The 57,671-nt window shown below is 43.7% G+C and carries 53 protein-coding genes and 1 other annotated feature (1 of these 54 only partly in view); of the genes, 48 read left to right on the forward strand and 5 right to left on the reverse strand.

What is annotated here, in order from left to right; genetic code table 11:
• The 23 genes from ACYQ5K_RS03005 to ACYQ5K_RS03115 form a co-directional block, all read left to right on the forward strand.
• A protein-coding gene (locus ACYQ5K_RS03005; protein WP_173688941.1) for a cob(I)yrinic acid a,c-diamide adenosyltransferase crosses the window boundary here: on the forward strand, positions 1–391 show its 3' portion. The gene continues 137 nt to the left of window position 1, outside the view; only the last 391 of its 528 coding nucleotides appear in the window; its start codon lies off the left edge, out of view; it ends in the stop codon at positions 389–391.
• A gap of 9 nt (positions 392–400) precedes the next feature.
• The gene (cbiD, locus tag ACYQ5K_RS03010) at positions 401–1,537 is read left to right on the forward strand and encodes a cobalt-precorrin-5B (C(1))-methyltransferase CbiD (protein WP_173688942.1); all 1,137 of its coding nucleotides are present in this window, start codon (positions 401–403) and stop codon (positions 1,535–1,537) included.
• Positions 1,538–1,556: 19 nt separating this feature from the next.
• Entirely contained in the window at positions 1,557–2,294 is a 738-nt protein-coding gene (cobI, locus tag ACYQ5K_RS03015; RefSeq protein ID WP_178025033.1) for a precorrin-2 C(20)-methyltransferase, read from the forward strand.
• On the forward strand, positions 2,291–3,067 hold the full coding sequence (gene cobM / locus ACYQ5K_RS03020; protein ID WP_178025035.1) for a precorrin-4 C(11)-methyltransferase: 777 nt from the start codon (positions 2,291–2,293) through the stop codon (positions 3,065–3,067). Before cobI ends, cobM begins: the two co-directional genes overlap by 4 nt.
• A gap of 1 nt (position 3,068) precedes the next feature.
• Positions 3,069–3,803: a precorrin-3B C(17)-methyltransferase gene (gene cobJ / locus ACYQ5K_RS03025; RefSeq protein ID WP_173688981.1), complete on the forward strand. Its 735-nt coding sequence runs from the start codon at positions 3,069–3,071 to the stop codon at positions 3,801–3,803.
• A gap of 2 nt (positions 3,804–3,805) precedes the next feature.
• On the forward strand, positions 3,806–5,026 hold the full coding sequence (gene cbiE, locus ACYQ5K_RS03030; protein WP_459777256.1) for a precorrin-6y C5,15-methyltransferase (decarboxylating) subunit CbiE: 1,221 nt from the start codon (positions 3,806–3,808) through the stop codon (positions 5,024–5,026).
• The gene (locus ACYQ5K_RS03035) at positions 5,023–6,405 is read left to right on the forward strand and encodes a cobyrinate a,c-diamide synthase (RefSeq protein ID WP_173688945.1); all 1,383 of its coding nucleotides are present in this window, start codon (positions 5,023–5,025) and stop codon (positions 6,403–6,405) included. Before cbiE ends, ACYQ5K_RS03035 begins: the two co-directional genes overlap by 4 nt.
• A gap of 46 nt (positions 6,406–6,451) precedes the next feature.
• On the forward strand, positions 6,452–7,525 hold the full coding sequence (gene cobT, locus ACYQ5K_RS03040) for a nicotinate-nucleotide--dimethylbenzimidazole phosphoribosyltransferase (RefSeq protein ID WP_173688946.1): 1,074 nt from the start codon (positions 6,452–6,454) through the stop codon (positions 7,523–7,525).
• Positions 7,522–8,298, forward strand: coding sequence for an adenosylcobinamide-GDP ribazoletransferase (locus tag ACYQ5K_RS03045; RefSeq protein WP_173688947.1), 777 nt, complete (start codon positions 7,522–7,524; stop codon positions 8,296–8,298). Before cobT ends, ACYQ5K_RS03045 begins: the two co-directional genes overlap by 4 nt.
• A gap of 33 nt (positions 8,299–8,331) precedes the next feature.
• Complete coding sequence (locus tag ACYQ5K_RS03050) at positions 8,332–8,958, forward strand: histidine phosphatase family protein (RefSeq protein WP_173688948.1); 627 nt, start codon at positions 8,332–8,334, stop codon at positions 8,956–8,958.
• Positions 8,955–9,917: an adenosylcobinamide-phosphate synthase CbiB gene (cbiB, locus tag ACYQ5K_RS03055; RefSeq protein WP_173688949.1), complete on the forward strand. Its 963-nt coding sequence runs from the start codon at positions 8,955–8,957 to the stop codon at positions 9,915–9,917. Before ACYQ5K_RS03050 ends, cbiB begins: the two co-directional genes overlap by 4 nt.
• Before the next feature lie 15 nt (positions 9,918–9,932).
• The gene (locus ACYQ5K_RS03060; protein WP_173688950.1) at positions 9,933–10,988 is read left to right on the forward strand and encodes a pyridoxal phosphate-dependent aminotransferase; all 1,056 of its coding nucleotides are present in this window, start codon (positions 9,933–9,935) and stop codon (positions 10,986–10,988) included.
• A gap of 1 nt (position 10,989) precedes the next feature.
• Positions 10,990–12,528, forward strand: a complete 1,539-nt coding sequence (locus tag ACYQ5K_RS03065) for a cobyric acid synthase (RefSeq protein ID WP_459777257.1) — start codon at positions 10,990–10,992, stop codon at positions 12,526–12,528.
• Positions 12,516–13,067 (forward strand): bifunctional adenosylcobinamide kinase/adenosylcobinamide-phosphate guanylyltransferase, encoded by a 552-nt coding sequence (locus tag ACYQ5K_RS03070; protein WP_459777258.1) that lies wholly within the window; start codon positions 12,516–12,518, stop codon positions 13,065–13,067. The genes ACYQ5K_RS03065 and ACYQ5K_RS03070 overlap by 13 nt, the downstream gene beginning before the upstream one ends.
• Complete coding sequence (locus ACYQ5K_RS03075; RefSeq protein WP_173688953.1) at positions 13,064–13,465, forward strand: bifunctional adenosylcobinamide kinase/adenosylcobinamide-phosphate guanylyltransferase; 402 nt, start codon at positions 13,064–13,066, stop codon at positions 13,463–13,465. The genes ACYQ5K_RS03070 and ACYQ5K_RS03075 overlap by 4 nt, the downstream gene beginning before the upstream one ends.
• Positions 13,462–14,091, forward strand: a complete 630-nt coding sequence (locus ACYQ5K_RS03080; protein ID WP_459777259.1) for a precorrin-8X methylmutase — start codon at positions 13,462–13,464, stop codon at positions 14,089–14,091. The genes ACYQ5K_RS03075 and ACYQ5K_RS03080 overlap by 4 nt, the downstream gene beginning before the upstream one ends.
• Before the next feature lie 177 nt (positions 14,092–14,268).
• A complete protein-coding gene (locus tag ACYQ5K_RS03085; RefSeq protein ID WP_044998928.1) occupies positions 14,269–15,069 on the forward strand; it encodes an SDR family NAD(P)-dependent oxidoreductase in 801 nt (266 codons plus the stop codon).
• A gap of 226 nt (positions 15,070–15,295) precedes the next feature.
• Positions 15,296–15,967 (forward strand): HAD family hydrolase, encoded by a 672-nt coding sequence (locus ACYQ5K_RS03090; protein ID WP_459777260.1) that lies wholly within the window; start codon positions 15,296–15,298, stop codon positions 15,965–15,967.
• A gap of 2 nt (positions 15,968–15,969) precedes the next feature.
• Complete coding sequence (locus ACYQ5K_RS03095) at positions 15,970–16,470, forward strand: GNAT family N-acetyltransferase (protein ID WP_173688956.1); 501 nt, start codon at positions 15,970–15,972, stop codon at positions 16,468–16,470.
• Positions 16,451–17,833, forward strand: coding sequence for an MATE family efflux transporter (locus ACYQ5K_RS03100; protein WP_459777261.1), 1,383 nt, complete (start codon positions 16,451–16,453; stop codon positions 17,831–17,833). Before ACYQ5K_RS03095 ends, ACYQ5K_RS03100 begins: the two co-directional genes overlap by 20 nt.
• A gap of 271 nt (positions 17,834–18,104) precedes the next feature.
• Positions 18,105–19,157 (forward strand): L-threonine 3-dehydrogenase, encoded by a 1,053-nt coding sequence (gene tdh / locus ACYQ5K_RS03105; RefSeq protein WP_173688957.1) that lies wholly within the window; start codon positions 18,105–18,107, stop codon positions 19,155–19,157.
• 26 nt (positions 19,158–19,183) lie between these two features.
• Positions 19,184–20,380, forward strand: coding sequence for a glycine C-acetyltransferase (locus tag ACYQ5K_RS03110; RefSeq protein WP_117555821.1), 1,197 nt, complete (start codon positions 19,184–19,186; stop codon positions 20,378–20,380).
• A 269-nt stretch (positions 20,381–20,649) separates the two neighbouring features.
• Positions 20,650–21,918: an L-cysteine desulfidase family protein gene (locus ACYQ5K_RS03115; protein ID WP_008371747.1), complete on the forward strand. Its 1,269-nt coding sequence runs from the start codon at positions 20,650–20,652 to the stop codon at positions 21,916–21,918.
• Positions 21,919–22,058: 140 nt separating this feature from the next.
• Here ACYQ5K_RS03115 and ACYQ5K_RS03120 read toward each other — a convergent pair whose 3' ends face one another.
• Positions 22,059–23,078, reverse strand: a complete 1,020-nt coding sequence (locus tag ACYQ5K_RS03120) for a M42 family metallopeptidase (protein WP_173688958.1) — start codon at positions 23,076–23,078, stop codon at positions 22,059–22,061.
• A 136-nt stretch (positions 23,079–23,214) separates the two neighbouring features.
• Between ACYQ5K_RS03120 and ACYQ5K_RS03125 the strand changes: the two genes are divergently transcribed.
• The 9 genes from ACYQ5K_RS03125 to ACYQ5K_RS03165 all read left to right on the forward strand — a co-directional run bounded on the left by ACYQ5K_RS03125 (position 23,215) and on the right by ACYQ5K_RS03165 (position 34,029).
• The gene (locus ACYQ5K_RS03125; RefSeq protein ID WP_195230605.1) at positions 23,215–24,051 is read left to right on the forward strand and encodes a MurR/RpiR family transcriptional regulator; all 837 of its coding nucleotides are present in this window, start codon (positions 23,215–23,217) and stop codon (positions 24,049–24,051) included.
• Positions 24,052–24,256: 205 nt separating this feature from the next.
• Entirely contained in the window at positions 24,257–25,954 is a 1,698-nt protein-coding gene (locus ACYQ5K_RS03130; RefSeq protein WP_173688960.1) for a peptide ABC transporter substrate-binding protein, read from the forward strand.
• An 86-nt stretch (positions 25,955–26,040) separates the two neighbouring features.
• A complete protein-coding gene (locus ACYQ5K_RS03135) occupies positions 26,041–26,970 on the forward strand; it encodes an ABC transporter permease (protein WP_173688961.1) in 930 nt (309 codons plus the stop codon).
• 15 nt (positions 26,971–26,985) lie between these two features.
• The gene (locus ACYQ5K_RS03140) at positions 26,986–27,906 is read left to right on the forward strand and encodes an ABC transporter permease (RefSeq protein WP_173688962.1); all 921 of its coding nucleotides are present in this window, start codon (positions 26,986–26,988) and stop codon (positions 27,904–27,906) included.
• Positions 27,907–27,916: 10 nt separating this feature from the next.
• Positions 27,917–28,951, forward strand: coding sequence for an ABC transporter ATP-binding protein (locus tag ACYQ5K_RS03145; RefSeq protein WP_195230607.1), 1,035 nt, complete (start codon positions 27,917–27,919; stop codon positions 28,949–28,951).
• Positions 28,938–29,906 (forward strand): ABC transporter ATP-binding protein, encoded by a 969-nt coding sequence (locus ACYQ5K_RS03150; protein WP_274597656.1) that lies wholly within the window; start codon positions 28,938–28,940, stop codon positions 29,904–29,906. Before ACYQ5K_RS03145 ends, ACYQ5K_RS03150 begins: the two co-directional genes overlap by 14 nt.
• Positions 29,907–29,923: 17 nt before the next feature.
• Positions 29,924–31,300 (forward strand): TldD/PmbA family protein, encoded by a 1,377-nt coding sequence (locus ACYQ5K_RS03155; RefSeq protein WP_173688965.1) that lies wholly within the window; start codon positions 29,924–29,926, stop codon positions 31,298–31,300.
• Positions 31,301–32,629: a TldD/PmbA family protein gene (locus tag ACYQ5K_RS03160; protein WP_173688966.1), complete on the forward strand. Its 1,329-nt coding sequence runs from the start codon at positions 31,301–31,303 to the stop codon at positions 32,627–32,629.
• A 35-nt stretch (positions 32,630–32,664) separates the two neighbouring features.
• Positions 32,665–34,029 carry an MATE family efflux transporter gene (locus ACYQ5K_RS03165; RefSeq protein WP_173688967.1) on the forward strand — a complete coding sequence of 455 codons (1,365 nt, stop codon included), beginning with the start codon at positions 32,665–32,667 and terminating at the stop codon, positions 34,027–34,029.
• A gap of 68 nt (positions 34,030–34,097) precedes the next feature.
• Here the strand turns inward: ACYQ5K_RS03165 and aroA are convergent, their stop codons facing one another.
• On the reverse strand, positions 34,098–35,411 hold the full coding sequence (aroA, locus tag ACYQ5K_RS03170) for a 3-phosphoshikimate 1-carboxyvinyltransferase (protein ID WP_173688968.1): 1,314 nt from the start codon (positions 35,409–35,411) through the stop codon (positions 34,098–34,100).
• 101 nt (positions 35,412–35,512) lie between these two features.
• Positions 35,513–36,610 carry a prephenate dehydrogenase gene (locus tag ACYQ5K_RS03175; protein ID WP_173688969.1) on the reverse strand — a complete coding sequence of 366 codons (1,098 nt, stop codon included), beginning with the start codon at positions 36,608–36,610 and terminating at the stop codon, positions 35,513–35,515.
• 184 nt (positions 36,611–36,794) lie between these two features.
• Between ACYQ5K_RS03175 and ACYQ5K_RS03180 the strand changes: the two genes are divergently transcribed.
• From ACYQ5K_RS03180 to ACYQ5K_RS03195, 4 genes are all read left to right on the forward strand, one after another.
• Positions 36,795–38,870: an elongation factor G gene (locus ACYQ5K_RS03180; RefSeq protein WP_173688970.1), complete on the forward strand. Its 2,076-nt coding sequence runs from the start codon at positions 36,795–36,797 to the stop codon at positions 38,868–38,870.
• A 165-nt stretch (positions 38,871–39,035) separates the two neighbouring features.
• Entirely contained in the window at positions 39,036–40,397 is a 1,362-nt protein-coding gene (gene trkA, locus ACYQ5K_RS03185) for a Trk system potassium transporter TrkA (RefSeq protein WP_173688971.1), read from the forward strand.
• Positions 40,398–40,409: 12 nt separating this feature from the next.
• Positions 40,410–41,855, forward strand: a complete 1,446-nt coding sequence (locus tag ACYQ5K_RS03190) for a TrkH family potassium uptake protein (protein ID WP_173688972.1) — start codon at positions 40,410–40,412, stop codon at positions 41,853–41,855.
• Between the two features lie 39 nt (positions 41,856–41,894).
• Positions 41,895–43,505, forward strand: coding sequence for a CvpA family protein (locus tag ACYQ5K_RS03195; protein WP_173688973.1), 1,611 nt, complete (start codon positions 41,895–41,897; stop codon positions 43,503–43,505).
• 93 nt (positions 43,506–43,598) lie between these two features.
• Here the strand turns inward: ACYQ5K_RS03195 and ACYQ5K_RS03200 are convergent, their stop codons facing one another.
• The gene (locus ACYQ5K_RS03200) at positions 43,599–44,021 is read right to left on the reverse strand and encodes a DsrE family protein (RefSeq protein WP_117834357.1); all 423 of its coding nucleotides are present in this window, start codon (positions 44,019–44,021) and stop codon (positions 43,599–43,601) included.
• A 201-nt stretch (positions 44,022–44,222) separates the two neighbouring features.
• Between ACYQ5K_RS03200 and ACYQ5K_RS03205 the strand changes: the two genes are divergently transcribed.
• The 8 genes from ACYQ5K_RS03205 to ACYQ5K_RS03240 all read left to right on the forward strand — a co-directional run bounded on the left by ACYQ5K_RS03205 (position 44,223) and on the right by ACYQ5K_RS03240 (position 53,043).
• Positions 44,223–45,407, forward strand: coding sequence for a CobW family GTP-binding protein (locus tag ACYQ5K_RS03205; RefSeq protein ID WP_173688974.1), 1,185 nt, complete (start codon positions 44,223–44,225; stop codon positions 45,405–45,407).
• Between the two features lie 15 nt (positions 45,408–45,422).
• Positions 45,423–46,364: a TIGR03943 family putative permease subunit gene (locus ACYQ5K_RS03210; RefSeq protein ID WP_173688975.1), complete on the forward strand. Its 942-nt coding sequence runs from the start codon at positions 45,423–45,425 to the stop codon at positions 46,362–46,364.
• Positions 46,357–48,192: a DNA helicase RecQ gene (recQ, locus tag ACYQ5K_RS03215; RefSeq protein WP_459777262.1), complete on the forward strand. Its 1,836-nt coding sequence runs from the start codon at positions 46,357–46,359 to the stop codon at positions 48,190–48,192. Before ACYQ5K_RS03210 ends, recQ begins: the two co-directional genes overlap by 8 nt.
• The gene (locus ACYQ5K_RS03220; protein ID WP_178024663.1) at positions 48,183–48,725 is read left to right on the forward strand and encodes a M48 family metallopeptidase; all 543 of its coding nucleotides are present in this window, start codon (positions 48,183–48,185) and stop codon (positions 48,723–48,725) included. The genes recQ and ACYQ5K_RS03220 overlap by 10 nt, the downstream gene beginning before the upstream one ends.
• A gap of 87 nt (positions 48,726–48,812) precedes the next feature.
• Positions 48,813–49,050, forward strand: a binding site (T-box leader).
• Positions 49,051–49,168: 118 nt separating this feature from the next.
• Entirely contained in the window at positions 49,169–51,595 is a 2,427-nt protein-coding gene (leuS, locus tag ACYQ5K_RS03225; protein ID WP_178024665.1) for a leucine--tRNA ligase, read from the forward strand.
• 275 nt (positions 51,596–51,870) lie between these two features.
• The gene (locus tag ACYQ5K_RS03230; protein ID WP_173688979.1) at positions 51,871–52,176 is read left to right on the forward strand and encodes a hypothetical protein; all 306 of its coding nucleotides are present in this window, start codon (positions 51,871–51,873) and stop codon (positions 52,174–52,176) included.
• A gap of 47 nt (positions 52,177–52,223) precedes the next feature.
• Entirely contained in the window at positions 52,224–52,517 is a 294-nt protein-coding gene (locus ACYQ5K_RS03235) for a hypothetical protein (RefSeq protein WP_055249520.1), read from the forward strand.
• 1 nt (position 52,518) lies between these two features.
• Entirely contained in the window at positions 52,519–53,043 is a 525-nt protein-coding gene (locus ACYQ5K_RS03240; RefSeq protein WP_178024667.1) for a 2'-5' RNA ligase family protein, read from the forward strand.
• Positions 53,044–53,124: 81 nt separating this feature from the next.
• On the opposite strand, the gene ACYQ5K_RS03245 is transcribed toward ACYQ5K_RS03240, so the two are convergent.
• Entirely contained in the window at positions 53,125–54,513 is a 1,389-nt protein-coding gene (locus ACYQ5K_RS03245; protein ID WP_178024669.1) for an MATE family efflux transporter, read from the reverse strand.
• A 180-nt stretch (positions 54,514–54,693) separates the two neighbouring features.
• On the opposite strand from ACYQ5K_RS03245, the gene ACYQ5K_RS03250 reads away from it, so the two are divergent.
• From ACYQ5K_RS03250 to ACYQ5K_RS03265, 4 genes are all read left to right on the forward strand, one after another.
• Positions 54,694–55,482: an SseB family protein gene (locus ACYQ5K_RS03250; protein WP_178024671.1), complete on the forward strand. Its 789-nt coding sequence runs from the start codon at positions 54,694–54,696 to the stop codon at positions 55,480–55,482.
• Between the two features lie 110 nt (positions 55,483–55,592).
• Positions 55,593–56,033 (forward strand): RpiB/LacA/LacB family sugar-phosphate isomerase, encoded by a 441-nt coding sequence (locus tag ACYQ5K_RS03255; protein WP_117555860.1) that lies wholly within the window; start codon positions 55,593–55,595, stop codon positions 56,031–56,033.
• Between the two features lie 164 nt (positions 56,034–56,197).
• Positions 56,198–56,884 carry a TVP38/TMEM64 family protein gene (locus ACYQ5K_RS03260; protein ID WP_173688431.1) on the forward strand — a complete coding sequence of 229 codons (687 nt, stop codon included), beginning with the start codon at positions 56,198–56,200 and terminating at the stop codon, positions 56,882–56,884.
• A gap of 12 nt (positions 56,885–56,896) precedes the next feature.
• A complete protein-coding gene (locus ACYQ5K_RS03265; protein WP_459777263.1) occupies positions 56,897–57,601 on the forward strand; it encodes a TVP38/TMEM64 family protein in 705 nt (234 codons plus the stop codon).
• Positions 57,602–57,671 lie beyond the last annotated feature (70 nt).

Here is a 57,671-nt window from a genome sequence, read left to right on the forward strand (position 1 = left end):
AGAATTGAAGATTCTGGATCAGATCCCGGAGATCGAGGTACTTCATCTGGAAAAAAGCTATGGATTTTTTAAGACACTTTCCGAAAAGGAACAGGAAGAAGTCCGAGAGATGTATGGCAGGCTGTGGAATACGATCCGGGGAAAAATCAGCACAGGGGATTATGATATGCTTGTGATCGATGAATTTATGGCGGCATACCGGTATGGACTGATCCCGAATGAAGAGGCGGTGCAGTTCTTAAAAGACAGACCGGACAATCTGGAAGTGGTTCTGACCGGACGGGATCCGTCAGATGAGATCCTGGAGCTGGCAGATTATATTTCGGAAGTTAAGATGGTACGGCATCCTTTTGAAAAAGGAATCCGGGCAAGGAAAGGCATCGAATACTAAGGAGACGAAATGGAAATGGACAAGATGCAGGTCGTGTGGAAAAATCAAAAAGAACTGCGGTGCGGATACACAACGGGAAGCTGTGCTGCGGCAGCGGCAAAGGCGGCAGCGGCAATGCTCTTTTCAGGGGAGGAAGTCCGCCAGGTATCTCTTATGACGCCGAAAGGGATCGAACTGTATCTGGAAGTAGAAGAGATCCAAAGAGAAAATGAATCTGTCAGCTGTGCCATTCAGAAGGACAGCGGAGATGATCCGGACGTGACGAACGGGATCTTCGTTTACGCCAAGATCACGAAAAAAAAGGAAAAAGGAATGACCTTAGATGGTGGGATCGGAGTCGGGCGCTTTACCCGGAAGGTATTGGAGCAGGAAGCCGGAGAGGCAGCAATCAACAAAGTGCCACGGCAGATGATCCGGGAAGCGGTGCAAAGCCAGATTGAGAAATATGAATGGGATGGCGGTGCGGACGTTCTGATCTATATTCCGGAGGGCGTGGAGATTGCGAAGAAAACGTTTAATCCAAGACTTGGGATCGAAGGCGGGATTTCGGTACTCGGAACATCCGGGATCGTAGAACCGATGAGTGAACAGGCACTGACGCAGACTATTTTCCTGGAAATGAAGATACTTTGTGATGAAGGTCACCGGTATTGTTATCTGACACCGGGAAATTATGGAAATGATTTCCTAAGGCAGACGCTTGGATATGACCAGGAGCTTGCGGTGAAGTGCAGCAATTATATCGGGGATGCGATTGATGACGGCGTGCGGCTGAAGATGGATGGCCTGCTGCTTGTAGGACATATCGGAAAGCTGGTCAAGATCGCTGCAGGTGTAATGAATACTCATTCCAGACAGGCAGATGCAAGAATGGAAGTGCTTGCCGTCCATGCGGCAATGGCAGGGGCAGACCGGGAGACAGTCTGTGCTCTGATGGAGTGTTTTACGACGAAGGAAGCATTGGAAATTTTGGAAGCAAAAGGGCTTTTGGAAGAGACGATGCGGACCGTGATGGAGAAGATCGAGTATCACCTGACAAAGCGTGCCGGAGAAAAGATGAAGGTAGGGGCGCTGATGTTTTCCGATGAGCTTGGGGTTCTGGGGAAGACGTCGCTTGTAGATGAATTGAGGAAGAAGATTGGATAAAAGAAAGGTATGACGAAAAATGGCAGGAAGATTTGATCTTGCAGGAGTAGGTCCGGGAGATCCGGAACTTGTGACAATAAAGACAATCCGTGCGATTAAAGAATGTCAGGTACTGGTTCTCCCAATCGGCAGTCCGGATTTAAAGAAACCGGAACTGGAAGAGGGAGAAGAAGAGACATTTGCAAAAGAATGTCTGGCATATCGAATTGCGTGTGAGGCAGAGCCGGAGACGAAAAAGAAGCTGCGGCTTTATCTTCCCATGCCAATGATCAAAGAAAAAAAGCTCCTGAAAGAGATACATGATGAGGGTGCAAGAAGGGCGGCAGAGCTTCTGGAAGAAGGAAAGAATCTGGTCTTTCTGACGCTTGGAGATCCGACCGTGTATTCGACAGGAATTTATATTTATAAAAGACTGAAAAAGATGGGATATCAGGGGGAGATATTCTCCGGGATTCCGTCTTTTTGTGCTGTGGCAGCAAGGCTGGAGATCCCGCTTGTGGAGAACCGGCAGGAGCTGCATGTCTTTCCGGCGTCCTACGGGATTGAAGAAAAGCTGAAGCTTCCGGGGACGAAGGTTCTTATGAAGACCGGGAAAAAGATGGCGCAGGTCAAAGCTGTTCTGAAAGAGGAAGGACAGCAGGCGAAAATGGTCATGAACTGCGGACTGGATGGAGAAAAAATTTACAAATGCACAGAAGAAATACCGGAAGATGCGGGATATTTTTCGATTGTAATAGCAAAGGAGAAAGAAAAATGATTCATTTTGTTGGAGCAGGAAGCGGTGCTGTGGATCTGATCACAGTACGGGGGCAGAAGCTTTTGGAGGAAGCAGATATTGTGGTGTATGCCGGTTCGCTGGTAAATCCGGAGCTTCTTAAGAATTGTCAGAAGGACTGTCAGATCTACAACAGTGCGAAGATGACGCTGGAAGAAGTGATGGAAGTGATGATTTCCGGAGAGAAGCAGGGGAAAAAAGTTGTCCGGCTGCATACGGGGGATCCGTGTCTGTATGGTGCGATCAAAGAGCAGATGGATCTTCTGGAAAAAGAGAATATTTCTTATAAAGTGTGCCCGGGAGTCAGTTCCTTTTGCGGAGCGGCATCTGCACTGAATGCGGAGTACACCCTTCCTGGGATTTCACAGTCTGTGGTGATCACACGGATGGCAGGAAGAACGCCGGTTCCGGAAAAAGAATCCATTGAAAGTTTCGCAGCGCACCAGGCAACGATGGTAATCTTTTTAAGTACCGGGATGCTGGAAGAATTGTCAAAGCGTCTGATCGAAGGCGGTTATCAGCCGGAGACTCCGGCGGCGATCGTCTACAAGGCAACCTGGGAGGATGAAAAGGTGTGCAGATGTGCGGTGAAGGAGCTTGCGGTGACAGCAAAGGAGAATGGAATTACAAAGACAGCACTGATTGTGGTTGGTGAGGTGCTTGGCGGAGAATATGAACGATCACTTTTATATCATCCGGAGTTTACAACAGAGTTCAGACAGGGCAAAAGAAAAGAAGGTGCAGGAAATGTGTAAAATTGGAAAAGTCTATGTAATCGGTCTTGGACCGGGTGCTGAGAAAGAAATGACATACCAGGCGTCCGAGGCACTGGAAAAAAGTGAGGTTATTATCGGGTATACCGTATATACGGGACTGATACGGGAAAGATTTCCGGATAAAAAGTACCTTTCCACACCAATGCGGCAGGAAGTAGTCCGCTGTGAGATGGCAATGGATGAGGCGATGAAAGGAAGAACGGTAGCTATGGTATGCAGTGGGGATGCCGGAATTTACGGAATGGCAGGTCTGCTCTATGAGATGGGACAGGGCTATCCGGAGGTGGAGCTGGAGGTCGTGCCGGGAATCACGGCGGCAAATGGCGGTGCGGCAGTTCTTGGTGCACCTCTGATGCATGATTTTGCAGTGATCAGTCTGAGTGATCTTCTGACACCGTGGGAGAAGATTGAAAAGAGGATCCGCGGAGCTGCGATGGCGGATTTTGTGATCTGTCTGTATAATCCGTCCAGCCGGAAACGGGCAGATTACCTGAAAAAGGCCTGTGAGTATATTCTGGAGTACCAGAGCCCGGATACAGTCTGCGGTTATGTGCGGAACATCGGACGTGAAGGCGAAGATGCACATATTCTGACACTATCTGAGCTGAAGGATACGGAGGTCGATATGTTTACAACCGTTTATATCGGCAACAGCCAGACGAGAAATGTGGATGGGAAAATGGTGACACCGAGAGGCTATCGATTGGAGGAATAACTGTGGAAAACCGAAAATGCCGGGTAAATCTTGTCGGGATCGGGATGGGAAGCAAAGGAACGCTTACGGAAGAGGTCAGAAGGATCATTGCGGAAAGTGATGTGCTGATCGGAGCCTCGCGGATGCTGGAAGGATTCCGGGAAAAAAAGAAATGCTGCTATGCAGAGTATCTGCCGGAAAAGATCAGAGCGATCCTGGATGAGCAGGAGGAAAAGACCAGATGTACGGTGCTGTTTTCCGGGGATACCGGTTTTTACAGCGGGGCAAAAAAGCTGGCGGATATTCTGAAAAAGAACGGATATGAAGTGCAGATTTTTCCGGGAATCTCCTCGGTAATCTATCTTGCGGCAAGAGTTGGAAAGAGTTGGGAGAATGCGAAGATCATCAGTATGCATGGAAGAAGTCAGAATTTTATCTATGCAGTTGCAAACCATGAAAAGACATTTCTGATCCTTGGGAAAAGTGCGGGAAAAGAGATCTGCGAAAAACTGAAATATTACCATCTGGAACAAGTAACCGTTTGGGTTGGAAATCATTTGTCTTATCCGGATGAAGAGATTGTGATCAAAAAAGGAAACGAGCTTCGGGCAGAAGATTTTGGTGATCTTACCACTATTCTGATCGAGAATCCAAAGCCGGAAAAGAGAACAGGAATTCATCTTGCAGATGAGGAGCTGATCCGTGGAAATGTTCCGATGACGAAGGAGGAAGTGCGGACAGTCAGCATTGCAAAATTGAAGCTTACAAAGGATGCAGTAATATATGACGTGGGGGCCGGAACCGGTTCGGTGTCCATAGAGGCTGCCCTTCAGGGAGAGAATCTCCGCGTTTATGCAATAGAGAAGAATCCGGAGGGCGCAGAGCTGATCAGGAAGAATATGCAGAAATTCCGGACAGACCAGATCCAGGTGATAGAAGGAGTTGCACCGGAAGCACTGGAAGATCTGGAAATGCCGACACATGCTTTTATCGGAGGCAGTACAGGACAGTTAAAAGAAATTATTCAGTGTATAAAGAAAAAAAATCCGGATGTCCGTATCGTGATCAATGCAATTTCACTGGAAACCGTGAAGGAAGCGATGGAGGCGATGGAGGAAGGACTGCTTGCAGATCCGGAAATCATACAGCTGAATGTGGCAAAGTCAAAGAAGCTTGGAAGATATCACATGATGACCGGATTAAATCCGATTTATATTATTTCAGACGGAGGAGATACAGAATGAAAATTCCCGGAATTGTAATCGCGGCATCTGCCAGCGGGAGTGGAAAGACAGCGGTGACAATGGCAATGATGAAAGCATTTAAAAATGCCGGAAAGAAGGTACGCGCCTGCAAATGCGGACCGGATTATATTGATCCTATGTTTCACCGGGAGGTGCTGGGAATTGATTCCGAGAATCTGGATCTGTATTTTTGCGACCGGGAGCGCTTGAAAGAGCGGTTTATGCATCATGCGGAAGGTGCGGAGCTTGTGGTGACAGAAGGTGTGATGGGGTACTATGACGGGATCAGTCTGGATTCGGATCAGGCAAGTACTTATGACGTTGCGAGAACCCTGGGGCTTCCGGTAATCCTGGTTGTTCCGGCAAGAGGTATGGCATCGACAATCCTGGCAGTATTGAAGGGAATGATTGAATACCGGAATGACAGTAATATCCGGGGAATCATTCTGAACCGGATTTCCCCGATGCTGTATCCGAAGATGAAGAAGATGATCGAAGAGAGATTGCAGGGAATGGGATTCCAGGTTCAGGTAGTCGGTTACGTGCCGGAGGAGGATGCTTTTCATCTGGAGAGCCGGCACCTGGGACTGATGCTTCCGGAGGAAATAGGAAATCTGGAAAAACAGATTGACCGGGCAGCAGAGATTCTGACAGAGACACTTGATATGGAATCGGTGCTGGAAATTGCCTGGGAAGCAAAAGAAATAGAGTGTCATCCGGTGAAGGCAAAACAGGAAGAGACCGGACGAAAGGTGCGTATCGGTGTAGCGCGTGACCGGGCCTTTTGTTTCTATTACAAGGATAATATTGAGCTTTTAAAAGAGCTTGGATGTGAGATCATTCCGTTTAGTCCTTTGGAGGATACAAGGCTTCCGGAACATTTAGACGGCCTTTTATTTGGTGGTGGATATCCGGAACTTTGTGCGAAACATCTGGCAGAAAACAGAGCTATGCGAAAAGATGTAAGAAAGCAGATTGAAAATGGAATTCCATGTATTGCAGAATGTGGAGGATTTCTATATCTGACAGAAGAGTTGGAAGGGGAAGATGGAAAGCACTATCCGATGGTAGGTGCACTTCCGGGAAAAGGGATCAAAAAAGGACGGCTTACCAGATTCGGATACATTGAGCTGACTGCGGAAATGAACGGAGTGTATATGAAAAAGGGGGAGAAGATCCGGGCGCATGAGTTCCATTATTGGGATTCTACGGAAAACGGAGAGGATACACTTGCCGTAAAGCCGGATGGTGTGAGAAAATGGCAGGCAGTTCATATGAAGGGAAATCTGTTTGCAGGATTTCCGCATTTATACCTTTATTCCAACCCAAAAGTGGTCGAACGCTTTGTAGAAGCGTGTAGAACTTACAGAAACAAGTAAAAAGCTGACAAAGACAGATCAAAGAGACAGGAGATTAGACTTACAGATGGAAGAGATCAGATGGAAAGAAAAAATAAAACCACTTGATGAAAATGCAATGGAAGAGGCGCGGGCTCACTGGATGACGGTAGGGAAGCCGCTGTTCAGTCTGGGAAGTCTGGAGGATGCGGTGATCCAGATTGCCGGGATCAAGGGGACTCCAGATTTTGAACTGCGAAAGCGCGGGCTGATCATTATGTGCGCAGACAACGGTGTGGTAGAAGAAGGCGTGACACAGACCGGCCAGGAAGTGACAGCAATCGTGGCAGATAATTTTACAAGAGGAGAGACAAGCGTCTGTATCATGGCAGAAGAGGCAAAGGTAGATCTTTTTCCGGTGGATGTAGGGATGGCAGCAGATGTGCCGTCTGTGACAAAGAAAGAATACAAAGTGATGTATGGCACACACAATTTTGCAAAAGAACCGGCAATGACAAGAGAAGAGGCAGTTGAGGCGATAGAAGTTGGGATTCAGATGGTAAAGAAGTGCGCCGAAGCAGGATACGAAATCCTTGCGACAGGTGAAATGGGGATTGGGAATACAACGACCAGCAGTGCGGTTGCCTCTGTATTGCTCGGAGAGGATCCGAAGGTCATGACAGGAAAGGGAGCAGGTCTGACGAAAAAAGGTCTGCAAAAGAAGGTACAGGTCATCCGGGAAGCGGTTGAGCGGATGCAGCCGGACAAAACAGATGCGATCGATGTACTTTCCAAGGTTGGAGGACTTGACATAGCAGGACTTGCAGGTGTATATCTCGGTGGGGCTATCTACCGGATTCCGGTGCTGATAGATGGCTTTATTTCTGCGGTGGCTGCACTTGTGGCAGTACGGCTGGTTCCGGAATGTGCAGGATATATTTTACCGTCCCATTTGTCTGATGAACCTGCGTCAAGAAAGATTTTAGATGCTTTAGAAAAAAAACCATTTCTTACATGTGGTATGTGTCTGGGGGAAGGAACAGGAGCAGTGGCAGCAATGCCGCTTCTTGAGATGGGACTTCAGGTGTACCGCAAAATGGGAACTTTTGATGATATTCATGTAGAGCAGTATGAAGTACTGGATGGGAAGGACGAAAGATGAAGTTTTTAGAACCGATGATCATTGCGTTTTCTATGTATTCCAAAATACCGATGCCGCGCATTGAGTGGAACAAGGAAAATATGAAATATACGATGTGTTTCTTTCCGCTGATCGGTGTTGTGACCGGAGCACTCATTTATCTGGCAGGAATGTTTCTTGATGGAAATATTTTTCCGAAAGTAAGCAGTGGAAGATTGATGTTTGCTGCGGTCATGACATTGATACCGGTTTTTGTAAGTGGAGGAATCCATCTGGATGGATTTATGGATACGATGGATGCACTTGGATCCTGGGGAGATAAAGAAAAGAAACTGGAAATCCTGAAAGATTCGCATAACGGTGCTTTTGCGGTCATCGGAATCTGCTGTTATTTTATCGGGAGTCTTGGTGTATGGAGTGAAATCCGGACGGAGATGCTTCCGGTAGTAGCAGCAGGATATGTAATTTCAAGAGCGCTCAGTGGGCTTGCTGTAGTGACATTTCCGGCAGCAAGAGGAAGCGGTCTTGTAAAGACTTTTCAGGATGGAGCACAGAAAAAGGCAGTAAGGATCACAATGATCGTATATCTGGTCCTGGCGGCAGTATATTTGTATATCTTTTCGCCGGTTGGTATGGTGGTATTTTTCATAATTGCAGGAGCAGTATTTGGATATTATTACAGGATGAGCAGGAAACAGTTTGGAGGCGTTACCGGGGATCTGGCGGGATACTTTCTGCAGATTTGTGAGCTGGCATTATTAGTTGGGGGATTGATTGTGCAGGGAATCCAATGAAAAACAGGGAAAGGAAGAGGAGACATATAGAAGATGGAAGTCAGACTGATTCGGCATTTTGCGACGGAAGGGAATTTGGAGAAGCGGTATATAGGGGTGACGGATGAAGGGATAAAAACAGAGTGCATTCCAGAGTACGATCTGAAAAAAGAAGAAAACGGACGATACGGGAAGGGAAATGGACGTGAGAAATGGGAGCCGGAGCTTGTGATTGTAAGTACGCTTAAGAGATGCAGGCAGACGGCAGAGATTCTTTTTCCGGGAGCGGAGCAGGTTGTCTGTGATAAGATGCGGGAATGTGATTTTGGGCTTTTTGAGGGGAAGAATTATCAGGAGCTGACTGGGAATCCAAAGTATCAGAGCTGGATTGATTCTGGAGGTACAAAGGCATTTCCGGGAGGAGAAGATCCGATGGAGTTCCGGAAACGGTGTGTCTGCGGATTTGAAGAGATGATGGAAAAGATGATAAAAGGAAAAAGAAAGAAGATTGCCTTTGTGGTTCACGGGGGGACGATCATGTCGGTGATGGAAGCATTTGATCCGGAAAAGAAAGAATTTTACCACTGGCAGGTGAAAAACGGAAAAGGTTTTCATTTTCAAATTGAGGAAGAAAAATGGCAGCAGGGAAAGAGACAGTTTGAGGAGATTGAGGAAATATGAGTTCTTTGATGGCATGTATAGCAGGAATGGCGCTGGATGCGGTTTTCGGAGATCCGGTATGGCTTTACCACCCGGTACGGATCATTGGAAACTGGATTTCGATACTGGAAAAGTGGTTGCGCGGATTTTGCAAAAATGAGGAAAGGAAAGAGAGAATCGCAGGGGGGATTCTGTGGTTTGGTGTGGTTGTGGTATCCGTTGGAATTCCGTGGGGACTTTTGTATCTTGCCGGAAAGGTCAGTTTCTGGCTTCGATTTGCACTGGAAACCTTCTGGTGTTATCAGCTTCTTGCCGGAAAGTGCCTGAAGGATGAAAGCCGGAAGGTTTATGTACAGCTCGTAAACCATAATCTGGAGGGGGCAAGACAGGCGGTATCGATGATCGTGGGGCGGGATACCGAGAACCTTTCTGAGGCCGGAGTGACAAAGGCTGCGGTAGAAACAGTAGCCGAAAATACATCGGACGGAGTGATCGCACCGCTCATTTTTATGCTGATCGGTGGGGCACCACTTGGATTTTTTTATAAGGCTGTTAATACAATGGATTCTATGGTAGGATATAAGAATGAAAAGTATTTACATTTTGGTCGGTTTGCGGCTAAAATGGATGATGTATGGAATTATATTCCGTCCAGGATCTCAGCACTTCTGATGATCGCAAGTGCATGGATCTTCCGGATGGATTATAAAAGGGCGTGGGCAGTCTGGAAAAGAGACAGGCGAAAGCATGCCAGCCCGAATTCCGCACAGACAGAAGCGGTATGCGCAGGTGCACTACAGGTGCAGCTTGCCGGAGATGCTTATTATTTTGGAAAATTATATCCGAAAGAGACGATCGGAGATGATGTGCGTCCTATCGAGCCGGAAGATATTTTAAGGGCCGGTAATCTGATGGACGGAACAGCACTTCTGACACTTCTTGTCTTTGGATTACTGAAATATTGTATGATACTGATGTAAGGGGAATAAAAGGTTATGGAATATGTACATGGTGGAGATATTTATACACACAAAGGAATGACAGATTTTTCTGTGAATCTGAATCCGTTCGGACCTGGAAGAGCTGTAGTGGAAGCGGCAAGAAAGTCAATGGACCAGATTGGAAATTATCCGGATGCCAGCTGCAGGAAGCTGAAAAGTGCTCTGGCGAAAAGACTGGAAGTTCCGGCTGAGCATATTATCTGTGGAAATGGGGCGGCAGATCTGATTTTTACGGCAGTGCTTGCGGACTGCCCAAGGAAAGCGCTGATACCGGTTCCTGCATTTGCGGAATACGAACAGGCACTACGTGCGACCGGGTGCGAGATCTGTTATTATAAGAAAAGAGAAGCGACTGGTTTTCAGCTGGAAGAAGATTTTCTGGATCTTCTGAATGAAGATATCGATATGGTTTTTTTGTGTTCACCGGATAATCCGACCGGAAAGCTGATCGACCGGAGCATGCTCTGGAAGATTCTTGCAAGATGTGAGACTTACGGAATCCGGATGGTGCTGGATGAATGTTTTATTGATTTCGCGGAAAATGCAGCTACGGCATCTATTCTTGCAGATACCAAGAGATGGAGAACTTTATTTATCCTCCGTTCACTGACTAAGATGCACGCGATTCCGGGAATCCGTATCGGGTATGCCGTTACTTCGGATATGGAATTTCTGGAGAAGATGGAACAGTCCAGACAGCCATGGAGTGTATCGATACCGGCACAGGCGGCAGGCATGGCATCTTTAAAAGAGAGGATGCGTGTGAAACGGACCTGTGATTTTACGAACCGTGAAAGAATCTGGATGGAAAATGAACTGGACAAGCTTGGAATTACCCATTATCCGTCAGATGCCAATTTCATTCTGATGCGAAGCGGTATAAATTTATATGAGAAACTGAAAAAACAGAAGATCCTGGTTCGGGATTGCAGCAATTACAAAGGTCTCGGAGAAGGATATTATCGTGTTTGTATGCGGCAGAGAGGAGACAACCAGAAGCTGATCGATGCGCTGGGAGAAATTCTCTATGCAGGTCAGGGAGAATTTTAATATGGCAAAGTCGATAATGATTCAGGGAACCATGTCAAATGTTGGAAAGAGCCTTCTTGCGGGAGGGCTCTGTCGTGTTTTAAAGGAAGATGGAATCAAGGTTGCACCATTTAAGTCACAGAACATGGCACTCAATTCTTTTATTACGGCAGATGGTCTGGAAATGGGACGCGCACAGGTCATGCAGGCAGAAGCTGCCATGATCCGGCCGGAAGTTTATATGAACCCGATTCTTTTAAAACCAACCTCCGATGTAGGAAGTCAGGTGATTGTAAACGGAGAAGTTGCGGGAGTCATGCCGGCGATGGAATACTTCCGTAAAAAGAAAGAATATATTCCGGCTATTTTAGAAGCTTATCATAAACTGGAAGAAAAGTATGATGTGATCGTCATTGAAGGCGCGGGAAGTCCGGCAGAAATAAACCTTAAGCAGAATGATATTGTCAACATGGGACTTGCTGAGCTGGTGGATGCACCGGTTCTTCTTGCCGGAGACATTGACCGTGGTGGTGTGTTTGCGCAGATCGTCGGGACGGTTATGCTGCTGGAAGAAAAAGAGCGGGCAAGGATCAAAGGTACGGTGATCAATAAGTTCCGTGGGGATGTAAAAATTCTGGAGCCAGGTATCAGGATGCTGGAGGAGCGGACAAAGATACCGGTATGTGGCGTGATGCCTTATATTTATGCGGATATTGATGATGAGGATAGTCTGTCAGAACGGTTTGACCGGAAAGAAAAGGCGGCACTTCTGGATATTGCAGTGATCCGTCTGCCGCGTATTTCCAATTTCACAGATTTTGCGGTACTGGAATGCAGGGAAGAAGTTTCTCTCCGGTATGTGTCAAAGGCAGGAGATTTCGGGAATCCGGATCTGGTAATTCTGCCGGGAAGTAAAAATACGATGGAAGACCTGTTGTGGCTTCGTCAGAGTGGACTGGAAGGGAAAGTGCTGCGCCATGCCTCAGCAGGGAAACCGGTATTTGGTATCTGTGGCGGTTACCAGATGCTGGGAGAAGAAATCCGTGATCCGGAAGGGGTAGAACGTGGTGGAACCATAAAAGCAATGGGACTGCTTCCCGCAGTTACTGTATTTGAAAATACCAAGAGAAGAACCCGTGTTACCGGAAGGTTCGGAGAAGTTACCGGAATCTTAAAAGCAATGTCCGGTGCAAAGCTGGATGGATATGAGATCCATATGGGGGAAACTGTTTTTTCAGATAAAGATGCTTCAGATCATAAGATGATGGTACAGATCTGTGATCAGGTGACAGGTGAGAGCCGGTGGGACGGAGCGCAGAAGAAGAATGTGTACGGCTGCTATGTACATGGGATTTTTGATGACCGGGAAGTAGCGGATGCACTGATCGGGGCACTTCTGAAAGAAAAAGGATACGGCGAGGAAGCCATGCACTCCATGGACTACCATGCTTACAAAGAGAAGCAGTATCAGATTCTCGCAGATGCAGTTCGTGAGAATATGGATATGAAGAAAATATATGAGATTATCGAGAAGGGAAATGCAGCAGAATGTTTCATCTGATCACAGGTGGCAGTGGAAGTGGCAAATCCGAATATGCAGAGCAGAAGCTTATGGAGTATGCCAGCCATTCAAAAAGAAACAAAAAACGCTACTATATAGCAACTATGATGCCTTTCGGGAAGGAAACGGAAGAGAAAATTGCACGTCACAGAAGGCTTCGTGCAGGCAAAGGGTTTGAAACGATCGAATGCTATACGGATCTAAAAAAAGCTGCAGAAGTCCTACAGACAAAAGAGACAGGAAGTGTTCTTCTGGAATGTATGTCCAATCTTGTGGCAAATGAAATGTACGATCCGTCAGGAGCAGGTGGAAATGCAGAAGAGTCCATTCTGGCAGGGATCCGTAAGCTGCAGAAGGTCAGTGATGATCTGGTAATTGTTACAAATGAAGTATTTTCAGACAGCATGACAGATAATCCGGAGATGGAAAAATATCTGAAGCTTCTCGGAAACGTAAATCTTTGGATGGGAGAGATGGCAGATCTGGTGACAGAAGTTGTGTACGGAATTTCGGTTGAAAGGAAAGACATAAAAAAATGAAAATGATAATCGGCGGTGCATACCAGGGGAAGCTTGCGTATGCAAAAAAGCAGAACCCATACATTCATTGGACGGATGGAGAACTATGTGAAGGAGATAATATTTTTGAGGCAGAAGGAGTCTTTCATTTTGAAAAATATATCCAGAGCATGATAAAAAAAGAAAACTGGTCGGAAAAAGAAGCAATTGATTTCGCATCGAAACTAATAAAAAAGTGTCCGGATATTGTAATTGTGACACAGGAGATCGGCTACGGCCTGGTTCCGGTAGATGCATTTGAGCGCAGATACAGGGAACTGACCGGAAGGATCTGTACCGTACTTGCGGCAAATTCAGATCAGGTAGACCGGGTAGTATGCGGGATCGGTGTAACGATCAAAGGAGGAGATACCAAGTGAAGATAGAACTGGAAAATGTAAAACCTGCAGAAATAGAAAAACGCAGTTTTGAGATCATAACAGAAGAACTTGGCGATACGCATCTGATCCCCGGAACAGAACCGATCGTCAAACGCTGTATCCATACAAGCGCAGATTTTGATTATGCAAGGAATCTGATGTTTTCAGAAGGTGCAGTAGAAAAAGCGCTGGATGCCATCCGGAATGGTGCAGTCATTGTAACCGATACCCAGATGGGAAAAGCAGGTATCAACAAACGGAAGCTTGCGGAATACGGAGGCGAAGTTCTTTGCTTCATGTCCGATGAAGATGTAGCAGAAACGGCAAAAAAGAACGGAACCACGCGTGCCGTGGCGAGTATGGAAAAAGCAGCCGCCCTTGATAAAAAAATCATCTTTGCCATCGGAAATGCCCCGACAGCCCTTGTAAGACTCTATGAACTGATCCAGGATGGCAAATTAACCCCGGAACTCATCATCGGAGTTCCTGTAGGATTCGTAAATGTCGTTCAGTCTAAAGAGTTAATCCTTTCACTGAAAGACACACCATATATCGTAGCAAGAGGCAGAAAAGGTGGCAGCAATATCGCTGCATGTATCTGCAATGCACTATTGTATATGTTGTAGATATATATCAAACAACCCCTTATCCAATGAGGTTTCTGTATTCTAACTGTCTTTGCGATAATTAAAAAATTAACTATATTGTCAGAAAATAGACATGATTCTGTGTTGAATTCTGACCTGAACTCTGCTATTATAATCATATGCTAGTTGAAGGACAGCAGGAAGGAGAAATTGATTATGGGATTTTTAACAGGAAAGACTGCAATTATCACAGGCGGCGGAAGAGCCGTATTAAGTGATGGAAGCTGCGGATCTATTGGATATGGAATTGCAACAGCTTACGCAAAAGAAGGAGCGAATCTGGTAATTACCGGGCGTAATGTAAAGAAACTCGAGGATGCCAAAGAAGAACTGGAGAGACTCTATGGCATCAAAGTATTACCTGTACAGGCTGATGTCAGCGCGGGGGCTGATAATGAAGCAACAGTACAGAACGTAGTAAAGCAGGCAATCGACACATTCGGAAGAATTGATGTCCTGATCAATAATGCACAGGCATCCGCATCCGGTGTTACGATCGCAGATCATACAACAGACCAGTTCAATCTTGCAATGTATTCCGGCGTATATGCGGTATTCTATTATATGCAGGCATGCTATCCGTACCTGAAAGAGACAAAGGGATCTGTTATCAACTTTGCTTCAGGTGCCGGACTTTTCGGAAATTACGGACAGTGCGCATATGCAGCGGCAAAAGAAGGGATCCGTGGACTTTCCAGAGTAGCTGCAACGGAGTGGGGACCAGACGGAATCAATGTCAATATCGTATGCCCGCTCGCATGGACAGCACAGCTTGAGAATTTCCAGAAAGCTTATCCGGAAGCATTCAAGGCAAATGTAAAGATGCCGCCGGCTGGACATTACGGAGATGTAGAAAAAGAAATCGGACGTGCTTGCGTACAGCTTGCATCACCGGATTTCAAATATATGAACGGAGAGACGATCACCTTAGAAGGTGGAATGGGACAGAGACCTTAAGAAAAATCCATAAAAGCCAAAGAGAGTGCCTGTGCGTTTTTTGAATCGTACAGGCACTCTCTTTTTATTTCATAGGAAATTCCGAAGGAACTTCCTATGAAATAAAAGGCACTGCGTGCCGGAGATGCGCATTCTTTTTAGCTTCTCTGTCTTGACATCTTTAAAAACGTCATTCAAAATAAGAACGGAAAGAAAATTTAAATCATTTAATCGAGGCTAAAAAGATATGAAAGCAGTTATTTTTGATATGGACGGTGTTCTGATCAACACAGAACCATTACACTATCGTTGCTGGAAGGAAATTTTAAAAGAGAAGAACGGAATCGATCTTGACTATGAGATCTACCTTCCGTGTATCGGTTCTACCCGTGGATTCTTCATGGATCTGATCAATGAGAATTATGGACCGGTTTTTGATAATGTGGATAAGATGAATGCGCTCATGAAAGAGAAAAAAGCGCAGATTACAGAGGCAGAAGGATTTCCGGAGATGCCGGGAATCAAAGAAGCATTGAAGCAGTTAAAAGGCGAAGGATATCTGCTTGCAGTAGCATCTTCCTCTCCGGCTTATGCGATCAAAGATGCATTAAAGTCGCTGGATATGGAGAAATATTTTACAGTGGTTATGAGTGGGGATTATGTAGAACATCCCAAACCGGCACCAGATACCTTCCTTGTAACGGCAGAGAAACTGGGAATGAAGCCGGAGGACTGTCTGGTAGTAGAGGATTCGACCAACGGTGGAGGAGCTGCCAGGGCGGCAGGTATGAAATGTATCTGGTTCCACAACCCGGATTCTGGAAGGCAGGATATCCCGGATGCGGTACTGGAATTTCCGGCATGGACCAGCGAAAATGTAGAAAAAATGCTGAAAATATTAGGAAAAGAGGAAGAGTAAAGATGATAATAAGAACAGCAGATCTGAGTGATCTGAAAGAAATTGCCCGTGTGGAGGCGGAGTGTTTTCCGGCAGCAGAAGCGGCAACAGAAGAAGAATTTGAAAAGAGACTTACTTTTTATAAAGATCATTTCTGGCTGATGTTTGAAGAAGAGAAACTGATCGCCTTTGTGGACGGTATGGTGACGAATCAGGAAGATCTGACAGACGAAATGTATGAAAAAGCGGAAATGCATGATGAAAAAGGTGAGTGGCAGATGATTTTTGGTGTAAATACGCTGCCGTCTTACCGGAAACATGGATATGCAGGAGAATTGATCAAAAGAGCAATTGCAGATGCAAAAGAGCAGGGAAGAAAGGGACTTGTTCTTACCTGCAAGGACCGGCTGATATCTTATTATGCCAGGTTTGGGTTCAAAAATGAAGGTGTTTCAGAATCGGTACATGGAAACGTGGTCTGGAATCAGATGAGACTTACATTTGATGAAGGGCAGGGTGAATAATGTGAAAAAAAATAAGTTTGAAATTGATATGTGCAACGGCTCAATCATGGACAAGCTGATTTCTTTTTCCCTGCCGCTTATGGTTTCCGGAATTCTGCAGCTTGCGTTTAATGCGGTGGATATCATCGTAGTAGGAAGATTCTCCGGAAGTCAGGCACTTGCCGCAGTCGGCTCCACAACAGCACTGATCAATGTGTTTACGAACCTGTTTATCGGAATTTCGCTTGGCGCCAATGTTCTTGCAGCCAGATTTTATGCAGCGGGCAAAGACCGGGAGATGTCGGAAACCGTACATACTTCGATCACACTTGCGCTGATCAGTGGAATTATGATGGCAGTTATCGGGGTGCTTCTTGCAAAGTGGGCACTTGAAATTATGGGAACGCCGGATGATGTGATCGGGCAGTCTGCCTTATATATGCGGATCTATTTTATGGGAATGCCATTTTTTATGTTATATAACTATGGAGCAGCCATTTTAAGGGCGATCGGTGATACAAAAAGACCATTGATCTTCCTGATCATTTCCGGAATCGCAAATGCTGCGCTGAACATGACACTGGTTATTATTTTTCATATGGGAGTTGCCGGGGTTGCAATTGGAACAATTATTTCACAGCTGATTTCGTGTGTGCTGGTACTGACCTGTCTGTACCGGTCGGAAGGAAGTTATCAGCTTCGTTTCTCCAAACTGAAGATTAATGGTGCCTACATGGAACAGATTTTCCAGGTTGGAGTTCCGGCGGGAATCCAGAGTACGGTCATCAATTTGTCCAATGCACTGTTGCAGTCTTCGGTTAATTCGTTTGGATCGATTGCGATGGCAGGATATACAGCAGCGAACAATATGCTTGGGTTCCTTTATATGTCAGTGAATTCGATCACCCAGGCATGTATGAGTTTTATCAGTCAGAATTATGGGGTAGGTAAGCTGAAACGAATGGACAGGGTGCTGCGTGACTGTGCGATTCTGTCTGTATCGATCGCAGCGGTGCTTGGTGGCCTTGCCTATAGCTTCGGACCGCAGATCCTGACAGTTTATACTTCAGATCCAAAGGTTATCAGCTGCGGAATGGAAATCCTGGCGTATACGTCGATCACTTATTTCCTGTGTGGGATCATGGATTTGTTTCCGGGGGCGCTTCGTGGAATGGGATATTCAGCAGTCCCGATGGTGCTTTCGGTGATCGGAACGGTGGGAACAAGAATCGTGTGGGTATTTGGAATTTTTCCGAACCACAGATCTTTATCCGTACTTTTTGTATCTTATCCGGTGTCATGGATCATTACCATTGTACTTCAGGTTGTGTGCTTCTATTTTGTGAGAAAAAGAGTACATCAGAAAGAAAAAAGATTGTTATAAACAGAACAAAATTGTGAAAATCGACAGTAGGGCATTGTGAAAAACAGACAGATTTATCTGTCTGTTTTTGTGTATATATAACAAATATGCTTGCAATAGAAAGACACATGTGCTTGTATCTACTACAAAAACATGGACATGTAAAATGTTTGTGTATCACGGAAAAATAGATTGAAAAGAGAAGAAAAATAGGGTATTCTAAATGTAGAAAGACAAAAATAATAAAAAGTCCGTGATAAACGGACATATGTGTCATGCGGAGGTAATGAAGATGAATGATAATAAAATGTGGGCGCTTGTAAAGGAAAAACCGGAACAGGGACTCTGGCTGAAAAGAGTACCGATTCCGGAAGTAGGACCAAATGACGTAAAGATCAAGATCCATAAAAATGCAATCTGTGGTACCGATGTACATATTTACCAGTGGAATGAATGGGCACAGCACACCATTCCGATCGGACTGACCGCAGGACATGAATATGTCGGGGAGGTTGTAGAAGTCGGTGCAGGTGTACAGGGATTCAAGCCGGGCGATCTGGTATCCGGTGAAGGACATATCACCTGCGGAAAATGCAGAAACTGCCTGGAAGGACACAAAGAGAACTGTAAAGATGCCAAAGGTGTTGGGGTAAACCGGAATGGTGCGTTTGCAGAATATCTGGTTATTCCTGCTTCGAATGTATGGCCGTGCAGTCCGGCAATTGATGAAGAATTATATGCGATCTTTGATCCATTTGGAAATGCAACCCATACTGCATTATCTTACGACATGCTTGGTGAAGATGTGCTGATCACAGGTGCAGGGCCGATTGGGATCATGGCAGCGGCGATCGCAAAATTTGCAGGAGCAAGACATGTGGTAATCACGGATATGAACCAGTACCGTCTGGATCTGGCAGCAAAAATGGGTGCGACCAGATGTGTTAATCTGACACAGGAAAAACTGACGGATGTGATGCATGAGATTGGAATGACAGAAGGCTTTGATATCGGACTTGAGATGTCCGGAAGCCAGCCGGGACTTTCTGATATGATCCATAACATGAAACATGGTGGAAAGATCGCACTTCTCGGATTGCAGAGACAGGATGCAACCGTAGATCTTGAGACCGTGATCTTCAATGGGCTGAATATCCGCGGGATTTATGGAAGAAAAGTATGGGATACCTGGTACAAGATGTCTACGATGATCCAGGCGGGACTTGATATTTCACCGATCATCACACACCATTTTGATATCCGCGATTATGAAAAAGGATTTGAGGCAATGATCTCAGGACAATCAGGAAAGGTGATCCTTGACTGGGCACATATTAACGATTAGGAAAAGCAGAAGAAGGAGAGAATAAAATGGCAAGAAAAAATGATATTTTAAGTATTTATACAAAAGAAGTAGAACAGATCAAAGCAGATGGTCTTTTCAAAGGGGAAGCACCGTTCGTATCTCCACAGGGCGCAAAGGTTGTAATGGAAGACGGAAGAGAGCTTCTTAATATGTGTGCCAATAACTATCTTGGACTTGGAGACAATCAGAGACTGATCGATGCAGCGAAGAAAACCTATGATGAAAAAGGATATGGGGTTGCTTCTGTCAGATTTATCTGCGGAACACAGGACATCCACAAAAAACTGGAAAAGAAGATTTCCGGATTTCTGGGAACAGATGATACGATTTTATATTCTTCCTGCTTTGATGCAAATGGTGGACTTTTTGAAACAATCCTGACTGCGGAGGATGCAGTGATCAGTGATGAACTGAACCATGCTTCCATCATTGACGGAGTTCGTCTCTGTAAGGCAAAAAGATACCGCTATAAAAATAACAACATGGAAGATCTGGAAGCACAGCTTCAGGCTGCAGATGCAGCAGGAGCAAGAGTCAAACTGATCGCTACAGACGGTGTATTTTCAATGGATGGAATCATTTGTAACTTAAAAGGTGTCTGTGATCTTGCTGATAAATACAACGCACTGGTTATGGTGGATGACAGCCATGCAGTTGGATTTGTAGGAGCACACGGCAGAGGAACTTCCGAATACTGTGGCGTAGAAGGAAGAGTGGATATCATTACAGGAACACTCGGAAAAGCACTCGGTGGGGCTTCCGGTGGATATACATCCGGAAGAAAAGAGATCATCGATCTGCTTCGTCAGAGAAGCCGTCCGTACCTGTTCTCCAACTCTCTTGCACCGGCGATCGCAGGAGCAAGTATTGAGATGTTCAATATGCTGGAAGAAAGCACCGAGCTTCGTGACCATCTGGAAGAAGTAACCGCATACTACCGCAAGCAGCTGGTAGAAAACGGATTTGATATCATCGAAGGAACCCATCCATGTGTACCGGTTATGCTTTATGATGAAAGACTTGCCGGAGAATATGCAAAGAAAATGATGGAAAAAGGGGTATATGTGGTTGCATTCTCTTATCCGGTCGTACCGAAAGGAAAAGCAAGAATCCGAACACAGGTATGCGCGAGCCATACAAAAGAAGATATTGATTTCATTATCAAATGTTTTAAAGAGACCAGAGAAGAGATTGGAAAATAAATTGCTACAGGACAGAAAAATGCCGGACATCACAAAATGTTGCCCGGCATTTTGTGATGATGTAACAGAGAAATCTGACTAAAAAATATTGTTACGGGAAAATTTTCAGAGGTATAAAATAAAAGAATATTTTTGGAATGTAATCGTGGTAATTCTGTAAACCCTGAAAAATGGAGAGAAAAAGCTTGTGGGAAAGGCAGGAATACTATAAAATAAACAGGGAACAATAAAAAGATGAATGGGATGTCACCTGACAGAGGAGATAAAAGATGGAACAAAAAATATACAATGAATATGTGGAAATTTTAAAGGAAGAGCTGCTTCCGGCGATGGGATGTACAGAGCCGATCGCAGTAGCTTACGCGGCAGCAGTTGCAGTTCAGGCTCTTGGGGAAAAGCCGGAATCTGTAGAAGTAAATGTCAGTGCAAATATTATTAAGAATGTAAAAAGTGTCGTTGTACCGTGCACCGGAGGACTTCGCGGAATCGGTGCAGCAGTCTGTGCAGGGATTGTAGCCGGATGTCCGGAAAAAGAACTGGAAATTCTGGAAGAGATCACAGGGGAACAGAAAGTAGAAATGAAAAAGATGCTGGATACCATGCCGATGACAATCCGGGAATCCGATAAAGAATATATTTTCGACATTCAGATCAAGGCATGTGCAGGCGGACACAGCGGATACGTAGAGATCGCAGGTTTTCACACCAATGTGATCTGTGTAAAGAAAGATGATGAGATCATCAGAGAAAAAGCATATGAAGAGCAGGGATCCAGCTGTGCGACGGACCGTTCTCTTCTGACTGTGGAGAAGATCATTGAATTCGCAGACTGCGTAGACGTTGCAGACGTAGAGGAAGTTCTGCAGAGACAGATCGATTATAACTGGGCAATTGCCGAAGAGGGCATGACAGGAAACTGGGGAGCTGCCATTGGAAAGACTTTGATGGAAGCATATGGAAACAGTGTACATAACCGTGCGAAAGCGATGGCAGCGGCCGGATCGGATGCAAGAATGAACGGATGTGAACTTCCGGTTGTCATCAATTCGGGAAGCGGTAACCAGGGAATGACAACTTCTCTTCCGGTGATCGTCTATGCAAAAGAGCTGAATGTCTCAAAAGAGATGATGCTCCGCGCGCTGGTTGTGTCAAATCTGATCACAATCCATATGAAGACAGGAATCGGAAGATTGTCTGCATATTGCGGCGCGATCAGTGCAGGATGTGGTGCAGGTGCAGGAATCTGTTATCTGTATGGTGGACGTGCATATGAGATTTCTCATGTAATTGTAAATGCAGTTGCCATCAACTCAGGTGTTGTGTGTGATGGGGCGAAGGCAAGCTGCGCGGCAAAAATTGCATCAGCTGTAGAAGCAGGGCTTCTGGGACTTCAGATGCAGAAAAATGGAAAGCAGTTCTATGGCGGAGACGGACTTGTAGAAAAAGGTGTAGAAAACACGATTCGTAATATCGGAGAGCTTGCAAAGAAGGGAATGCGTGAGACGGATAAGACCATTATCCAGATCATGACAAGATAAGAAAAAGAGACAGGAACTGGTAGAAGAGGCACTTGTATTTACCGGACTTAAAAAAATATAACTAATATTGAAAAAAATAAAACATCTGCGGAATGCATACCGCGGATGTTTTATTTTTGACCGTTAGCTATTTATACTTTCTATTTCTGAATATACTTCTTCAACAGTAAAAGCGTATTCTTTACCCCATCCATATGGGATCTTTCATAGTTATGTGATGCATATACCCCAGGTCCAACCAGACCATGACGGATATCATATCCTGCCCGGAGAGTTGCCTCTACATCGGAACCGTAATGCGGATACACATCGATCGCATAATCCAATCCTTCTTCTTTTGCAGTTTCGGCAAGAGCGGATGTTACGTCGTAGTTGTAAGGACCGCCGGAATCTTTTGCGCAAATAGATACCATGCGTTCGGTACATCCGAGATCGGATCCGACGCAGCCCATGTCAACAGAAATCATTTCTGTTGTATCTTCGGCAACAAAACTTCCGCCGTGTCCGACTTCTTCATATACAGTGAAAAGAAGAGAAACTTTGCGGGAAAGCGCAAGAGATTCATCTTTTACGCATTTTGCCAGACCGAGAAGGATGGCAGCAGAAAGCTTGTCATCTAAGAAACGGCTTTTGATATAACCGCTCGGTGTGATCTGGGTACGCGGGTCCATGGCGATGATATCTCCAGGCTGCACGCCAAGTGAGAGAGTTCCTTCTTTAGTGTCCACATTTTCGTCCAGAAGGATTTCCATATTTTCTTCTTTTGTCTCAACAGCAGAATCTGCAACATGAACAGAAGGTTCTGTATTTAGTACCACACCGGTATAAACGCGTCCGTCGCGTGTGTGGATCGTGCAGTTTTCCCCATCAGCGGTACTCCACTGGTGTCCACCGAGAGTAGTCGGACGCAGTCTTCCATTTGCTTTGACAGAACGCACCATAGCACCGAGGGTATCAACGTGTGCTGCAAGTACTAGCGGATTCCCCTCTCCGCCGATCGTTACGAATACGTTGCCTTTGTTAGAAAGCTGTGGTTCATATCCCATATCTGATAAAGTCTTCATCAGGTATGCAGCCACATCTTTGGTATAACCGGATGGGCTTGGAATAGAAGTTAAAGCTTTCAGTTCGTTTCCGATAAAATCAAGATAATTTTGCATAGAAAATTCCCCCAAAAAAATATTATAGTATATACATTAATATTTTAAGGGAAAAGTTTAGAAAAAGCAATATCGATTGCAGAATAATAAAAAAAAGGTTATAATAATTAGAATAATTGATGAAAGAGGATGAAAAATGGAGATATTAAAAAGGATTGAAGATACTTATCCGAAAATGACAAGAAAGCAAAAACAAATTGCTGATTACATGGTGTCACATGCGGAGAACATGGCATTTATAACCTTGCGTGACCTTAGTCATGAAGTAGAAATTACAGAAATTACGATCCTGAATATGTGCAAAGCATTAGGGTACGAAAGTTTCAATGAGGTAAAGTATGAATTTCGCAAATACATTAATCGGGGAAGAGTAGAATTTTGCGAAGACAATGATTATTATAATACTAATATACCGAAGTATGAATTAGATGAAAAAGAGACACTGCTTCAGGAAATCTGTAATGAAGAAAAATTGTTGATGGATGAATTTATCAAAAGTCTTGATATCAGGAGAATGTTTGAATTAGCAGATTATTTTTTGCAATATTCTAAAATTATTATCTGTGGCAGAGGAATTTCTTATCTTATCGGAGAAAGTATCAGTTCCGCCCTCGCAGGAGTCCGGATTCCAACAATAAAAGTGAATACGGAGTTGAATGAAAATGTCTATTCTGTGCTGCCAATGATCGATAAAAAAACATTAATTCTTGCAATTTCGTTTCCTGACTATTATTTTATGACCCAGAAAGTTGTGGAGTATGCTAAGAAAAATAAAGCAAAAATTATACTGATCACTGATTCAAAAGAAACGGATATTGCACTTTATGCAGATGAACTTATTCTTGTCGGCAGTACAACGCGACTTGCACTTAATACATTGTCGGCACCTATGGCACTGGCAAATTTGTTGACTTCAGCGATAAAAATAAAAGTGGAATCAACATCAAAAAAAGAGTTTTGCAGGTTGATTTGAATTTTGTGAAGTTTTCACGATAAACACAAGAAAAAACTATTAATTTAATATATGCTTTAAAGTGAAATGTGCATTTTTGATAAAAATGCACATTTTTTAAAAATTTATAGCAAAGAATTATAGTATATGCTATAATTAGCAATAGATAAAAGAAATAGGATTCATACGGAAAAGAGATGAATCAAGAAAAAAGGAGGTAACAATAATGAAAAAGAGAATGATAGCACTTGTACTAAGCAGTGCAATGGTACTGTCACTTGCGGCTTGTGGTGGAGGTGGAAAAACTGACAGCAAGAAAGCCAGCAGCGGAGAAAAAGATGAAGAACAGTACATTAACACGTATATGGTTTCAGAACCAACAACATTGGATCCAAGTCTTCGGTCAGATACTTATTCCAGTGAGATATTGATCAGCACAATGGAAGGTCTGATCCGCATTGAGGAACGTGATGGCGAGTATAAGATCATGCCGGGAGATGCGGAAACCTGGGAAAAAAGTGATGATGGAAAAGTGTGGACGTTCCATATTGGAAAAGACAGAAAGTGGAGTGACGGGGAACCGGTAACGGCAGATCAGTATGTATATTCATTACAGAGAAGTGCAGATCCTGCAACAGGATGTCCGAATTCATATTTTGTTACACCTATATTGAATTATGATGCAATCAGCAGTGGTGAAATGAACCCGGATCAGCTGGGGGTAAAGGCAGTTGACGAGTACACGCTGGAAATCACCCTGACTAATCCAATGCCAAGTTTTTTGGAAAGTACAGATGCAAGTATCTTTTATCCGCAGAGAGAGGATATTGTAGAAAAATATGGCGATCAGTATGGAACAGATGCAGATAAGATGGTATATAACGGACCGTTTACAGTGGATGAATGGACGCATAACAGTTCGATCAAACTTGCAAAAAATGATGAATACTGGGACAAAGAGAATGTAGATCTTGGTGCTGTGAATTATCAGATTATTTCAGACACGAGTGCAATTACAAATGCATATGACAGCGGACAGATTGATTTTATCAGTGCAAGTTCCCAGGAAGATCTTCAGAAATATGAAAGCGATGACAATAATACCTACACAAAGACTTCAGGGGGAAATATTACTTTCCAATTCTATAATACAAAAGATAAAATCTTTTCAAATAAGAAAATCAGAGAAGCATTTACACTTGCAGTTGATCATGATGATATGAATGACATGGGATTTAGCGGAATGAGAGAACCTCTTTACGGATGGATCGCTCCGGCACTTACAGTTGGTGAGAAGAGCCTTCGTGAAGAAGCTGGAGATCCGTTAAAAGATTTGAAGAGTGATCTTGATAAGAGTGGAAAGACACCAAAAGATATTCTGATAGAAGGAATGAAAGAGCTTGGTCTTGGGGATGATCCATCCAAACTGGATGTTACTTATTCACTTGCAGGAACATCAGATTGGTTCCATACTTTTGGAGAGTATTTACAGCAGATGTACAAAGAAACACTTGGAATCAATCTTAAAATTGATTTCAGTGAATGGGGAATTTTTGAAGATAATCTGACTAATGGTAAATACCAGATTGGGTTTATGTCATGGGGTGCTTATTACAATGATCCGTATGATATGCTGAGTGTCAATATGACAGACTTTAACCAGATTTACACCGGATGGTCAAATGAGGAATATGATCAGCTTAGTAAAGCAGGTTCCATCGAAATGGATGAAACAAAACGTATGGATGATTATGTGAAAGCAGAGCGTATTTTTATTGAAGATTATGTAACTTGTCCATTGGCAACGAGTGTAAGTCATCAGTTTTCAAAGTCGTATGTACATTCTAAATATGTAGATTACGGAGAAGATCAGTTGTATTTTGCACATCCGGGATGGAAGAACGTTTATACATCTGGAAGATAAAAAGATAGAAAAAGGCAGGAAATTGCAGGATGTGTTTCCTGCCTTTTTACTAAGAAAAGCGGCGAAAATTAAGAGGAGGATACAGTGTGTTTAAATATACGATAAAAAGAATATGTTATATGATTATTACGCTGTTTGCTGTGGCGACAATTACGTTTTTTCTAATGAGAAGTATTCCTGGAGATCCGCTTGCAAGTATGGCGAGAACCCTGCCAGAGCAGACGAAGGCAAATTATTATGCAAAATACGGATTGGATCAGCCATTGTTCACCCAATATCTTATGTATATGAAAGGACTTGTACATTTTGATTTAGGAGAAAGTATTCTTTATGCGGGACGTTCGGTGACAGGAGAGATTGCACGAACCTCGCCGATATCGGGAATGGTTGGAGGAACTGCTCTGATAATCGGAACATTGATCGGAGTAGTACTTGGAATTATTGCAGCACTTAAAAAGAACAGATGGCCGGATTATATTGTAATGTTTATTGCAATATTAGGAGCAACGATACCGGTATTTGTTCTGGCATCTTTAATGCAGTATGTATTCGCAGTAAAGCTTGGATGGCTTCCGGCGTCTGGTTGGGGAAAACCATCGAATATGGTCTTACCGGTTATTGTTATGGGGTTTGGATCAGTTGCGACCTATGCTCGTTATATTAAATCAAGTATGCTTGATACATTAGGACAGGATTATGTTCTGACGGCAAGAGCAAAAGGACTGAGTGAAAGAGCTGTTATTTTAAAGCATGTTCTCCGAAATTCATTACTTCCTGCAGTGACGATTTTTTCAAGCAGTGTGGTTGGAGTGTTTACCGGAGCCTTTGTTACTGAAAAAATGTTTTCAATTCCTGGAATCGGATTTTACTATGTCTCATCAATTAATAATAACGATTATACAATGATCATGGGAACTACCGTTTTTTATGCGGCGTTATTTATCATTATGCAGCTGGTTGTTGACTTTGCGTACATGATACTTGATCCACGTATCAGAGTATCATCAGGTGATTAAACAGGAGGTGCAAATATGCAGAGTATAGCAAAAGAGAAATTTCAGGTTATTGGGCTGGAAGAAAATGCAGTAGAAGAAACAGCCAGACCGCGAATCGGATATTTTCAGGATGCATGGAGAAGACTTCGACAGAATAAGGTAGCGACTCTTGCACTTTTTATTCTTATTGCAATTGTCATTATGGTAATTATAGGACCGAAGCTTAGTGGATATGCATATGAAGAAGTTGATAAGGCTGCAAGAAATCAGTTTCCAAATGCAAAGCACTGGTTTGGAACGGATAAACTTGGAAGAGACATGTTTGCGAGAGTTTGGATCAGTGGACGTGTATCGCTGATCATAGGTGTGGCAGGTGCGTTGATATCTGCAGTCATTGGTTGCATTTATGGTGGAATTGCAGCATATTTTGGCGGAGTTGTGGATGATGTCATGATGCGAATTGTTGAAATACTGATTAGTGTACCATACCTGATTGTTGTGATTGTTCTGTCTATTGTTTTGCAGAGTAAGGGTATGGGAACTTTGATTTTGGCAATGACGGTCACCGGATGGTGCGGTATGGCAAGATTTGTGCGCGCACAGATGTTATCAATAAAAAATGAAGAATACATTTTAGCAGCGAAAGCTTTAGGGGTTAAACCATGGAAGATTATAACAAGACATATGATTCCGAATACACTTAGTACGGTGATCGTATCAATTACATTTGATATCCCGGGCTATATTTTTTCAGAGGCATTTCTTAGTTATATCGGACTTGGAATTCAACCGCCAAAGACCAGTTGGGGTGCACTTGCATCGGCAGCGCAAGCACAGTTTACATTTTATCCGTATCAGTTGTTTTTCCCGGCATTTATGATTGCACTTACCATGCTTTGCTTTACGCTTCTTGGTGATGGCCTCAGAGACGCCCTGGATCCAAAACTTAGAAAGTAGGTAGAATTAAATGGAAAACGGTAAGATATTAGATGTACAGGATTTAAGAGTTTCATTCCATACTTATGCAGGGGAAGTAAAAGCAGTCAGAGGAGTAAGCTTTGAGTTAAAAGAAGGAGAGACTCTGGCGTTTGTTGGAGAGTCTGGTTGTGGAAAGACTGTAACAGCAAAAGCAATTATGCGTCTTTTACAGCCTCCTTTTGCGGAGATTAAACCAGAGTCGAAAGTTATTTATCAGGATAAAGATGTTATGAAGATGAAAAAGAAAGAATTGCAGGCTTACAGAGGAAATGAAGTAAGCATGATCTTTCAGGATCCGATGACTTCGTTAAATCCTACAATGACAATAGGAAAACAGATTATGGAGGGGTTAATCCTCCATCGGAATATGAAGAAAGATGAAGCAAAAAAAGAAGCGGTTAATATGCTGAAACTTGTCAAGATACCGGATGCAGAAAAGAGAATCGATGCATATCCGCATCAGCTTTCCGGAGGAATGAGACAGAGAGTTATGATTGCAATTGCTCTTGCCTGCAATCCGGCACTTTTGATTGCAGATGAGCCAACAACCGCTTTGGATGTAACGATACAGGCACAAATTATGGAACTTCTTGGGGAACTGAAAAAGAAGTTAAATACAGCAATCATTCTTGTAACACATGACCTTGGAGTTGTTGCAAATTTTGCGGATCGTATTCAAGTAATGTATGCCGGACAAGTTATTGAAAGAGGAACAGCAAAAGAGATTTTTTATAATGCAAAGCATCCATATACCTGGGCATTATTATCATCAGTTCCAAGACTGGATTCTGAAAATAAAGAAGATTTGTATGCTTTAAAGGGCACACCTCCGGATTTGATACTGGAAATGAACCACTGTCCGTTTGCTGCCCGATGTGAGTATTGCATGCAAATTTGTAAAGAGGCAATGCCGGAAGAGACTTTGGTGGATGGAAAACATAGTGTGTCCTGCTGGCTTCAGCATCCAAATGCACCGAAAGTAACATCATATTATGACAGAAAAGGCGGAAATGCTGATGAATGATAGATTAATTGAAGTAAAAGATTTATGTAAATTTTTTAAAGTGGGAAAAGGGAATACATTAAAAGCAGTTGACCATGTAAATCTGTATATAAATAAAGGTGAAACGCTGGGGCTGGTAGGAGAATCGGGATGTGGAAAAACTACTTGCGGCAGAACAATACTGAGGCTTTATGATGCTACTTCCGGACAGGTTCTTTTTGATGGAAAAGATGTCAGTAAAATGAGAGGAAAAGAGTTACTGGAGTTTAAAAAGCGCGCACAGATTATTTTTCAGGATCCATATTCTTCATTGGATCCAAGAATGACAATTGGCGAGATTATTGCAGAGGGTATGGATGTTCATACAAATTATACTGCAAAAGAGAAAGACGCCAAGATTGCAGAACTCCTGAATAGTGTCGGGATGAAAGAAGATTTTGCGAATCGCTTTGCCCATGAGCTTTCCGGAGGACAAAGACAGAGAATCGGAATAGCGCGTGCGTTAGCGGTTAATCCGGATTTTATTGTGTGTGATGAGCCGATTTCGGCATTGGATGTATCTATTCAGGCACAGGTTGTTAATCTACTGATCAAACTGCAAAGAGAACGGGGATTGACATATCTGTTTATTTCCCACGATTTATCGATGGTAAGACATATTTCGGATAGAGTTGGGGTCATGTATCTTGGTAGTTTGGTAGAACTGACGAAAAGCAAGGAGATATTTGAAAATCCGAGGCACCCGTATACGAAGGTACTAATGTCTGCAATTCCGGTCGCAGATCCGGAGATAGATGGTGAGAAGAAGCGGATTGAAATCAAGGGAGAAGTACCAAGTCCGATTCACGCACCAAGTGGATGCAAGTTCAGAACCAGATGTCCATATGCAACAGAAGTTTGTGCACAGGAGATTCCAAAACTGCGGGAAGTTAAGGAAGGGCATTTTGTGGCATGTCATCATTGCAATGAGGAATAGAATAGAGGAGGATGAAAATGCTCTCACAGGATATGATAGAAAAAGTATTAGATCGGGCAAGTGAAAAAGGCGCTGACTTTGCGGAAGTATTTGAAGAAGAACGGATCCAGCAGGAAACCCAGATTACGCAGGATGAAATTGAACAGTGTCAGAATGCGAGAGAATGCGGGGTGGGAATCCGTCTTTTTAAAGATAAGACGAGATATTATGCCTACACGAATGACCGTTCAGAAGCAGCTGTTTTCCAGCTGGTCACAGATTTAACGAAGACCATGAAAGGAGATTGCATGGCGCGTCAGAAACTGCAGGATAAAAAAATTTATACAATGGTACCAGAGACAGTTGTTGTATCGGATGTGCCACTGAAAGAAAGAATTACACCGGCACGCCAAGCGGTTGCGGCGGGGATGGCACAGGATGAAATTGTCAGAATGAGGGTAAAACTGACAGATATGGAACAGACGGTTCAGATTGCGAATACAGAAGGTGTGTATGTGCAGGACACCCGTGTAAAGACGCGGCTGTATATTTCTGCATATGCGCAGAACGGAACAGATGTGCAGAGTGGATATTATGGACCTGGAGCAATGAGGGGACATGAGTATTATAATCAGATTGATGTGGAAGCAGCGGCAAGAGAAGCGGCGCGGGCGGCAAAAGTAATTTTACATGCAAAACCATGCCGGGGTGGTCAGATGCCAGTCGTTGTGGCAAATGGATTTGGAGGTCTTTTGTTCCATGAGGCATGTGGTCACAGTCTGGAATCCACGGTAATTGCCAGAGGATCATCAGAATTCTGTGGAATGCTCGGAAAAAAAGTGGCATCAGATGTAGTGACACTGGTCGATGATGGATCCATTGCAGGAGAATGGGGTTCTCTTCATGTAGATGATGAAGGGACTCCGACACAGAAAAATGTTCTGATTGAAAATGGAATTCTGAAAAGTTATATGGTAGATAAACTGGATGGTCTTCGCGCAGGATTAAAGCCGACAGGTTCTGCAAGACGTCAGGATTACAGGCATTATCCGGTAGCACGAATGACAAATACATATATTGCACCGGGAAAAAATACACCGGAAGAAATCATTACTTCGACAGAAAAAGGACTCTATGTAAAATCAATCAACGGAGGGTCAGTGGATCCGGCAACCGGAGATTTTAATTTTAATGCGTCAGAATGTTATATGATCCGTAATGGCAGACTGGCTGAACCGGTAAGGGGTGTAACCTTAATCGGAAATGGTGGAACTATTTTGAAAGCAGTAGATATGGTAGCAGATGATTTTGACCTGAGACAGGGATTTTGCTATGCATCCAGCGGAGCTCTTTATATCGGAGCAGGTCAGCCTACGATTCGTGTCTGTAATATGACGGTGGGAGGGATTGAGTAGATGATAGAAAATTTTATCAGAGAATTTACAGCAGCAGCCCACGAAAAGGGAATTAAAAATCTGGAGTTTTATACAGAAGAAATGCAGAAATCATCCCTGGAAGTTTATCAGGGAAAAGTGCAGGACAGGCAGCTTTGTAAAACACAGGCATGCTATGTGCGCGGTGATTATCAGGGAAAAGAAGGATCTGTTTATATAGAAGATTTTTCGGAAGAGCAGTTTGAAAGAGAAATGAAAATTATCTGTGAAAATGCGGAAGCAATAGAAAAAGTATTCGTTCCGCTTCAGCTGCAGACACTGGAATGCTCAAAAAACGAAAAAGAGTATGATATTCAAAAAATGGAAGAGCAGATGACTGTTGCAGAAAAAGAAATCAAACAGGCATTTCCGGAACTGGAAAAACTAGATACAATCTATTTTGGTGAAACACTGAAAAAGATTGTGATTCAGAATGATTCCGGTGTGCGGATGGAAGACTCTGTACGCAATATGTCGGCAGGATGTCAGGCACAGGCAAAAAAAGACGGAAAAGTACAAAGTGCATATAGTGGAATCTGCAAAGAATATATAGAACCGCATGAACTGGAAAAACCAGTTGGGAAGGCAGCAGAAAATGCGGTGCGGATGCTGGAGGCGGGACCGGTAGAAACAGGAAAGTATCCGGTCATTTTAAGTGCGGGTGTTATCAATGAAATGCTGAGTATGTATATTGGCTCGTTTAGTGCTGAGCAGGTACATCAGGGACTTAGTAAAATGGAAGGGAAAAGGGGAACTTTGGTTGCAGCAGACCATATCATGCTTGTGGAAGACCCGCAGCTTTCCGGTGGTGTGAATAACCGGAGTTTTGATGATGAAGGTGTGGTGACATCCAGAAAAAATCTGATTGACAGGGGAGTACTGCAGGAATATCTCTATAATTGTGCAGAGGCTCAGAAAGATCAGCGTAAGTCAACTGGTAATGGATTTAAGTCTGACTGCCGGACAACGTCGTCAATTGGCGTGACAAATTTGAAACTGACAGGAAAAGAAATGTCACTTAAAAATCTTAAGCAAAATATGGGAAATGGTCTTTATATTGTCAGCTGTGATGGAATGTTTGCTGGTGCAAATACAGTAAGTGGCGATTTTTCATTGATTTCAAAAGGATATCTGCTTGAAGACGGAAAAGAAATCCGTGGAGTAAACCAGATTACAGTGGCAGGAAATTTCTTTGATATGCTGAAGACAATAGAAGGAATTTCGGATGCATATTCTACTTTATTAACCGAAAAAGGAGCATTTATTGCTTCCGATATATTTGCTGGTGAATTAACCGTATCTGGAGTATAATAGACTTAAAATATTATAGAAGGAGAAGGGTAATTATGGGGGAAACATCAAACGCAAATCTACTGACAACGGGATCTATTCCCAAAAAGATTATTATGTTTGCGATTCCGCTTCTATGGGGGAATTTATTCCAGCAGTTGTATAATGTGGCGGATTCGCTGATCGTGGGGAATTTTCTTGGGAATAATGCACTTGCAGCTGTCAGTTCATCAGGAAATCTGATATTCCTGATGGTAGGATTCTTTGGGGGAATTGGCGTGGGAGCCGGTGTTGTCATTGCGAGGTATTTTGGAGCCAGAGAATATGGGAAGCTGAAAAAAGCAATCCATACGGCACTGGCATTTGGAGGCGTATGTGGAATCTTTCTTACGGTTGCTGCGTTGATCCTTGCACCGCAGATTTTAAAACTGATAGGTACGCCGGAAGAGGTACTGCCGAAATCACTGGTTTATTTCAGGGTGTATTTTGCAGGTTCACTTGGATTTGTAATTTATAACTTTGGAATGGGGATTTTGCAGTCGCTTGGTGACAGTAAGAGTCCGGTTATCTATCTGATCATTTCAGCGTGTCTGAATGTGATTCTGGATCTGGTGCTGATCGGAGGTTTAGGATTTGGTGTAGGTGCAGCAGCTTTTGCAACGATTGTTTCACAGATATTAAGTGCGGTTCTGTGCATCAGAAAACTGCGCAGGGAACCAGAGGCGTTCCGGTTATCTTTTCGTGAACTGCGGATGGATGGGAATATGCTGCGGTTGATTGTGGTAAACGGAATACCGGCAGGAATCCAGAATTCCATTATTGCGGTTGCAAATGTATTTGTACAGTCGAATATTAATCAGTTTGGGGCTCTGGCAATGGCCGGGTGTGGGTCATATTCCAAAATTGAAGGATTTGGATTTATTCCGGTTACCTGCTTCTCACAGGCACTCACGACGTTTATCGGACAGAATCTGGGAGCAAAAGAGTATGACCGGGCAAAAAAAGGGGCATTGTTTGGAACCGTTTGTGGAATCGGGATAGCAGAGGTGATCGGAATAGCAGTTTTTTTCTTTTCACCATACCTGATCGCTGCGTTTGGAGGAGATCAAAAAGCAATTGAATATGGGATTGCAGAGGCACATACGATCGCTCTTTTCTATTGTCTGCTTGCGTTCTCACATTGTATGGCAGCAATTCAGAGAGGGGCGGGAAGAAGTATTGTTCCGATGTTTGTTATGATGATTGTATGGTGCGGAGTCCGGGTAACCTATATTAGTATTGTTATCAGGATTATTCCGGTGATCAATGTAATCTACTGGGCATATCCACTTACCTGGTTTATCAGTTCGGTGATATTTTTGATTCTGTTTCTTAAGACAGACTGGATTCACGGATTAGAGAAACAGGGACAGGGCGCATAAAAAAGAAAGCTGTACACTACCTATGTAGTGTGCGGCTTTCTTTTTTGTTCTTATGTTTTTGCCTGAAATTACAGGGAAAGGGAATGAAGTTCCGTAAAGAATGAAGGATAAGATACATCTACACACTGACCATCCTGGATTTCTGTATTTCCCTCGGCGGCAAGGGCTGCGATGGAAAAGGCCATTGCGATCCGGTGATCCAGATAACTGTTGATCTGTCCTCCATGAACCGGATTACCGCCACGGATGATCATACCGTCGTCGGTTGGTGTTACATCAACGCCCATGGCAAGAAGTCCTTCTGTAGTTGTTTTGATACGGTCAGTCTCTTTGACCTTCAATTCGGCAGCATCCCTGATGATCGTAGTTCCTTCGGCGAAAGCAGCCATCACTGCAATCATCGGAATTTCATCGATCAGTGTCGGGATGATTGCACCTTCTACGGTGGTTCCGTGAAGAGTGCTTGTACGTACAAGAAGATCGGCAGTTGGTTCACCACTGTCACAATTTTTATTTAAATAGGTAATGTCAGCCCCCATTGCCCTACATACTTCAAGGATTCCGGCACGGGTCGGGTTAGTACCTACATTCTTTATCAGAAGTTCAGAATCCGGAACCAGAAGGGCAGCAGCGATGAAGTAAGCAGCAGAAGAAATATCTCCGGGAACCTGGATCTTCTGTCCGTATAATTCCTCACATGGGAGAATAGATGCAGTTGCACTGCCATCAGAATGTACCTCTGTCTGCACGTTTGCACCGAACCCATTCAGCATCAGTTCTGTATGATTACGGGAAAGAACAGGTTCTGTAACCTGGGTTAATCCGTCTGCATAAAGTCCTGCCAGGAGTACGGAAGATTTAACCTGGGCAGAAGCTACTTTTGAGTGATAGTGGATTGCGTGCAGGGATGGATTCTGACCGGCAAGAAGATGGCTGTTGATCAGAAGTGGTGCACACCCGTTCCCATTCTGGCTTAAAATATCAGCACCCATCATTCCAAGGGGTTCCATGATCCGCTTCATCGGGCGGGAGTTCAGGGAAGCATCGCCGGAAAGAGTGGTGGCAAATGGCTGACCGGAAAGAATACCGGAAATCAGTCTTGTGGTGGTTCCGCTGTTCCCTACATCTAAAACAGAAGAAGGTTCGGAAAGTCCGTGAAGACCTTTGCCGTGAACCAGGATACGCTCAGGTGTGTCTTCGATATCGATTCCCATGGCACGGAAACAGCCAATGGTAGAGAGGCAGTCGGCACCGTGAAGAAAATGTGTGATCTCAGTAGTTCCTTTTGCCAGTGCACCGAACATAATGGAACGGTGGGAGATGGATTTATCGCCGGGAACAGATACTTCCCCGCGAAGCTGTTTAACAGGTTGGATTTGCATAATATAGTAACCTCTCATTCGTAAAAATTCTATTTTCAGACATTGTGGTCAATTTACACAAAGTCCTGAAAAGAGTTTTTTGACTGTCTTGCATTTAATTATTAACGCTCATAAACAATATAACGATGCTTCTGCAAAAGGGCTACTGCCTTCTCGCAGGAGATGCTGTCGTAGAATTCGATGCGGAGTACGCCTTCTTCAAATTCACGGTTGTGGACGATTCCGATGTTCTTAATGCTGAGTGCATTAGAAGCGAGGATGGTCGCGATGGTGGCGATCACACCGGCTTCATCCGGAATGTCACAGTAGATTTCGAATGCACGCTTGATCGGACCGGCAGAACCGTTTGGCATGGAATTGCGGTAGTTCCGGGAATGGTCGAACATGTCGTAGATTCCCTGGGAGTCGCCGGCATCAACCAGCTTTTTCGCTTCATTTAATGTTTCGATATAATCTCCAAGGATCTGGGAAATATTACTCTGATTCTGTGCACAGATATGTTCCCACATGGTCGGTGAAGAAGAGGCGATTCGCGTAATGTCCTTGAATCCGCCGGCGGCGAGGGTTTTCATCAGCTCATCCTTAGTGTCGGTGTCTCTGACAAAGTTGACCAGACTTGCGGCAATGATATGTGGCAGGTGGCTGATCGTGCCGGTGACGATGTCGTGTTCATGATAATCCAGTACGATCGGAAGTGCACGCAAGGATTCTACGAAGGATGCGTATGCATCAACCTTTTTCTTCGCTACTTTGGCGGAAGGGGTGAGAACAAAGTAGGCGTTCTCGATCAGGATTGGTTTGGAATTGGCAAAACCACTCTTTTCGGAACCGGCCATCGGGTGTCCTCCGATAAAGTAATCCTCCAGTCCCAGCCGGATGATTTCGTCATGGATCGGAGTCTTGACACTTCCAACGTCGGTCAGGATCATATCATCATGCAGGTAAGGCATCATCTGCTTTAAATATGCAGTATTGAAAGCAACCGGAGCACATAAGAAGATGTAGTTGCAGCCGCGGAAATTATCATCGATCGAGGTACAGGCCACATTGATGATGGATTCCTGTGTGGCAAGTGCCAGAGTTTCTCTATTCTTGTCGAAAGCGACAATCTCATAATCCGGATAATATCGCCGGATCGCCTTTGCAATAGAGCCCCCAATGAGTCCGAGTCCGATAAATCCGATTTTTTTCTGTTTCATAATCTTTCGTCCTTTCGTGATAGTCTACCTTTCATAATATAGGAAAACAGGCTATCTGTCAATAAAGCAATACTTTAAAGTGTAAAAGTGAAAGTTTTTGTTGAAATTCTATAAAATAGTTGTGTTTTTATAGAAAGTTTAGTACAATATACCCATGAGAAACTTTAACAAGGAGGCAGCAAGCATGAAGGTTTACAGAACGGATGAAATTAGAAACGTGGTCCTTTTAGGACATGGGGGAAGCGGAAAGACCAGTCTGGCAGAAGCGATGGCTTATGTATCTGGAGCAACAAATCGTATGGGATCTGTTGAGAACGGCAATACGATCAGTGATTTTGATAAAGAAGAACAGAAACGTAAATTCTCACTTAGCACAAGTCTGATTCCGATTGAATGGGAAAAAGCAAAGATCAATATCCTTGATACACCTGGATATTTTGATTTTGTCGGAGAAGTGGAAGAAGCAGTCAGCGCAGCCGATGCAGCTGTTATCGTTGTTTCCGGAAAAGCCGGTGTGCAGGTAGGAACCGAGAAAGCATGGGAGCTCTGTGATAAGTATAATCTTCCGCGTATGATCTATGTTACTGAGATGGATGTGGATGATGCCAGCTTCCGTCAGGTCGTTGAAGATCTGACCGCAAGATACGGTAAAGTGATCGCACCACATTTCCAGCCGATCCGTGAGAACGAGAAATTAGTAGGTTATGTCAACGTTATCAAGAATGCAGGTAGAAGATACACCGGACTTGGACAGAGAGAAGAGTGCGAGATTCCGGATTATTGTCTGCCGAATCTGCAGATTTACAGAGAGAAGCTTCTTGAAGCAGTGGCAGAGACCAGTGAAGCATTTATGGAACGTTATTTTGAGGGAGATGAATTCTCGGTTGAAGAGATCCGCTCTGCCATGAGAACAGAAGTTATGGACGGAGATATCGTTCCGGTAGCAATGGGATCCAATGTTCAGGCACAGGGTGTTGCAAACTTACTGTCTGATATCGTAAGATTTTTCCCAAGTCCGGAATATCGCGAATGCGTAGGTATCAACCGTAAGACCAATGAGATCTTTGAAGCACATCATGATTTTGCAGCCGCAAAGACCGCATATGTATTCAAGACCATGGTAGATCCGTTTATCGGAAAATATTCCTTCGTAAAAGTATGCTCCGGTGTATTAAAGGGAGATGATGTCCTTTACAATCCGGAGTCGGATGCAGAAGCAAAGATCGGTAAGATATACACCTTATCCGGCAACAAACCGGTAGAAGTTCCGGAACTGTTTGCAGGTGATATCGGAGCGATTGCAAAACTGACAAGTACAAAGACAGGGGATACCCTTTCAACAAGAAATACACCGGTATCTTATGGAAGGACCGAATACTCCAAACCGTATACATATATGAAGTATGTAGTGAATAACAAAGGTGATGAGGACAAGGTATCACAGGCTCTTGCGAAGATGATGGCAGAGGATGTGACACTGAAAGTGGTAAATGACAGTGAGAATCGCCAGTCACTGATTTATGGAATGGGCGACCAGCATCTGGAAGTGACAGCAAGCAAGCTGGCAGAGCGTTACAAAGTCGGAATCAGACTGGAGACACCAAAAGTTGCGTTCCGTGAGACGATCCGCAAGAACTCAGATGTAGATACCAAGTATAAGAAACAGTCCGGAGGACATGGACAGTATGGACATGTTAAGATGCGTTTTGAACCATCCGGAGATCTGGATACACCGTATGTATTCCAGGAAGAAGTAGTCGGAGGTGCTGTTCCGAAGAACTACTTCCCGGCGGTTGAAAAAGGATTGCAGGAATCTGTATTAAAAGGACCTCTTGCCGGATATCCGGTAGTTGGTGTGAAAGCAACCCTGTATGATGGATCTTACCATCCGGTAGATTCTTCTGAAATGGCATTTAAGACTGCGACGATCCAGGCATTTAAGAAAGGATTTATGGAAGCAGGACCGGTTCTTCTTGAACCGATCGCATCTGTGAAAGTAACTGTTCCGGATGATTATACCGGAGACGTTATGGGAGATCTGAACAAGAGACGTGGGCGTGTTCTTGGAATGAATCCACAGTCAAGCGGATATCAGGTAATTGAAGCGGATGTACCGATGACAGGCATGTTTGGATATTGCACAACACTTCGTTCTATGACAGGCGGACGAGGAAGTTATTCATATGAATTTGCCCGTTATGAACAGGCTCCGGCAGATGTACAGGAAAAAGAAATTGAAAAGCGTGCAGCCGAAGAATAAGAATAAGGAAAAGCCGGGAGAAAATCCCGGTTTTTTCTATTGTACTTTCGTACTAAAAGTGGTATACATATTATGATGGTGACAGCTTCGGCTGTCCCATTGGTATTTTATACAATTTTAGTATTAAAAGTTTAGTATTAAGAGAAAAAGTAGAGGAAAAGAAAAATGAAAATTGTAATTATTGGGGACGGGAAGGTTGGTCATAAACTGACCATACAGTTATCCGAAGAAAATTACGATGTGGTTTTGATCGACCAGAATGAGGGAAAATTAAAAGAAGCACTGAATCAGCTTGACATTCTCTGCATTACCGGAGATGGCGCAGATGCGAAAGTGCAGAAAGAAGCAGGAGTGCCGGGCGCTGATCTTGTTGTGGCATGTGCATCGACAGACGAACTGAATATGCTGAGCTGCCTGCTCGCAAAGAGACTTGGGGCAAAGCACACGATCGCCCGTGTAAGGAATCCGATCTATTATCAGCAGATCGATCTTTTGAAAGAGGATTTAAGACTGAGTATGGCTGTCAACCCTGAACTTGCGGCAGCATTTGAGATTTCCAGATCGATCCTTCTTCCGGATACTGCGAAGGTAGAGACTTTTATGAAGGGAAAAGTCGAGATGGTAGAATTCATTGTCAAAGAAAGAAGCCATCTGGGCGGAGTATCGCTTGCCGAGCTTTACCGCAAGTTCCAGATCAAAGTTCTGGTATGTGCTGTAAGACGTGGATCGGAAGTGATCATCCCGAATGGTGATTTTGTCATCCATGATGGAGACCGGCTTCATATTGTTGCATCCCACAAATATATTGAAGAATTTTTCCATCTGATCGGAAAGCGGAAAGAGCCGAAGAATATTCTGATCTGTGGTGGTGGAAAAGTCGGATATTATCTGGCAAAACAACTTTTAGGACTTGGTATGCAGGTGAAGATCATTGAGCAGGACTGGAAGAAATGCGAAGATCTCTGCGATCAGCTTCCGAAAGCGACGATCATTTGTGGGAATGCTGCAGACCATGATCTTCTGATCGAAGAAGGAATTGAACAGGCAGATGCCCTGGTCAGCCTGACCGGTATGGATGAGGAGAATATTATCCTTGCACTTTTTGCAAAGACAAAAGGTGTGGACAAAATCGTGGCAAAGGTCAACGAAGACGGACGTGCCCAGCTTGTCGAGGAACTTGGAATCGATCTGATCGTATCGGCAAAGACTGCAACAGCAGATGCGATCATGAGTTATGTGCGTGCTCGCCAGAATTCTCTCAAGAATGTCAATGTTGAATCTATGTATCAGCTGGTTGGCGGAAGAGTAGAAGCACTGGAATTTATTATCAAAGAAAAAACAGAATATACAGATATCCCGTTTAAGGATCTGGAACTGAAGCCGAACAATCTGATCGCATGTATCGGAAGAAAACGGCAGATCATTATTCCGGACGGGGATGAATCCATTCAGGTGGGCGACAGTGTTGTAATCGTTACAACCCAGAAGAAGGTTCAGGATATCACAGATATTCTGGCTGAGCAATAGGGGTGAAAAGAAATGAATGTGAAAATGATACGCTATATCATCAGCAAGATGATGGGAGCAGAGGGACTGCTGATGCTGCTTCCAATGATGGTTGGCATTATTTATGGCGAGCATACATCGGTTTATTTTCTGATTACAGCTGCAATCCTGACGGCAATTTATCTGCTGTTTGGCAGAAAATGCCCGGAGAACATGACGATTTATGCCAAAGATGGCCTGATCATTGTTGCAACGGCCTGGATTTTCTGGTCACTTGCAGGTGCACTTCCATTTGTACTCAGTAAAAGTATTCCAAGCTATGTGGATGCTTTGTTTGAAACAGTATCTGGATTTACGACGACAGGTTCTACGATCCTGACTGAGATTGAAGGACTTCCGAAAGGAATTCTTTTCTGGCGTTCCCTGACACACTGGGTTGGTGGAATGGGAGTGCTGGTATTTGTTATGGTACTTACCTCTCTGGATGAGAAGAATTCCATGCATCTGATGCGTGCGGAAGTTCCGGGACCAGAGGCGGATAAACTGGTTCCAAAGGCAAGAGGAACCGCAAGGATCCTGTATGGAATGTATTTTGCACTGACTGCAATTGAGGTAGTTTTTCTTCTGGCAGGAGGGATGAACCTGTTTGATGCAGTGACACATGCATTCAGTACTGCCGGTACCGGAGGATTTTCCAGCTACAATGCAAGTGTGGCACACTTCAACAGTGCCTATATTGATGGTGTGATCACCGTATTTATGATCCTGTTTGGTATCAATTTTAACCTGTATTTCTTTCTGCTTCTGAAAGATTTTAAGAGTGTATTTAAGAATGAGGAGCTGCGGGCTTACCTGGGAATCATTGCAGGAGCAACCGTTGTGATCACCTGCAATATCGCCGGAGGTTATCATTCCCTTTTAAAGGCATTCCGCTATGCAGTGTTCCAGGTGGCATCCGTGATCACGACAACTGGATTTGTGACGGCAGATTTCAACAAGTGGCCGGAACTTTCCAAATGTGTTCTGCTTCTTGTGATGGTAATCGGTGCTTCTGCCGGTTCAACAGGCGGTGGTATCAAAGTATCAAGACTTCTGATCCTGGCAAAAAGCATCCGGCGGGAGCTGAAAACTATGATCCATCCGAAAGCAGTCAATATCGTAAAAGTAAATGGGAAAAAAGTGAAAGAAGAGACGATGCGGGGGGTATATGTGTACTTTATTGCGTATATACTAATCCTGATCGTATCCGTGCTTCTGATCTCGATCAATAACTTTGATTTTACTACTTCATTTACCGGAGTGCTTACTACAATTAATAATGTAGGACCGGGACTGAATCTGGTAGGACCTGTGGAAAATTTTGCGAAGTTCTCAGACTTCTCGAAGATCGTGTTCTGTGTGGATATGCTGATCGGACGACTGGAGATCTTCCCGTTCCTGATGCTGTTCTCACCGTCACTTTGGAGTAGAAAATTCTAAGACAGCTTTGGATAGGCAAAACGATGAAAAGGAGAATTTATGAAAAAGAAAAATATAGCGATCAGTTTTCTGCTGCTTTTAGTGGCAGCAGGAATCTGGTATTATGTATCACTGCCGGCTTTTAATATCCATTCTTCCGGAGTGTGGTATTTTGTGCTGGTTCTGGTACTTGCGGTCGGTCTTGTGTTTGCAGGAAAAAAAGGCTTGCGATACGGAGTGATTGATCTGAAGGAGATGAAAGAATCCAAAGGTTTCAAATGGTGTTTCCGTCTTTTTATCCTTTTAGTAGTGATTTATCTGGCCGGAACCATTCTTTCTTCACCGATTGTAAATGCGAAGAAATATCAGCAGCTTCTGAAGGTAGAAGAGGGCGAATTCACAAAAGATATCGAGGAGCTTTCCTTTGACCAGATTCCGCTTCTGGATAAGGAGTCTGCGCAGCTTTTAGGAGACCGGAAGATGGGAAGCATGTCAGATATGGTATCCCAGTTTGAGGTGGACGATATCTACAGTCAGATCAACTACAAGGATCGTCCGGTCCGTGTGTCACCTTTGAAATATGCGAATCTGATCAAATGGTTTACCAATCGGAAAGATGGACTTCCTGCATATATCCGTATCGATATGGCAAGTCAGACAACGGAGATGGTAAAGCTGGAGCAGGGAATGAAGTATTCGACAAGCGAGCATTTTGGAAGAAATATTTACCGTCATCTTCGTTTTGCGCATCCGACATATATTTACGGAGACCTTAGTTTTGAAATTGATGATAATGGTGTTCCATACTGGGTAGCACCGGTCAAAAAGTATAATATCGGTCTTTTCGGAGGAGAAACGGTAGGGCATGTGGTGCTCTGCAATGCGATCACCGGAGAAATGCAGGACTACAGGATCGATGAAGTCCCGGAATGGATCGACCGAGCCTATTCGGCAGATCTTCTGGTACAGCTTTATGATTATTATGGCACGTTAAAGCATGGGTATTTTAACAGTGTACTCAGCCAGAAAGATTGTCTGAAGACAACAAACGGATACAATTATCTGGCAATTGATGATGATGTATGGGTGTACACGGGAGTAACTTCTGTAAACAGTGACCAGTCCAATGTGGGATTTGTTCTGATGAACCAGAGAACCATGGAGACAAAGTATTATCCGGTGGCAGGTGCGATTGAGGATTCTGCGATGGCATCGGCAGAAGGACAGGTACAGAACCTGAAGTATCGGGCGACTTTCCCGCTGCTGCTTAACATTTCCGGGGAGCCGACTTACTTTATGGCACTTAAGGATGATGCAGGACTTGTGAAAAAGTATGCAATGGTCAATGTCCAGAAGTACCAGGTTGTTGCGATCGGGGATACGGTAAGTGCATGTGAAGAATCCTACAATAATCTGCTTCTTACCAATGGAATTAAGGAAAAAGAAGAAGTGAAGATGGATACCGGCACGATCGAAGGAAAGATCACGAAAATCGCCCAGGGCGTTATAGATGGAGATTCTCATTACTACATTATGCTGGAAGGATCAGATGAGATTTTTGATGTATCGGTAGTCGATTTTATTGAGATCATCAAGTACAATGTGGGAGATGATGTAAAACTGGAGTATGCAAAAGGGGATAAGGCAAATACGGTTTTGTCTTTGAAATAGCATAGAATGTGCTTAGTCACATTTGGAAAACCATAAAAGGAGGGATGAAGATTTACAGAAAATCTTCATCCCTCCTTTTGGATAATGTCTATCTTAGTTAAGGAGTGTACAATCTTCAAAATTTACATTACCAAGCTGTTCATTCGTTGCACTGATGCTGACATAAAAATCTACATCATTTTCTTTGGAGATCTTTTTCAGTGTTTCGATGAAAGAAGGAATGTTCTCAAGTGTGATGTCGGCGTGTTTTAAAATACCGTCGATAAAGATTGCTTTGATATCATGGTCTGCGCTTAACATACCGTAAATAAATCCAAGATATTCATCGGTATTGGTGATTACATCATAGTCATCCATGCAGATCGCTCTGATGTTGAAAGATAAGCTGTATGTATCTCTGTGGCTCTTCTTGATGAAGAATACGTTTCCTTCACATGTCTTTACAGCTTCGTTAGCACGTTCGATCATTTGCTGGGTTTTTCCGCTTCCTTTTGGGCCTGTCAATAAATTAACCATATTATCAAGTCTCCTTTGTTTATGAATTTGTACTAAAAAAGTACGGGATTTTATAAAACTATTATACACTAATCACAATGCATTAACAAGCTATTTATTTGCATCTTTTAAAGAAATGTGATACGATATAGCTCGGAAACAATTTGCAGTTAGAAAAGGCTAATTTATGAAATTATAATAATAAGAAAAGAGGAACGAAAAATGACGAAAGTTGATATTATTTCTGGTTTCCTGGGAGCAGGAAAGACAACATTCATCAAGAAACTGATCGAGGATGTATTTCCGGGAGAAAGACTGGTCCTGATCGAGAACGAATTTGGGGAGATCGGTATTGATGGTGGATTCTTAAAAGATGCAGGTGTTGAGATCACAGAGATGAACTCAGGATGTATCTGCTGTACACTGGTGGGGGATTTCAGTAAAGCACTTCAGAAAGTACTTGCAGATTATACACCGGACCGTGTCATCATTGAACCTTCAGGAGTTGGAAAGCTTTCTGATGTTGTAAAAGCAATCGAAGGTGTCAAAGACGAGGCAGATATTGAGATCGACGGAAGAATCACAGTTGTTGACGGTAAGAAAGCAAAGATCTATCTCAAGAACTTCGGAGAATTCTTCAATAACCAGGTAGAGCATGCATCTACGATCGTTATCAGCCGTACCCAGATGATGACAGATGAAAAGGTAGAAGAGTGCGTGCATATGCTGCGTGAGAAAAATGCAGAGGCGACCATTATTTCCACACCTTGGGAAGAACTTGGAAAAGATGCCGTTTTGCATGCCCTGCAGCATGGCGCTGAGATCGAAGGTATCCTGGAAGAACATGCACATGAGCATGACGACCACGAACATCACCATCATCATGATGACGAATGTGGCTGCGGACATGATCATGATCATGACCACGAACATCATCACGACCACGAGCATGACGAACATGAGCATCATCATGAATATGATGAGAACTGCACCTGCGGATGCCACGATCATGACCATGAACACCATCATGATCACGACCATGAAGAGCATGAGCATCATCATGAACATGATGGGAACTGCACCTGCGGATGCCATGACCATCACCACGGACACGAAGGACATCATCATGCAGATGAAGTATTTACAAGCTGGGGCAAGGAGACTGCCCACAAGTATACAGAAGAAGAACTGGATTACCTGTTGAAAGCATTATCTGAGACAGATGCTTACGGAACAGTACTTCGTTCCAAAGGAATTATCCAGATGGCAGACGGTTCCTGGAAGCAGTTTGATATGGTTCCGGAAGAATATGAAGTCCGTGAGGGACAGGCTGATTACACAGGACGTGTATGCGTGATCGGAACAGATCTCAAAGAAGACGACCTGGTTAAGTTATTCCATATCTAGGAGGAGCAAGCGGCGATGACAACACCGGTATATATCTGTACAGGATTTCTGGACAGTGGAAAAACAACATTTATCAAGGACACACTGATGAAGCAGGAATGGATCGAAGAAGGTCCGACATTGCTTTTGCAGTGTGAAGAGGGAGAGGAAGAGTACTCGGAAAAATATCTGGATGAGAACGGAATGTTCCTCTTCAATATAGAAGAAAGAGAAAAGTTAAATAAAACTTTCTTTGAAAACTGTGAGAAGATCTATCATCCGGTCCAGGTGATCATTGAGTACAATGGAACCTGGGATCTGCAGGAGATCCTGGATGAAGATTTTCCACGCAACTGGGAGATCCAGGGTGTGTACTCAACGGTTAGCGGTGAGACCCTGGACATGTACCTGAAGAATATGCGGAATATGCTGATGAACCAGCTTACAGAATCTGAGCTGATCATCATCAACCGTTGTGGGGAAAATACAGACCGAAGTGCGTTCAGACGTGCCCTTAAGATCCAGAACCCACAGGCACAGCTGATCTTTGAAGGCGTGGATGGCAATATTATCCCGCAGACAGAAGAGGATCTGCCATATGATCTGAAAGCAGACCATATCTTTATTGATGATGTGGACTTTGGTACCTGGTATGTGGATGCATATGAGCATCCGGAGCGCTACGAGCACAAGAAGATCACCTTCCTTGCACAGCTTTTCCGTCCGAAGGGAATGCCGGCAAATATGCTGATTCCGGGAAGACAGATCATGACCTGCTGCGCAGATGATATCCGTTTCTATGGATATCCGTGTAATCTTGGAAGGGCAGCGCAGATCACACAGAGAAGCTGGAAAAAAGTAACTGTCAAGTTCGAGTACGAAGCGTACCGTCCGATGGTTCCAAAGCAGCCGGTTCTTTATATGCTGGAGATGGAATCCGCAGAGAAACCGGAAGAAGAGGTAGTATATCTTGGATAAATTTCAAGTATTAAAGCAATTTTTTGGCTATGACGGGTTCCGGCCGGGACAGGAGAAGCTGATCGATGCGATCCTGTCCGGGCGGGATGTACTCGGCATACTGCCAACGGGAGCCGGAAAGTCCATCTGTTTTCAGATTCCGGCTCTGATGATGGGAGGTATTACACTTGTGATATCTCCCCTTATTTCTCTTATGAAGGATCAGGTGGCATCCCTCAACCAGGCAGGGGTTCATGCAGCCTATCTGAACAGTTCCCTGACTATGGGGCAGTACCGGAAGGCACTTGCCTTTGCAAAAGAAGGAAGATATAAGATCATCTATGTGGCACCGGAGCGGCTGGAGACTGTAGAGTTTATGGATTTTGCTATGAGCGTGGATATTTCTATGATCGCAGTCGATGAAGCGCACTGTGTTTCCCAGTGGGGACAGGATTTCCGGCCAAGCTATTTAAAGATCACAGAGTTTGTAGAGCATCTTCCAAAGCGGCCGGTTGTGAGTGCATTTACTGCAACAGCGACGAAAGAAGTAAGAGAGGATATGATCGATATCCTGATGCTGGAGGATCCGGAAGTAGTAATGACAGGTTACGACAGACCGAATCTGTTCCTTGCGGTACAGTCCCCAAAGAATAAATATGCCGCACTCAAAGCATTTGTTGAGGAGCATCCGGATCAGTGTGGGATCGTCTACTGCCTGACCAGAAAGCAGGTGGAGGAAACTTGCGCACTCCTGGAATTGGATGGGTTTTCTGTGACCAGGTATCATGCAGGACTGACAGACCGGGAGCGGCGTGATAATCAGGATGATTTCATTTATGACCGGAAGCAGATCATGGTGGCGACGAATGCATTCGGGATGGGAATTGATAAATCCAATGTCCGCTTTGTCGTGCATTACAATATGCCGAAGAATCTGGAGTCCTATTATCAGGAAGTGGGACGCTGCGCCCGGGACGGTGAGCCGGGGGAGTGTCTGCTTTTATATAGTGGACAGGATGTGATCACAAACCAGATGTTCATTGAGAACAACCGCGACAATCAGGAACTGGATGAACTGACGCGCCGGATCGTGATGGAGCGGGATCAGGAGCGCCTGAAAAAGATGACTTATTATTGTTTTACAAATGAATGTCTGCGTGATTATATTTTGCGGTATTTTGGAGAATACGGCAGTAATTACTGTGGAAACTGTTCCAACTGTAAGACACAGTTTGATACCGTGGATATGACGACAGAGGCAAGAATACTTGCCATGTGTGTAAAAGAGAGTCATCAGCGTTACGGCATCAATGTAATTCTGGATACGGTACATGGAGCAAATAATGCGAAGATCCGGCAGTATGGCATGAGTGCCAGTCCGGCTTACGGAGTACTCTCTAAGACGCCTTCATGGAAGCTCCGGCAGATTTTCAACCAGCTTCTGGTAGAGGGATATCTGAAGACCACCTCGGATTCTTATATGATTGTGAAGCTGACTGAAAAATCAGAAGCACTGATCGCAGGGCAGGAGACATTTTCCATGAAGATGGCAAAAGAACCGGAGAAAGAGGCGAAGACCGCACCGAAGAAAAAGGTGAAGAAGACTGCGGGACTGGTTCTGAACAAAGAGCAGGAAGAGTCTTTCGAAATCCTGCGCGCCCTGCGTGCTGAAATCGCGAGAGAAGAAAAGGTTCCGCCGTATATTGTATTTTCTGACAAGACGCTGGTGCAGATGTGTATCGATCAGCCGAAGGATAAGGCAGGGATGCTGGAAGTATCCGGTGTCGGGGAATTTAAGTTTGAAAAATACGGGGAACGCTTTCTGGAGGTGATCCGGTCGTGGACATAGAATATCGCCTGGTCCGGTCGAACCGCAGGAGTATCGGGATCGAGGTTGACCGGGAAGGGAAGGTGACGGTTCGTGCACCCTATTCCTGTGAGAAAAAGCGGATTGACCGGTTCCTTCTGGAAAAAGAGAACTGGATCCGGCAGAAGGTGAAGTTTCAGAAGGAAAATGCAATGAAGCTGCAGGAAAAGAGAGAGATGCCGGAAGCAGAAAAGAAATATTACCGGAATCTGGCAAGAGAAGTATTAGGTGCAAGAACCGGATACTATGCCCGGAAAATGGGTGTGACCTATGGGCGTATTTCCATCCGGGAGCAGAAGACCAGATGGGGAAGCTGCAGCAGCGTGGGGAATCTCAATTACAACTGGAAGCTGGTACTGATGCCTCCGGGAGTTTTGGATTATGTTGTGGTTCATGAGCTGGCACACCGTAGAGAAATGAATCATTCCGCTGCATTCTGGAAGGTCGTGGCGACGTGGATGCCGGACTATAAAAAATATAGAAAATGGCTGAGAGATAACGGAAATCAATTTTAAATGGTAAAAATAATCAAGAATTCGTAAAAAACAATCAAGAATCTCTTGACGGAACTTGTATTTATTTTTATAATAACAGAGTATATGAAAAAAACAAGGATAAGGATCAGTAAAAGATTAGAGTCTGTACAGAGAGCTGCCGGGCGGTGCAAGGCAGCAGATCAGATCTTTGAACTCGCCTTTGAGTTCTTCTGCTGAATGGTTTTCAGATAGGCAGAAGCGGGAATTCCCGTTATAGAATCACAAGTGCGCTGCACCGTAAGTTATGTTACCGGGATGCGGCGAAGAAGAGTGGTACCACGGAATTTAATCTTTCGTCTCTTTGAATTTATCAAAAGAGGCGAAAGATTTTTATTTAACAGGAAATCCTGATGGAATTTCCTGCTAAATAAAAGGTTAAGACACTTTTTTTCATACTGAAACAATACCAGGAGGAAAGAAAAATGGCAGTACCTTACAATCATAAGGCAATCGAAAAGAAATGGAAAGAAAAATGGGCTGAGAATCCGGTCAATCCGAAGGTGGATGAAAACGGCAACCCGAAAAAGAAATATTATTGTCTGGACATGTTCCCGTATCCGTCAGGAAATGGCCTTCATGTAGGACACTGGAGAGGCTATGTTATCTCCGATGTATGGAGCCGTTACAAACTGCTTCAGGGATATTATATCATTCATCCGATGGGATGGGATGCATTCGGTCTTCCGGCTGAAAACTATGCGATCAAGATGGGAACCCATCCTGCAAAATCGACAGCAGCAAACATCGCAAATATCAAACGTCAGATCAATGAGATCTCAGCGCTTTATGACTGGGATATGGAAGTCAATACAACAGATCCTGATTTCTACAAATGGACACAGTGGATCTTTGTAAAGATGTTCAAAGAAGGACTTGCATACGAAAAAGAATTCCCGATCAACTGGTGTCCGTCTTGTAAGACAGGTCTTGCAAATGAAGAGGTTGTAGGCGGAAAATGCGAACGTTGCGGCGCTGAAGTTACAAAGAAGAATCTTCGTCAGTGGATGCTGCGTATCACAAAATATGCAGACCGTCTGTTAAATGACCTGGATAAGCTTGACTGGCCGGAAAAAGTTAAAAAGATGCAGACAGACTGGATCGGTAAATCTTACGGTGCAGAAGTAGACTTCCCGGTTGAAGGAAGAGAAGATAAGATCACTGTATACACAACAAGACCGGATACCCTTCACGGAGCAACTTTCATGGTACTTGCACCGGAACATAAGCTTGCAGCAGAGCTTGCAACACCGGAACACAAAGAAGAAGTAGAAAAATACATTTTCGATTCTTCTATGAAGTCTAACGTAGACCGTCTGCAGGACAAAGAAAAAACAGGTGTATTTACAGGAACATATGCAATCAACCCTCTGAATGGAGCAAAAGTACCGATCTGGCTTTCTGATTATGTACTGGCTGATTACGGTACAGGAGCCATCATGTGCGTACCGGCTCATGATGACCGTGACTTTGAATTTGCTACCAAGTTCAACATCCCGATCATTCAGGTTATTGCAAAAGACGGTAAAGAAATCGAAAATATGACAGAAGCTTACACAGAAGCATCCGGAACGATGATCAATTCCGGAGAGTGGAATGGTATGGAAAGCTCTGTTCTTAAGAAAGAAGCTCCACACATCATCGAAGAAAGAGGAATCGGACGTGCAACTGTAAATTACAAGCTGCGTGACTGGGTATTCTCCCGTCAGAGATACTGGGGAGAACCAATTCCGATCGTACATTGTCCGGACTGTGGCGCTGTACCGGTACCGGAGGATCAGCTTCCACTGAGACTGCCGGATGTAGAATCTTATGAACCGACGGGAACAGGAGAATCTCCACTTGCAGGAATCGATGAATGGGTAAACACAACCTGCCCGGTTTGTGGAAAACCTGCTAAACGTGAGACAAATACCATGCCGCAGTGGGCTGGATCTTCATGGTATTTCCTGCGTTATGTAGATAACCACAACAATGAAGAACTTGTATCCAGAGAAAAAGCAGATGCAATGCTTCCGGTAGATATGTATATCGGTGGTGTGGAACATGCAGTACTTCACCTTCTGTATTCAAGATTCTATACCAAATTCCTTTGCGATATCGGTGTGATCGATTTTGACGAGCCGTTTATCAAACTGTTCAACCAGGGAATGATCACCGGAAAGAACGGTATCAAGATGAGTAAATCAAAAGGAAATGTCGTATCTCCGGATGATCTTGTAAGAGATTACGGATGCGATTCCTTAAGAATGTATGAACTCTTCGTAGGACCACCGGAACTGGATGCAGAGTGGGATGACAGAGGAATCGACGGTGTATACCGTTTCCTTAAAAAACTCTGGAACCTGCTTATGGACAGCAAGGACAAAGATATCAAGCCAACCAAAGAGATGATCAAAGTACGTCACAAACTGGTTTATGATATCACAACCCGTCTGGAAAGCTTCAGCCTGAATACAGTAATCTCTGCATTCATGGAGCACACCAACACACTGGTTGCAATCGCCAAGAAAGAAGGCGGAGTAGACAGAGATACTCTGGATACCCTTGCAGTATTGCTTGCACCATTTGCACCACATATGGCAGAAGAAATCTGGGAAGAACTTGGCAACAAAGAAAGCGTATTCCGTGCCGGATGGCCAAAATACGATGCAGAAGCCATGAAAGATGATGAAATCGAAATTCCGGTACAGATCAATGGAAAAACAAGAGCAGTCATCAAGATTTCCGCAGAGGCTACAAAAGAAGAAGCAATCGCTGCCGGAAAAGAAGCAATCGCAGATAAACTTACAGGAAATATCGTAAAAGAAATTTACGTTCCGAAGAAAATCATAAACATTGTGCAAAAATAGGCAGTGCGCATGGAAGAAAGAGAGGACAAATCCTGCTTGCAGGAATTTGCCCTCTCTTTCTTTTATGCATAGGGCGTATGCCCGTCAATCGAACGAACTTGTTCGTGAGATTGTGCACTACCGTAAATTTGCGATAAAAATAAACCATTCAAGGCGTATGCCCATCAATCGAACGAACTTCCAGCAATCCCTTTACGGATCCTCAAATATGAAGTAGAATAAAGAAAAAGATTTCACCGGTATATTAAGATTCAAAAAGCAGGAGGTGGATCGGTATGGACATTGCAACGATGGTTGCGATTAACAACCTGAATATGGTAACAATGATGCAGGCGATGCAGCAGACACAGAGCGTAATCACAATTTTAGCAGACGGAAAGGAAATCAAAGATATGGAAGGTTCAATGTTAGATCAGTATATGGGAAAAAACTGTACAATAAGTCTTTTTAACGAAGTAGGTGCGATCAAAGGAACACTTATGGAAGCTGATTCCCAGTGGATCAAAGTGGATGCAGGGAAAAAGGGAATCCAGCTGATCAACCGGAATATGGTCAGAAATATTACATTTGATAACAAATAAAAATATGCTATACTGTTCTTGAACTTTGAGTAAGGAGGAACAAACAGATGGAAAATGTACACAGTATAGACGTAGAAGAGGATCAGTTTGCATACCGTTATGATACGCAGCTTCTGATCGACAGAAGAGATGAAGATCTGGATGAAGATGAGATTGCAGAATATATATCCGAACATTTTGAGGGAAACTGCCTGATCGCGGTAGGAGATGAAGACCTGATCAAAATTCATTTCCATACAAACGAGCCATGGAAGATTCTGGAATATTGTAACAGTATTGGCGAGATTTACGATATCGTAGTGGAAGATATGATCCGGCAGTCAGCGGGACTGAAAGGATAGCATGTACCTCATATCGCTTTATTTTGACGAAAGAACGAACCGGAAAATCCAGTTGTATATGGAACAGATTGCACGAAAGACAGGCAATGCGGCGATGATTGACGGACAGGTTCCGCCGCATATTACTTTGTCGGCATTTGATATGGCAGAAGAAGAGAAAGCAATCGCCGGCTTTATGGCAATGGAACAGGAATTTGAAAAAGGACAGATTTTCTGGTGCTCGTTAGGGATGTTTCTGCCACATACAATTTATCTGTCACCGGTTTTAAATGCATATCTGCAGAAGCTGTCAGAGTCTGTTTTCTCAAAGATCAGAAACCTGGAGGGTGTCCGGGTTCAGAGCAGATACCAGCCATTTTCCTGGTTCCCGCATACAACACTGGGAAAAAGACTGAACCAGGCGGAAATGCAGGAGGCATTTTCTGTGATGCAGAACCAGTTTGCACCGTTTACAGGTGAAGCGGTTGAGATTGGACTTGCGAGGACGAATCCATACAGGGATTTATGTAAGATAAAGTTAAAATAAAAAGAAGATTTTCACGGATCTGAATCGATACGTGAAAATCTTCTTTTTCGCTATCAGAGGAACTATCCGAGCACAGTTCTACTAAAGCTTTCCCTCAGGAATCCTGGAAATGATCGTCCGGTTGATCCGTACCAGGAAGAAGGAGGATACCATAAGTGAAATAACCTCCGCAATCGGGAAGGACCACCACACTACATGAAGACCGCCAAGCTTTGCAAGGATATACGCGGCAGGGATCAGTACAAATAACTGACGCATAATGGAGACGATCATACTGAAAAATGCTTTTCCAAGAGCCTGGAATACGGTTCCTGATACAATACAGAACCATGCGATCAGATAGTGGATTCCGATGATCCGCAGGGCAGGAACTCCGATGGTGAGCATCTCGTCCGATGCATTGAACAGACTCAAAAGTATCTGTGGGATTCCTTCAAAGCAGAGAAAACCGATAAAGGTAAGGCAGAAGGCGACCAGCATACTGAGCTTGATCGTCTTGAGCATACGTTTTCTCTGACCGGCACCATAATTGTAGGCAATGATCGGGGTAATCCCATTGTTGAGACCGAATACCGGCATGAAGAAGAAACTCTGTAGCTTAAAGTAAACGCCGAATACAGCAGTTGCGGTTGATGAAAACTCGATCAGGATGCGGTTCATGCAGTAAGTCATAACCGATCCGATGGACTGCATAATAATCGTTGGAATTCCAACTGCATAAATGGTGCCGATAATATGGAAATCAAGTCTGAATCCATGAAACTTCAGTTTCACATCATGATTGTACCGGTGGTTACAAAATCCGGCGACAAGTGCGGCAACGCATTGTCCGATCACGGTTGCAACAGCAGCTCCGGTCACACCCATTTTCGGAGCTCCGAGAAGTCCGAAGATCAGGATTGGATCAAGAATGATGTTGGTGATCGCCCCTGTCAGCTGGGAAGTCATACTGAAGATGGTTCTTCCGGTTGAAGTAAGCAGACGTTCAAAGAAGACCTGTGCAAGCAGCCCGAAAGAGAAAATCATGACGGTACTTAAGTACTCGATTCCGAGTTCCATGATCTCCTGGTCAGCATTTCCGATCTGACTTGCGTAAAAAGGACGGACGATCGTAAAGCCAAGAATGAAAAATACGAGATAGCTGAAAAAATATAAAACGGCAGCGTTGCTTGCAGTTGCATTTGCTTTTTTAAAATTTTTCTCTCCAAGTGATTTGGAAAGGAGTGCATTCATGCCGACACCGGTTCCGGTTCCAACTGCAATAAGCAGTGTCTGGAGTGGAAAGGCAAGTGAAACGGCGGTCAGTGCATTTTCCGATAATTTGGCGACAAAAATACTGTCTACAATGTTGTACAAAGCCTGTACCAGCATAGAAATCATCATAGGCAGAGACATATTAAATAATAGTTTTCCGATGGGCATGGTACCCATTTTATTTTCTGCAGGTGCAGATGTATTTTCCTGATTCATTTTCTCATTCCTTTCTGTTCTGATAAAAGAGTAAAAACACTGTAAAAAAAGCCCCTAAACACATATGATATAGGAAAATACGAAGATAATCAAGCGGAATAAGGGAGTATAAATTGACTTCTTTCGGACAGACGGGTATAATTCTTGTTATATGGAGAAAGAGGAAAGGGATATACTAGAATGAGTAATACAAATCAGAAAATCGAAACTTTAAATAAACTGCGTACTGCAGAGGCAATTTATGTATTGATGTCATCCTGTACAAGAATGCCATATGTGGTCTGCGACCCGGAGACATTTGATGATGAGATCCTTCTTTACTACACAGAAGGGGAAGCGAAAGAAGAGGCTATGAAGCTTCAGAAGGAAGGAAATCCAATGCAGCTTGTCAAGGTGGATGAAAATTCCCGCCTGTCATTTTTTACCGGGCTGTTTCCGATGGGAGTCAACTGTATTCTGGTGGACAAAGGACTGGACGGACAGATTGCTGTGCAGCTTGACGAATTGATCACGAGACCGAAGGATGAAGAACTTCCGGAAGGAAAAATACGTGTAGAGAATCCGGAACTGGTGCTGACTGCAGCGTATTTTATGCAACAGATGAGAAAGCCGAATAAACCGGAGATGACGGATGAGTTAAAAGAGCTGAACGAAGAAATGCTTGCCCATTATCAGGAGGGGCGTTATATTGTGACTGTCCAGGAGGACAAAGGAATTCCGATTCTGAAACAGAAGGATGGAAAAGTATATCAGCCAATCTTTACGGATGTGCAGGAAGTTAAGAAATTCCAGAACCTGAACAAGGGTGTGACATTGAAAACCGCTGTTGTAGAAGGAAGTAAGATTCCGGAAATCCTTTCACCGGAAGCATATGGCGTTGCAGTCAATCCGTTTGGGGTGAACCTGCAGTTGCAGATAAACAGAAAACCGGCAAAAACGAAAGAAAACGAAAATAAAACACAAGAATAATCGAAAATAAAAGAAAAAAATGAAAAAAAGGGGTTCCATAATAAAAGAAAATTTTGTATAATAATACCAGTATCGAAATACATTATTATACCAAAATGGAGGACAAGAAAATGAAAATTGCAATTGGTTGTGATCCTAACGCAACAGAGTACAAAAAAATTCTCACCCCGTTTGTAGAAGAAATGGGACATGAAGTTGTTGATTTCGGAAGTGATGATCCGATTTATGCAAACACTGCAATTCGTCTTGCAACAAGTGTTGCAGCAGGAGAATGTGACAGAGGAATCCTGATCTGCGGAACAGGTATCGGGGTAAGCATTGCTGCCAACAAAGTTCCGGGAGCTTATGCAGCACTGGTTAACAATGTATATCAGGCTCAGAGGGCACAGCTCAGTAACAATGCCAACATTATCACACTTGGCGCACAGGTTACAGGAATTGAGCTCGCAAAATGCCTCGTAAAAGAGTACTTAAGCGTAACTTTCGATCCGGAATCCCGTTCTATGCCGAAGGTAGCAAGAATTACAGAATACGAAAAAGAAGGTAAATAATCTGAGTTATTCAGAAAGCGTAAAGGGCAGTCCGTCAAGGGCTGCTTTTTGTTATAGAAAAACACGATAAGAATATACAATTATAGTATAAATGTATTTGTGATAGAAGGGAAAATGTGATAACATTAGATAGCAAAATTCAAAAAGGGGAAAAGGAAAAAGAGATGAAAAACAAGAAGCTATGGATGTTTGGGGGAATCATCCTTTTGATTGTGATCCTGAATCATATTTTTGGCTGGTCTTCTTACATAAGTACTTCAGAAAATCTTGAATTTATGAAGCGGATAGTGCAGAATAATCTTCCTCTGGCAATTCTATTGTATATGGTATTGACAGTTGTTGGGTGTGTGGTGCTTGCGCTTCCGGGAGTGACGTTTGCGATACTGGCAGGACTTCTCTTTGGACCAGTAATCGGTACGATTTGTTGTTCTCTGTCAACAACGATCGGGGCGGTTCTTGCATTTATTGCAGGACGTTTTTTCTTGAAAGACAGTATTGGACCAGTGGTTGCAAAGAACCGTATCTTGAAAAAATGGTTGTTTGACGATACTGGCTGTAATGAATTATTTGTTCTTATGATTACACGTCTGGTTCCGATATTTCCATTTAATCTGCAGAATTTTGCGTATGGTATTACAGATATCCGTTTTAGTACGTATGCAATTGGTTCGTTGATATTTATGCTACCTGGTACAGCGATGTATACGGTTGGTACAGCAGGCCTTGCGGATAAGGAGAATAGGTTGTTTTATATTGGAACAGCAGTAGTGCTGGCAGTTGTAGTCACGATAATCGGGACGATCCTGAAAAAGCGTTACCTGAAAGATGATCTGGAAGAAAATAAGGAATAAGGAGTAAAAAGTATGGAAAAAAAGAAAAATAATTGGGTGGGGAAAATAGTAGTGATCATTTTGATTATTGTGTCAATCGGAAGTTATTATGTATTTCCGTCCGTAAAACATGTGATGAATCAGGTATTTAAGATGTTTGCTAGTGGAGACTTTACAGTGGTCAGAGACTTTGTAGCATCTTATGGGGCATATGCGGCATTGATTTCATTTTTGCTTATGATTTTTCAGTCGATTGCAGCGCCACTTCCGGCATTTCTGATTACATTTGCAAATGCGAATCTTTTTGGATGGTGGCAGGGAGCTATTCTGTCATGGAGCAGTGCGGTGGCAGGAGCAGCGGTATGCTTTTTCATTGCAAGAATACTTGGACGTGATGTGGCAGAAAAGCTTACGAGTAAAGCTGGAATGCAGCAGATAGATACATTTTTTGAAAAATATGGAAAGAATACAGTTCTGATCTGTCGTTTGCTTCCGTTTGTTTCGTTTGATATTGTAAGTTATGCAGCAGGACTTACTTCGATGTCGTTTATATCTTTTTTTGTGGCAACTGGTGTAGGACAGCTTCCGGCAACGATTGTATATTCTTATGTTGGAGGAATGCTGACAGGAGGAGCGAAGCTTCTGGTGACAGGACTACTGATCCTGTTTGCTCTGTCGGCACTGATTTTTATGGGGAGAAAGATCTACATGGACAGACAGAATAAAAAAGCAAAATAAATGGTATAAAAAAGTCATTATCTATGGATGGGATAATGACTTTTTCTGTATAATCTTTAGAAAAAATTTA

The sequence above is a fragment of the Allocoprococcus similis genome (assembly GCF_054660775.1).

Coding starts and splice junctions, on each gene's coding strand:
- cbiD (WP_173688942.1), top strand. CDS start 401: ATGGAAATGGACAAGATGCAGGTCGTGTGGAAAAATCAAAAAGAACTG.
- cobI (WP_178025033.1), top strand. CDS start 1,557: ATGGCAGGAAGATTTGATCTTGCAGGAGTAGGTCCGGGAGATCCGGAA.
- cobM (WP_178025035.1), top strand. CDS start 2,291: ATGATTCATTTTGTTGGAGCAGGAAGCGGTGCTGTGGATCTGATCACA.
- ACYQ5K_RS03035 (WP_173688945.1), top strand. CDS start 5,023: ATGAAAATTCCCGGAATTGTAATCGCGGCATCTGCCAGCGGGAGTGGA.
- cobT (WP_173688946.1), top strand. CDS start 6,452: ATGGAAGAGATCAGATGGAAAGAAAAAATAAAACCACTTGATGAAAAT.
- ACYQ5K_RS03045 (WP_173688947.1), top strand. CDS start 7,522: ATGAAGTTTTTAGAACCGATGATCATTGCGTTTTCTATGTATTCCAAA.
- ACYQ5K_RS03050 (WP_173688948.1), top strand. CDS start 8,332: ATGGAAGTCAGACTGATTCGGCATTTTGCGACGGAAGGGAATTTGGAG.
- cbiB (WP_173688949.1), top strand. CDS start 8,955: ATGAGTTCTTTGATGGCATGTATAGCAGGAATGGCGCTGGATGCGGTT.
- ACYQ5K_RS03060 (WP_173688950.1), top strand. CDS start 9,933: ATGGAATATGTACATGGTGGAGATATTTATACACACAAAGGAATGACA.
- ACYQ5K_RS03065 (WP_459777257.1), top strand. CDS start 10,990: ATGGCAAAGTCGATAATGATTCAGGGAACCATGTCAAATGTTGGAAAG.
- ACYQ5K_RS03070 (WP_459777258.1), top strand. CDS start 12,516: ATGTTTCATCTGATCACAGGTGGCAGTGGAAGTGGCAAATCCGAATAT.
- ACYQ5K_RS03075 (WP_173688953.1), top strand. CDS start 13,064: ATGAAAATGATAATCGGCGGTGCATACCAGGGGAAGCTTGCGTATGCA.
- ACYQ5K_RS03085 (WP_044998928.1), top strand. CDS start 14,269: ATGGGATTTTTAACAGGAAAGACTGCAATTATCACAGGCGGCGGAAGA.
- ACYQ5K_RS03090 (WP_459777260.1), top strand. CDS start 15,296: ATGAAAGCAGTTATTTTTGATATGGACGGTGTTCTGATCAACACAGAA.
- ACYQ5K_RS03095 (WP_173688956.1), top strand. CDS start 15,970: ATGATAATAAGAACAGCAGATCTGAGTGATCTGAAAGAAATTGCCCGT.
- ACYQ5K_RS03100 (WP_459777261.1), top strand. CDS start 16,451: ATGAAGGGCAGGGTGAATAATGTGAAAAAAAATAAGTTTGAAATTGAT.
- tdh (WP_173688957.1), top strand. CDS start 18,105: ATGAATGATAATAAAATGTGGGCGCTTGTAAAGGAAAAACCGGAACAG.
- ACYQ5K_RS03110 (WP_117555821.1), top strand. CDS start 19,184: ATGGCAAGAAAAAATGATATTTTAAGTATTTATACAAAAGAAGTAGAA.
- ACYQ5K_RS03115 (WP_008371747.1), top strand. CDS start 20,650: ATGGAACAAAAAATATACAATGAATATGTGGAAATTTTAAAGGAAGAG.
- ACYQ5K_RS03120 (WP_173688958.1), bottom strand. CDS start 23,078: ATGCAAAATTATCTTGATTTTATCGGAAACGAACTGAAAGCTTTAACT.
- ACYQ5K_RS03125 (WP_195230605.1), top strand. CDS start 23,215: ATGGAGATATTAAAAAGGATTGAAGATACTTATCCGAAAATGACAAGA.
- ACYQ5K_RS03130 (WP_173688960.1), top strand. CDS start 24,257: ATGAAAAAGAGAATGATAGCACTTGTACTAAGCAGTGCAATGGTACTG.
- ACYQ5K_RS03140 (WP_173688962.1), top strand. CDS start 26,986: ATGCAGAGTATAGCAAAAGAGAAATTTCAGGTTATTGGGCTGGAAGAA.
- ACYQ5K_RS03145 (WP_195230607.1), top strand. CDS start 27,917: ATGGAAAACGGTAAGATATTAGATGTACAGGATTTAAGAGTTTCATTC.
- ACYQ5K_RS03150 (WP_274597656.1), top strand. CDS start 28,938: ATGCTGATGAATGATAGATTAATTGAAGTAAAAGATTTATGTAAATTT.
- ACYQ5K_RS03155 (WP_173688965.1), top strand. CDS start 29,924: ATGCTCTCACAGGATATGATAGAAAAAGTATTAGATCGGGCAAGTGAA.
- ACYQ5K_RS03160 (WP_173688966.1), top strand. CDS start 31,301: ATGATAGAAAATTTTATCAGAGAATTTACAGCAGCAGCCCACGAAAAG.
- ACYQ5K_RS03165 (WP_173688967.1), top strand. CDS start 32,665: ATGGGGGAAACATCAAACGCAAATCTACTGACAACGGGATCTATTCCC.
- aroA (WP_173688968.1), bottom strand. CDS start 35,411: ATGCAAATCCAACCTGTTAAACAGCTTCGCGGGGAAGTATCTGTTCCC.
- ACYQ5K_RS03175 (WP_173688969.1), bottom strand. CDS start 36,610: ATGAAACAGAAAAAAATCGGATTTATCGGACTCGGACTCATTGGGGGC.
- ACYQ5K_RS03180 (WP_173688970.1), top strand. CDS start 36,795: ATGAAGGTTTACAGAACGGATGAAATTAGAAACGTGGTCCTTTTAGGA.
- trkA (WP_173688971.1), top strand. CDS start 39,036: ATGAAAATTGTAATTATTGGGGACGGGAAGGTTGGTCATAAACTGACC.
- ACYQ5K_RS03190 (WP_173688972.1), top strand. CDS start 40,410: ATGAATGTGAAAATGATACGCTATATCATCAGCAAGATGATGGGAGCA.
- ACYQ5K_RS03195 (WP_173688973.1), top strand. CDS start 41,895: ATGAAAAAGAAAAATATAGCGATCAGTTTTCTGCTGCTTTTAGTGGCA.
- ACYQ5K_RS03200 (WP_117834357.1), bottom strand. CDS start 44,021: ATGGTTAATTTATTGACAGGCCCAAAAGGAAGCGGAAAAACCCAGCAA.
- ACYQ5K_RS03205 (WP_173688974.1), top strand. CDS start 44,223: ATGACGAAAGTTGATATTATTTCTGGTTTCCTGGGAGCAGGAAAGACA.
- ACYQ5K_RS03210 (WP_173688975.1), top strand. CDS start 45,423: ATGACAACACCGGTATATATCTGTACAGGATTTCTGGACAGTGGAAAA.
- leuS (WP_178024665.1), top strand. CDS start 49,169: ATGGCAGTACCTTACAATCATAAGGCAATCGAAAAGAAATGGAAAGAA.
- ACYQ5K_RS03230 (WP_173688979.1), top strand. CDS start 51,871: ATGGACATTGCAACGATGGTTGCGATTAACAACCTGAATATGGTAACA.
- ACYQ5K_RS03235 (WP_055249520.1), top strand. CDS start 52,224: ATGGAAAATGTACACAGTATAGACGTAGAAGAGGATCAGTTTGCATAC.
- ACYQ5K_RS03240 (WP_178024667.1), top strand. CDS start 52,519: ATGTACCTCATATCGCTTTATTTTGACGAAAGAACGAACCGGAAAATC.
- ACYQ5K_RS03245 (WP_178024669.1), bottom strand. CDS start 54,513: ATGAATCAGGAAAATACATCTGCACCTGCAGAAAATAAAATGGGTACC.
- ACYQ5K_RS03250 (WP_178024671.1), top strand. CDS start 54,694: ATGAGTAATACAAATCAGAAAATCGAAACTTTAAATAAACTGCGTACT.
- ACYQ5K_RS03255 (WP_117555860.1), top strand. CDS start 55,593: ATGAAAATTGCAATTGGTTGTGATCCTAACGCAACAGAGTACAAAAAA.
- ACYQ5K_RS03260 (WP_173688431.1), top strand. CDS start 56,198: ATGAAAAACAAGAAGCTATGGATGTTTGGGGGAATCATCCTTTTGATT.
- ACYQ5K_RS03265 (WP_459777263.1), top strand. CDS start 56,897: ATGGAAAAAAAGAAAAATAATTGGGTGGGGAAAATAGTAGTGATCATT.